The 44,377-nt window shown below is 67.9% G+C and carries 36 protein-coding genes and 5 pseudogenes; 16 read left to right on the forward strand and 25 right to left on the reverse strand.

Annotated features, from left to right (window positions below):
* Positions 1 to 636 precede the first annotated feature (636 nt).
* From ACIQWG_RS40345 to ACIQWG_RS40355, 3 genes are all read right to left on the reverse strand, one after another.
* Complete coding sequence (locus ACIQWG_RS40345) at positions 637 to 1,443, reverse strand: hypothetical protein (RefSeq protein ID WP_404106013.1); 807 nt, start codon at positions 1,441 to 1,443, stop codon at positions 637 to 639.
* A 327-nt stretch (positions 1,444 to 1,770) separates the two neighbouring features.
* The gene (locus tag ACIQWG_RS40350) at positions 1,771 to 2,004 is read right to left on the reverse strand and encodes a hypothetical protein (protein ID WP_404106015.1); all 234 of its coding nucleotides are present in this window, start codon (positions 2,002 to 2,004) and stop codon (positions 1,771 to 1,773) included.
* Between the two features lie 417 nt (positions 2,005 to 2,421).
* Positions 2,422 to 2,820, reverse strand: a complete 399-nt coding sequence (locus tag ACIQWG_RS40355) for a hypothetical protein (protein WP_404106017.1) — start codon at positions 2,818 to 2,820, stop codon at positions 2,422 to 2,424.
* An 86-nt stretch (positions 2,821 to 2,906) separates the two neighbouring features.
* Here ACIQWG_RS40355 and ACIQWG_RS40360 point away from each other — a divergent pair, with 86 nt between their 5' ends.
* Entirely contained in the window at positions 2,907 to 6,209 is a 3,303-nt protein-coding gene (locus ACIQWG_RS40360; RefSeq protein WP_404106019.1) for an AfsR/SARP family transcriptional regulator, read from the forward strand.
* A gap of 386 nt (positions 6,210 to 6,595) precedes the next feature.
* On the opposite strand, the gene ACIQWG_RS40365 is transcribed toward ACIQWG_RS40360, so the two are convergent.
* Positions 6,596 to 7,009, reverse strand: coding sequence for a hypothetical protein (locus tag ACIQWG_RS40365; RefSeq protein WP_404106021.1), 414 nt, complete (start codon positions 7,007 to 7,009; stop codon positions 6,596 to 6,598).
* A 14-nt stretch (positions 7,010 to 7,023) separates the two neighbouring features.
* Here ACIQWG_RS40365 and ACIQWG_RS40370 point away from each other — a divergent pair, with 14 nt between their 5' ends.
* Positions 7,024 to 7,155 carry a hypothetical protein gene (locus ACIQWG_RS40370; protein WP_404106023.1) on the forward strand — a complete coding sequence of 44 codons (132 nt, stop codon included), beginning with the start codon at positions 7,024 to 7,026 and terminating at the stop codon, positions 7,153 to 7,155.
* Between the two features lie 144 nt (positions 7,156 to 7,299).
* Here the strand turns inward: ACIQWG_RS40370 and ACIQWG_RS40375 are convergent, their stop codons facing one another.
* From ACIQWG_RS40375 to ACIQWG_RS40390, 4 genes are all read right to left on the reverse strand, one after another.
* A complete protein-coding gene (locus ACIQWG_RS40375) occupies positions 7,300 to 7,695 on the reverse strand; it encodes a tautomerase (protein WP_404106026.1) in 396 nt (131 codons plus the stop codon).
* Positions 7,696 to 7,730: 35 nt separating this feature from the next.
* Positions 7,731 to 9,095, reverse strand: coding sequence for an amidase (locus ACIQWG_RS40380; protein ID WP_404106028.1), 1,365 nt, complete (start codon positions 9,093 to 9,095; stop codon positions 7,731 to 7,733).
* Positions 9,095 to 9,649: a hypothetical protein gene (locus tag ACIQWG_RS40385; protein ID WP_404106030.1), complete on the reverse strand. Its 555-nt coding sequence runs from the start codon at positions 9,647 to 9,649 to the stop codon at positions 9,095 to 9,097. Before ACIQWG_RS40385 ends, ACIQWG_RS40380 begins: the two co-directional genes overlap by 1 nt.
* A 62-nt stretch (positions 9,650 to 9,711) precedes the next feature.
* Positions 9,712 to 10,623 carry a nitrilase family protein gene (locus tag ACIQWG_RS40390; RefSeq protein WP_404106033.1) on the reverse strand — a complete coding sequence of 304 codons (912 nt, stop codon included), beginning with the start codon at positions 10,621 to 10,623 and terminating at the stop codon, positions 9,712 to 9,714.
* 118 nt (positions 10,624 to 10,741) lie between these two features.
* Here ACIQWG_RS40390 and ACIQWG_RS40395 point away from each other — a divergent pair, with 118 nt between their 5' ends.
* The gene (locus ACIQWG_RS40395) at positions 10,742 to 11,230 is read left to right on the forward strand and encodes a winged helix-turn-helix transcriptional regulator (RefSeq protein WP_404106035.1); all 489 of its coding nucleotides are present in this window, start codon (positions 10,742 to 10,744) and stop codon (positions 11,228 to 11,230) included.
* Between the two features lie 138 nt (positions 11,231 to 11,368).
* A pseudogene (locus ACIQWG_RS40400) lies at positions 11,369 to 11,746 on the forward strand (winged helix-turn-helix transcriptional regulator); the annotation flags it as partial.
* A 432-nt stretch (positions 11,747 to 12,178) separates the two neighbouring features.
* On the opposite strand, the gene ACIQWG_RS40405 reads toward ACIQWG_RS40400, so the two are convergent.
* Positions 12,179 to 12,523, reverse strand: a complete 345-nt coding sequence (locus ACIQWG_RS40405) for an ArsR/SmtB family transcription factor (RefSeq protein ID WP_404106038.1) — start codon at positions 12,521 to 12,523, stop codon at positions 12,179 to 12,181.
* 105 nt (positions 12,524 to 12,628) lie between these two features.
* On the opposite strand from ACIQWG_RS40405, the gene ACIQWG_RS40410 reads away from it, so the two are divergent.
* The 4 genes and pseudogenes from ACIQWG_RS40410 to ACIQWG_RS40425 form a co-directional block, all read left to right on the forward strand.
* Positions 12,629 to 13,597, forward strand: coding sequence for a zinc-binding alcohol dehydrogenase family protein (locus ACIQWG_RS40410; RefSeq protein WP_404106041.1), 969 nt, complete (start codon positions 12,629 to 12,631; stop codon positions 13,595 to 13,597).
* Between the two features lie 107 nt (positions 13,598 to 13,704).
* A complete protein-coding gene (locus ACIQWG_RS40415) occupies positions 13,705 to 14,673 on the forward strand; it encodes an EamA family transporter (RefSeq protein ID WP_404106043.1) in 969 nt (322 codons plus the stop codon).
* Between the two features lie 54 nt (positions 14,674 to 14,727).
* The gene (locus ACIQWG_RS40420) at positions 14,728 to 15,558 is read left to right on the forward strand and encodes a transposase (protein ID WP_404106045.1); all 831 of its coding nucleotides are present in this window, start codon (positions 14,728 to 14,730) and stop codon (positions 15,556 to 15,558) included.
* Between the two features lie 16 nt (positions 15,559 to 15,574).
* Positions 15,575 to 15,742, forward strand: a pseudogene (locus ACIQWG_RS40425) (integrase core domain-containing protein); the annotation flags it as partial.
* Between the two features lie 183 nt (positions 15,743 to 15,925).
* Here ACIQWG_RS40425 and ACIQWG_RS40430 read toward each other — a convergent pair.
* The 3 genes and pseudogenes from ACIQWG_RS40430 to ACIQWG_RS40440 form a co-directional block, all read right to left on the reverse strand.
* Positions 15,926 to 16,749: pseudogene (locus ACIQWG_RS40430) on the reverse strand (NAD(P)H-dependent oxidoreductase).
* A 459-nt stretch (positions 16,750 to 17,208) separates the two neighbouring features.
* Positions 17,209 to 18,180 (reverse strand): ornithine cyclodeaminase family protein, encoded by a 972-nt coding sequence (locus tag ACIQWG_RS40435; RefSeq protein WP_404106048.1) that lies wholly within the window; start codon positions 18,178 to 18,180, stop codon positions 17,209 to 17,211.
* 10 nt (positions 18,181 to 18,190) lie between these two features.
* Positions 18,191 to 19,060, reverse strand: a complete 870-nt coding sequence (locus ACIQWG_RS40440; RefSeq protein WP_404106051.1) for a PhzF family phenazine biosynthesis protein — start codon at positions 19,058 to 19,060, stop codon at positions 18,191 to 18,193.
* Positions 19,061 to 19,157: 97 nt separating this feature from the next.
* On the opposite strand from ACIQWG_RS40440, the gene ACIQWG_RS40445 reads away from it, so the two are divergent.
* A complete protein-coding gene (locus tag ACIQWG_RS40445) occupies positions 19,158 to 20,588 on the forward strand; it encodes a PLP-dependent aminotransferase family protein (protein WP_404106054.1) in 1,431 nt (476 codons plus the stop codon).
* 319 nt (positions 20,589 to 20,907) lie between these two features.
* Positions 20,908 to 22,074, forward strand: a complete 1,167-nt coding sequence (locus tag ACIQWG_RS40450; RefSeq protein ID WP_404106057.1) for an epoxide hydrolase family protein — start codon at positions 20,908 to 20,910, stop codon at positions 22,072 to 22,074.
* A gap of 218 nt (positions 22,075 to 22,292) precedes the next feature.
* Here the strand turns inward: ACIQWG_RS40450 and ACIQWG_RS40455 are convergent, their stop codons facing one another.
* From ACIQWG_RS40455 to ACIQWG_RS40465, 3 genes are all read right to left on the reverse strand, one after another.
* A complete protein-coding gene (locus ACIQWG_RS40455) occupies positions 22,293 to 22,931 on the reverse strand; it encodes an HAD family hydrolase (protein WP_404106060.1) in 639 nt (212 codons plus the stop codon).
* Positions 22,924 to 24,378, reverse strand: coding sequence for an MFS transporter (locus ACIQWG_RS40460; protein ID WP_404106063.1), 1,455 nt, complete (start codon positions 24,376 to 24,378; stop codon positions 22,924 to 22,926). Before ACIQWG_RS40460 ends, ACIQWG_RS40455 begins: the two co-directional genes overlap by 8 nt.
* 572 nt (positions 24,379 to 24,950) lie before the next feature.
* A complete protein-coding gene (locus tag ACIQWG_RS40465) occupies positions 24,951 to 25,403 on the reverse strand; it encodes an Lrp/AsnC family transcriptional regulator (protein ID WP_404106066.1) in 453 nt (150 codons plus the stop codon).
* A 93-nt stretch (positions 25,404 to 25,496) separates the two neighbouring features.
* On the opposite strand from ACIQWG_RS40465, the gene ACIQWG_RS40470 reads away from it, so the two are divergent.
* The 3 genes and pseudogenes from ACIQWG_RS40470 to ACIQWG_RS40480 form a co-directional block, all read left to right on the forward strand.
* Positions 25,497 to 25,991, forward strand: a complete 495-nt coding sequence (locus tag ACIQWG_RS40470) for a hypothetical protein (RefSeq protein WP_404106069.1) — start codon at positions 25,497 to 25,499, stop codon at positions 25,989 to 25,991.
* Positions 25,981 to 26,355, forward strand: a complete 375-nt coding sequence (locus tag ACIQWG_RS40475; RefSeq protein ID WP_404106072.1) for a nuclear transport factor 2 family protein — start codon at positions 25,981 to 25,983, stop codon at positions 26,353 to 26,355. Before ACIQWG_RS40470 ends, ACIQWG_RS40475 begins: the two co-directional genes overlap by 11 nt.
* A 170-nt stretch (positions 26,356 to 26,525) precedes the next feature.
* Positions 26,526 to 26,774, forward strand: a pseudogene (locus ACIQWG_RS40480) (IS5/IS1182 family transposase); the annotation flags it as partial.
* A 67-nt stretch (positions 26,775 to 26,841) separates the two neighbouring features.
* Here the strand turns inward: ACIQWG_RS40480 and ACIQWG_RS40485 are convergent.
* Together ACIQWG_RS40485 and ACIQWG_RS40490 are read right to left on the reverse strand one after the other, a co-directional pair.
* On the reverse strand, positions 26,842 to 27,342 hold the full coding sequence (locus ACIQWG_RS40485) for a GNAT family N-acetyltransferase (RefSeq protein ID WP_404106075.1): 501 nt from the start codon (positions 27,340 to 27,342) through the stop codon (positions 26,842 to 26,844).
* Between the two features lie 382 nt (positions 27,343 to 27,724).
* Positions 27,725 to 28,093: a hypothetical protein gene (locus tag ACIQWG_RS40490; protein ID WP_404106078.1), complete on the reverse strand. Its 369-nt coding sequence runs from the start codon at positions 28,091 to 28,093 to the stop codon at positions 27,725 to 27,727.
* Between the two features lie 66 nt (positions 28,094 to 28,159).
* Here ACIQWG_RS40490 and ACIQWG_RS40495 point away from each other — a divergent pair, with 66 nt between their 5' ends.
* Positions 28,160 to 28,540, forward strand: a complete 381-nt coding sequence (locus ACIQWG_RS40495) for a hypothetical protein (protein ID WP_404106081.1) — start codon at positions 28,160 to 28,162, stop codon at positions 28,538 to 28,540.
* 824 nt (positions 28,541 to 29,364) lie between these two features.
* Here ACIQWG_RS40495 and ACIQWG_RS40500 read toward each other — a convergent pair.
* Positions 29,365 to 30,567 (reverse strand): epoxide hydrolase family protein, encoded by a 1,203-nt coding sequence (locus ACIQWG_RS40500; RefSeq protein ID WP_404106084.1) that lies wholly within the window; start codon positions 30,565 to 30,567, stop codon positions 29,365 to 29,367.
* 368 nt (positions 30,568 to 30,935) lie between these two features.
* Between ACIQWG_RS40500 and ACIQWG_RS40505 the strand changes: the two are divergent.
* Positions 30,936 to 31,615 (forward strand): annotated as a pseudogene (locus ACIQWG_RS40505) (IS701 family transposase).
* Between the two features lie 144 nt (positions 31,616 to 31,759).
* Here the strand turns inward: ACIQWG_RS40505 and ACIQWG_RS40510 are convergent.
* Entirely contained in the window at positions 31,760 to 32,152 is a 393-nt protein-coding gene (locus ACIQWG_RS40510; protein ID WP_404106087.1) for a tautomerase family protein, read from the reverse strand.
* 284 nt (positions 32,153 to 32,436) lie between these two features.
* Positions 32,437 to 32,772 (reverse strand): cupin domain-containing protein, encoded by a 336-nt coding sequence (locus tag ACIQWG_RS40515; RefSeq protein WP_404106089.1) that lies wholly within the window; start codon positions 32,770 to 32,772, stop codon positions 32,437 to 32,439.
* Positions 32,773 to 32,844: 72 nt separating this feature from the next.
* Between ACIQWG_RS40515 and ACIQWG_RS40520 the strand changes: the two genes are divergently transcribed.
* Positions 32,845 to 33,798 carry a GlxA family transcriptional regulator gene (locus tag ACIQWG_RS40520; protein WP_404106092.1) on the forward strand — a complete coding sequence of 318 codons (954 nt, stop codon included), beginning with the start codon at positions 32,845 to 32,847 and terminating at the stop codon, positions 33,796 to 33,798.
* 348 nt (positions 33,799 to 34,146) lie between these two features.
* Here the strand turns inward: ACIQWG_RS40520 and ACIQWG_RS40525 are convergent, their stop codons facing one another.
* The 5 genes from ACIQWG_RS40525 to ACIQWG_RS40545 form a co-directional block, all read right to left on the reverse strand.
* Positions 34,147 to 35,124: a hypothetical protein gene (locus ACIQWG_RS40525; RefSeq protein ID WP_404106094.1), complete on the reverse strand. Its 978-nt coding sequence runs from the start codon at positions 35,122 to 35,124 to the stop codon at positions 34,147 to 34,149.
* Positions 35,125 to 36,228: 1,104 nt separating this feature from the next.
* Positions 36,229 to 36,930: a DUF6308 family protein gene (locus ACIQWG_RS40530; RefSeq protein ID WP_404106096.1), complete on the reverse strand. Its 702-nt coding sequence runs from the start codon at positions 36,928 to 36,930 to the stop codon at positions 36,229 to 36,231.
* Between the two features lie 140 nt (positions 36,931 to 37,070).
* Positions 37,071 to 38,294: a VWA domain-containing protein gene (locus tag ACIQWG_RS40535; protein ID WP_404106099.1), complete on the reverse strand. Its 1,224-nt coding sequence runs from the start codon at positions 38,292 to 38,294 to the stop codon at positions 37,071 to 37,073.
* 1,789 nt (positions 38,295 to 40,083) lie between these two features.
* Positions 40,084 to 40,614 (reverse strand): SHOCT domain-containing protein, encoded by a 531-nt coding sequence (locus ACIQWG_RS40540; protein WP_404106101.1) that lies wholly within the window; start codon positions 40,612 to 40,614, stop codon positions 40,084 to 40,086.
* A 165-nt stretch (positions 40,615 to 40,779) separates the two neighbouring features.
* Positions 40,780 to 44,088, reverse strand: coding sequence for a phosphodiester glycosidase family protein (locus ACIQWG_RS40545; protein WP_404106104.1), 3,309 nt, complete (start codon positions 44,086 to 44,088; stop codon positions 40,780 to 40,782).
* Positions 44,089 to 44,377 lie beyond the last annotated feature (289 nt).

The raw sequence follows: 44,377 nt of genomic DNA on the forward strand, positions 1-44,377 counted from the left end.
TGTGCGAGCAGCGACAGCAGCGCAAGGCCCTGCGCGGCTACCGCACCTGGCTTTCCAAGGCCCAGAGCACCCCGGTCCGTTGACCCACCCCTTGGGCGATCCTTCGTACGGCACTGGTGCGCCCAGATCAGTCCGGCACGGCTGACGGATGACAGTCCGCTGCGCATCGAGCAGGTAGCGGGAGGGGGGATCGCCGCCCATGCCGAGGATCGCGTGGACGAGCTCGACCGGGCCGCCGAGGAGCACCCGCAAGACACTGCTGGAGCTGCCCGATCCGCAGCCGGCCTCGAAGCTGCCGGACCATCCGCCCAAACCGGCAGATCATGGCGGTGTCCGCCGCAGCCGAGGTCCCGCAGCGGCGCCGCACGTGTGCAAGCGATGGCCCCCTGGAGATCGCACCAGACATCATTCTGACCGAGACAGAGCGGGGCTGGTTCACCCCCTCCACGCCGTCAGCCGCCCTGCGTCCTCGCGACCTGCTCGTTCACCCACAACGAAGCGACGAATCAGGCATCAGGTCTCACCAGCGCTTTCAGCGCACCGCACGGGGGTGTGCTGGGTGACCCGTGGTCGTCGTCGCGGCGTGCTCGCCGGGCGAGCCACCATGAAGGCGCCGTCCGACAAGAGAGGATCTGCTCACGTCGCAGTCGCTCGCCGCCAGGGCGGCACCGTAGCCAGGCTCCACAAACCGTCCAGGTGCTGGTTCCAAGCGGCGACAGCGGCTCTCGTGGTGTCGGTGTCCCTCGCGGACCAGACATTCAGATCGGCGCGGTGCCCCTTGGGGTCGTAGTATTCAGGGCCTGAACTGCGCAGGATCAGGCGGGCGAGCACGTCGTAGAGGCCGTGCAGCACCAACTCCCGGTTGAGAATGCAGATCTTGTCTCTCGGTATGCCGGGGTAGAGGCGCAATTCGCTCTCCACCGTCACCCGTCCCAACCTGTTGAGCCGCTCCGCGAGCACGGACAGCGCCTCGTCGTGCCCCTGGCACCTCCGTTCCTGGCTTCGCCGTAGTTCAGAGTCGTCCAGCGGCTCACCGTTCGGCCCGACCCTGGACGGCACAGTCATGGGCTGCCCGAAATCCGGCACCAACACTCTGATGCACACGCGCCTGGTCGGTCCGGGATCGTCAAGAAGGTCTTCCAAGCGGCGGTAGAGCGGGCCGACGATCGTCTCCCCGGTGTAGCCGAGAAAGGTGATCTCCACCGTCCGGGCGCGGAAGGCATCTTCCACGAATCGGCCCAACTCACGCGACCCCACCTGAGATCGCTCGGGCAGTCGAAGCGACGAGGCCAGGTCTTGGACCGCGTCGTACAGCACGTACGCCACGAGGCTGAGGAGCGCGCCGCCGAGGAAGGTCTTGTCCTCCAGCGCGTCTCCGACCGGCTTGACGAACTGAGCAGTCAGTCCGGCAGCGAAGATTCCGAGGAGGAAGAACCGCGTCACCGCAGGCTCAAGACGTGTCAGATACCGCCTCAGACGATGAGCAACGCCGGGCTCGGCCGAACCATTTCCTGGCACAGGCATGCGCAACCCCTCCCCCTTTCGGGCCGCGGTACACATCGCCTTGTGTGATCGGGGCCGAGTGCGGTGGCATTCGCCCGTCAGCGCGTCCGAGGAGCGAAGCGCAGCGCGTGAGCAGGCCGGCGACCGTCAGTGCGCGTCTCTGGCGATCCACCGGCCGACCACGATCCATGTCGGCTCGGCAGATCTCTCAGGTGCGGCGCCCTCAGACCGTCGAGATGATCGATGGCTTCGCGGGTGACGTAGCCGTCAGGGGGGCGATTGCAGACAGCGGTGCAGAAGACCGGGGTCGACGTCCTGGCGCTGGAGGCAGGCGGCGATCGTGCCGACCAGGAGATGGTTGTGGGCGCGGGCGTCGGTCAGGGCGTACCGGACCAGGCGCTGCCACTCGCGCATGCAGTCCTCGTGCCGGGTGCCCAGGCTCCGGGCGCGGGCGAGGTGGGCGTTGATGTGCCGGCAGTGGTAGGCGACCAGTGCCAGCATCTCCTGCGGCACTCCATCCCCTGCCTGGTGGGGATCAGACTGCACAGTGCGCGCCGCGGACGCGGGCAGCAGGGCATCGCGGATCTGCTGCAGGCCTTCTGACCGCTGGGGTCCATGGGGGATTTCGCTACGCCGTCGGGAACGCCTGCGCGGATACGCATTGGTCATGACGGTTCCGTCTCCGGCCAGTCCCACGCTTCGGCACTCCTGCGTGACCGAGCCACATAGCGAGGCGCTGTGAACGACGCCGCGTCCAAGGGCTGTTGCGAAAGTGAGTCTTATCCGCTGATGATCACCTGTCGTGGGACGTGGCGATCTGACGAATGGCCAGTGGACCCGGCTTGAGACGTTGCTGCCACGGGGTATCAAACCGGGTCATCCGTAGGTGTGGACGCGGCGGCAGAGTCGTCCAGTGCGTCACGGGCCGACCGTGTTGTGCTGCGCGGCGTCGTCTCCGACCGGCACCTTCTGGACGCCGTCGGCGAAGACGGCGATGCACCCGGTCCGCTGCTCGGCGCGGAGTACGGCGCGGGCCGCCGCGACGATCTCCTCATCCGTTACGGCCCCGGAACAGGTGAGCGTGCGGACCAGCCGGCTCCGCCACACGTCGGGGTCAGTCTCGTATGCGTCCAATATTCGAACACCGTAGCGGCCGTTCGACACCAACTGCCGACGGACCGCCTCTCTCAGCTCGAGGTAGAGATCATGGACGGCCGGGCATGCGGTGTCCGTGAGTCCGGATGCCACCCCTACGGCCATAGCGTCGGCCAACTCCCCTTCGGTCACTGGGATTCCCTTCCGCTGTACGAGTTCCACGCGTTGTGCGATGTCGTGTCTGTCACCATGGCCGGGGGTGTTGCAAAGCTGATGAAATTCCGATGATGCGGGGAGCGGGGCTTGGGATGGTCGAGGAAACGCCTCATCGGCTTCGGATCGAACTGCTCGGCCCCTTACAGGCCTGGAGTGGCGGAGCATCCCTGGATCTGGGACCGGCTAAGCGGCAGGCAGTGCTGGCCGCGTTGCTGCTCCGTCACGGGGCGGTAGTAAGCCATGGGCAACTGCTCGACTCGGTATGGGGTTCGGAGCCACCCGCATCCGGCCACAAGGTGCTGGCCAGCCACATCAACCCCCTGCGCAGAGCGCTCGACGCCAAAGGCACCGGTCATACGCAGTCGGTGATCCGCAGCGGGAAGGGCTGGTATCGCTTCCTCACCGACGAGGTACGGCTCGATGTGGCGGACCTGACGGAGCTGGGCGGCGAGGCACTGCGCACCAGGGCGTCCGGCAACCTCGACGCGGCTGCCGACCTGTTGTCCGCAGCGCTCGCCCTGTTTCAGGGCGAGCCCTTGGCAAACCTGCCGGGCCCATTCGCGCTAGCCGAGCGGGAGCGGCTACTGGAGCACCGTCGAACGCTCCGGTTGGCACGACTCGACTCGTTGGTCCTGCTCGGCCGATTCACCGATGCGTTGGACGACCTCGCCACGCTGTCCACGTCCGATCAGTATGACGAGTCGCTATTGGCCCTGCGTATGCGGGCTTTGTACGGTTGCGAACGCCAGGCCGAAGCGCTGAGCGCGTTCCAGGACATGCGCGTACGCCTGACTGAGGAACTCGGGGTCGATCCCGGTGAGGAACTCCGGCGGGTGTACGAGTCGATACTGCGCCAGGACGACGCCCGCCTCCTCGGTCCTGTGGCTATTCCCGCGCAAGCGCCCTCCGAGAGGATCGCCCGCAATGACCCGGGAAATGCTGTTCCGGCGGAACTGCCCCACGATGCATCGGGATTCGTCGGCCGTACCGACGAACTCACCCAACTGCACAAGCTACTCCCGCCGGACCGAGAGCATGCCTCAGTAAATACAGTGGTCATCTCGGCCATCAATGGCGCCGCCGGCATCGGCAAGACCGCCTTGGCGGTGCACTGGGCACATCAGGTGCGTGATCGTTTCCCTGACGGCCAGCTGTATGTGAATTTGCACGGCTTCGACCACGACCGGCCGCCGCTCAAGGCTGGCGAGGCCCTCGGGTTACTGCTGCAAGGCTTGGGGTTCGCGGCATCGGAGATACCCGTCAGCGACGAAGCACAGGCACGCGTATACCGGACGCTGTCGGCTGACCGACGCCTGCTTGTCGTGCTGGACAACGCTGCATCTGCGGAACAGGTTCGGCCGCTCCTTCCGGGGAGTGCCTCATGCTGTGTCGTCGTCACCAGCCGCAAGCGGCTCAGCGATCTTGTCGTCCATGACGGGGCACACTCCCTGCCCTTGGACCATCTCCGCCCCACGGAGGCACGTACGCTACTGAGCGAGACACTCGGCGCTGTCCGGCTCTCCGCCGAACTACTCGCGGTCGACGAACTCATCCGGCTCTGCGGCAGCCTTCCGCTGGCGCTGCGTTTGGCAGGCGCTCGGCTGGCAGGCGATCCCGGCCTGCGCCTGGCCGATCTGGTGACCGAGATGTCCGAGGAAAGCCGGCTGGACGCGCTGGAGCCGGAGGGTGAACAGAACTCCTCCTTGCGGACGGCATTCTCCGCTTCCTATCGAACTCTGGTCCCTGCTGCGCGCCGGCTGTTCCGCTTGCTCGGGCTGTTCCCGGGCTCGGAGTTCACCGCAGATGCCGCGGCCGCCCTTCTCCATGAGACGCTACCGCAGGCGCGTCGTCTACTCGGTGCCTTGGTCACCTCCCATCTAATCGAAGTCGCGACAGCGGGCCGTTACCGTTTCCATGATCTCCTTCGTGAGTACGCGCAGGAATGTGCGCAAACCGAGGAATCCGCAGCAGACCGTGACGCTGCGTTGGAACGGCTCCTGATCTGGTACCTGCACGCTGCTCGTACCGCCTCGGGCACCTGGTTCTTTCCCGTCCTGCCACACGACCTCGGCCACGACAGTCAGCCGGCACTGCCGGCCCACACCGATGCCGCCCAGTGGCTGGACGCGGAGCGGGCGAATCTCCTCGCCGTCATCAACCATGCCGGCCACCACGGTCCCCGCCCTGTCACGTGGCACATGGTCAATGCACTGTTCGGCTACTTCTGGCTCCACCTGCCGCGGACGACGTGGCAGGCCATCGCGCAGACGGGGATCGAAGCAGCGTTGGCCGAGAACGACCTCCTAGGCCAAGCGGCCATGCACCACAGCCTGGGCGCGGTCCAATGGGCCAAGGGACATGCCAGACCAGCGATAGCTCACTACGAGCGCGTCATGAACATCAGCCGTGAGCACGGTTGGGCGCCGGGCGAGGCGGCGGCTCTCGTCGGTATCGGTTTCGTGGAATGGGGGATGGCACACCTGAGGAGTGCGCACCGGCATTTCACCGCCGGTCTACGGAAGAACAGTGAACCCGGAAACCCCTATATTGAGGCATTTGGGTTGGTGGGCCTCGGCATGACCTGCCGAGAACTGGGCCGGCTGCGTGAGGCCGCCGATCACCTTGAACTGGCCATCAGTCGAAACGGCAAGAGCAACTGGTGGGACGACAGCCTGGCCCTGCAGAACCTGGGCTGGGTCTACGTGGAACTAGGCTGTCTCGCCGACGGCCTCACAGTCCTCAGCCACGAGGCAACCGCTGACACTGAGAGCGGATACCACAGCGGTCGCCCGATGATGCTCGGAGCCATCGCGCAGATCAACCTCGAACTCGGCCGCCATGACGAGGCGTTGGAACAGGCGGAGCGAGCCTTCGCCATGGCCCGGGAAGACGGGCGACGCTGGATTCAGGCCAGCACTCTGATCACGGTCGCCGCAGCGCACCGGAGGCTGACCCACTTCGTCAAGTCGATGCGTGCCGGCCAGCGGGCCCTCACTCTGGCCCAGGAATCACGGTATCGGCGAACCGAGGCGGACAGTTTCCTCGGCCTCTCCCTCACCTACCAGCGCCAGGGCCTGCACGACCACGCCCGCATTTACGCCCAACAGGCCCTGAGCCTGGCCCGCGAGCACGCATTCGGCGTGGTAGAGGGCCAAGCCCTGACCGTCCTGTGCGAGGTTGCGGAGTCCGAAGCGTCATACGCCGCAGCCGCCGCGCTCGGCCGACAGGCGCTGGAGATACACCGTCAGACCGGCCACCGACTCGGTGAAGCCCGCGCACTGATGGCCTTGAGCCGTTCCCTCCACAACATCCAGGATCGCGACGCCGAACCTGCCAGGCAGCAGGCCTTGGCCATCTTCTCGGATGTCGGCGCACCAGCAGCGCAAAACGCATGACCCTCGACGGGTGAGCAGGTGGCCCCAAAGGCGTAGCGGCGTTGCCGGAACGAATGACGACTGGGTGCTCTCGCCGAGAACGTCCTGAGCTGCCAACCCACCGGGAAGCCTCCCGGTCCGCTTGTGCCGCGGGGGTGAGGCTCGCCAGTCACGGCTGCGGGCCAACGGCCCCGCCTTCGAGGGGCGGTGGCCGCCAGCGCTCGGGCGGCGGCATGCCCTCGGCGCCGCGAACCGGCGCCGATCGCGGCGCCAGGACTGCGCAGTGCGACAGGCCACCTGGACAGGGCAGGCGCAACTTCGGCCACGGCAAGGGCCACACGGGAAACGACCGCCCCGGCCGCCGCCCTCTGACTCTGGACCGGCCCGCTCCCCGCCTCCGACGCCAATCAGGCGGCGGGCAGGCCCGGAAGGACTGTTCCGGTGTACGCGGCGAGCACGCTTCCCAGTGCGCCGCTGACGACAGGAGAGTTGAGGATGCCGATGATGGAGCCGCCCCAGCGCTGGAGCCTGCCGGGGTCGGGAGAGCCGTTGGCGGCCTCGGTTTCCAGGCGTGTGGCGAGCTGTGTGAACTCGAGGGCGTCGTCTTCCGGCAGCTCCAGTACCGGGGCGGCCTGGCGCAGGGCGCGGGCGAGCATGACCACCGCGGCGGGGTCGATCCCGTCCTTGTTGGTCGTGGCGTTCATGGTGAAGTCACGGCTGTTCGCGGCGATGTTGCCGTTGTTCTCCTGAATGTTGAACGTCGTGTTGCCTCCGGTGTTCCGCCGTTCGTATGCGCTGATATCTCCGTCGTAGTGCTCCACGCAGTCCTCAACACGTGGAAGAGCTCCCCGACGGCACCTCCATACGCCTCGGCGTCTTCCTCAGCAACCAGAAGAGTCGGCGCGACCGCCTCACCGAACAACAACTCGCCCAACTCGCCCAACTCGGACTGGAATGGGCGGCGTAGGCGCCGGAGCATGCCGGGCGGGTCCTCGGGTGACCGACGACCGACCTTGGCCAACCCGATGGCGAGGGGGGACGCGCCAGGTGCCCGAATCCGCCCATCATGCCGTCGGGACGAAAGGATTTGGCTGCGCCCCTTGCCCCTCGGTCAGGCGCGCTCGTCACCTGTCCAGTCTTTGTTGAAGCCTCCGAGATGCGGGTGGTACATCTCGTCACCTGAGTGTTGCGTGAACTCGACCTTGATCCACAAGCTGTCGAGCTGGAACAGGTCGACGCAGGCGTCGACCAGTGACTGTGCGAGCGCCCCTCGGGTCTCGCGGGGACGTCCGCTCCGGATGTCGCACATGATGAGGGCGGACGGTGTGGGTTCGCCCTCATCATGGCATCGCCAGACGCCGCCATGTCCGAGATCGTGGATGGAGACGGTGAGCAGATCGGCATTAACCTTCATGCGGTCGGCGTAGATCTTTCCTACACGCCGCGCGAGCTCCTGCTTGGAGGGTGCCGACGCGTCGAGTGGCAGGTCGATCTGGATGGATGGCATGGATGTGGTGCCTTTCGCTAGTGGTTCTGCGGCCGTCAGTCCGGAACGGCTGCGGAGCGACTCTCGATCCCGGCGGCGATTCCGAAGAGACGCTCCTCGTTGTCTGTACTGGTGATCAGTTGGACTCCGACCGGTAGCCCGTCGACGTGTCCCACGGGCACGCTCAGCGTGGGAACGCCAGCCATGTTCCACGGGCTGGTGAGCGACAGTAGGGCTGCGCGAGTCTCGATCGTTGTGCTGCCGACCTGCACAGTTCGCTGATCGATCTGCGGAGCGATGACAGGAACGGTCGGCAGAGCGAGGACCGGGTGCTGGTCGAGCAGGCGCAATACGAGGTCCCGGAAATCGCGTCGCGCACGATCGGCCTCCGCGTACTGCTCGGCGCTGACCGACTGTCCGGTTCGAAGCCGGCTGAGGACTTCGGGGTCGATCAGTGACTCCTCGCCGCAGAGGTGAGCCGCGTGGACGGCGAACGCCTCGTGCCCCTGCAATGTCGAGAACGTCCGGAACAGGTCTCCGGCGTCGCCCAGGAGCCCGGAGACCGTGTATGGGTTCGCTCCGCTGCGGGTGAGGGAGTCGTACGCGATCTGGGCGACTCGTGGATCGGTAGGTGCAATGTTTTCGGGGGGAGTCCAGGCGACGGGCCCACCGCAAGCCGGTAGGGCAGTCGACGGAGTGTGCTCGGGAGATCCGCCGTTGAGGGCGCGAGACGCCAGCAGCGCGTCGTAGCTGGTCGCCGTGAACAGGCCGACATGGTCGAGCGTCGGTGCCAGCGGATAGATCCCGCTCACGGGAAGTGCGCCGAAGGCCGGCTTGAAGCCGACCACGCCGCACAGTGCAGCCGGAACCCGCACCGATCCCGCAGTGTCGGTGCCCAGAGCGAGCGGAACCATTCCGGCCGCGACCGCGGCGGCGCTGCCGCCGCTACTGCCACCGGACATGCGTTCGACGTCGGCCGGGTTCCTGGACGGACCGTGTACCGAGCGGGCGCCGGTCGCGCCGTAGGCGAACTCGTGCAGGGTCGTCTTCCCGACAATCACGGCGCCGGCTCGCCGTAGGCGGGAGACGATCTCCGCGTCCTCGGTCGCCCGTGTGGTGCCGAACGACGATGCTGATCCGCACGTGGTGGGCAGCCCCGCGATGTCGATGAGATCTTTGACGGCTACCGGTATGCCGTGCAGCGGTCCGCGATCGCGTCCGGCGGCGAGGTCGGCGTCCGCCTGTTCGGCGGCTGCCAATGCGCCGACTGCGTCGACAAGGACGAAGGCGTTCACGGCCGGGTTGCGGTCCTCGATGCGGTGCAGTGCAGCACGAACCAGTTGGACAGACGACGTCGCCCCTCGACGCAGCGCGAAACCTAGGTCGGAGATCGTGAAGGGTGTGGTGATGGCGCTGTTCATTACTGGACTCCCGGGAGGAAAGAGAGCAGCGGCACGATCAGCGCCGTGCAGATGCTCATGGCGGCGACGTTGCCGACGAACGGGTGGAACCCGGCTGGGAGGCGGGTCGAGATCGCCGCGGCGGTCGGAGGCGCGACGAGCGCTCCGACGAGAGCCGCGACCACGGTCGGGACCAGTGCGCCGTCGTAGGTGAGAACCGCGGCCGGTACGAGGGACGGTTGCCAGGTTCCGCCTGCCAGCGTCGCGCCCCAGAGCAGGGCGCTGAGAACGACGCTGAGAAGGGCGGCGCCGGCGACCGATGGCCAGATCCCGGTCCCGCATGCCTGAATGAAGCCCTGCAGGTACCAGCCGCGGCGGTGTGCGATGTGGCCGATCAGGCCGCCGGCGAAGAGCAGGGCTCCCGCCGATCCGACCGCGTAGAACTGCGGTTCGGAGATCGCAGCAAGTACCCACCGGGCCAAGCCCGGTAGATCGCTGTAGTCGCCTTCCCAGCTTGGCCCGCCGGTCAAGGCCCAGGAGGCCACGCTCGCCAGAACGACGAACGCGACCGTCACGAGGGCCCCGCAGTGCAGCCCCGTACGTAGGTTCTGTCGGATCGGCGATGCCGCTCACGTCGTCACCGCGGCAGCGGCGGCGCGCCACGGTAGCCCAGCATCTGGTCGTAAAGGTCCGTCCGCCGGTCTCGGTGCAGGTCGTTGAGCTGGTTCCAGATCGGCGCTGTCCTCGTCGCAGTGAGGTCCACGTCGGCGTAGATGATCGTGTCCTCATCCGGACCGGCAATGCGGTCGATCGGCCACCCGTTGGTGCTCGCGATGAGCGAGTTGCCCATGAAGCCGGCCTCGCGCTCCCGCCCGGTGCGGTCGGCCGTCGCGATGAAGACGTTGTTGACGTGCGCTGCCGTGATCGTGAGATGGGCGGCCATGCAGACACCGCTCGCGTCGTAGAGCGGCGGCGGGGTCCACACCCAGCCAGTCGGGATGCAGATGATGTCGGCACCCATCTGGGAGACGATCCGGGCGGTCTCGGGGAACCAGATGTCCCAGCACACCAGCAACCCGATTCGGCCGATCCGGGTGTCAAAAACCTTGAATCCCTCGTCACCAGGGGTGAACCACAGCTTCTCGGTGTTCCACAGGTGCGTCTTCCGGTAGCGGCCGATGTAACCGTTGGGCCCTACCAGCACTGCCGTGTCATAGAGCCGCTCGCCATCCCGCTCGACGATGCAGCCGACGACGTACATGCCGTGCTGCGCGGCGATCCGCTCGAACATCTGCAGCGAGGGCCCGTCCGGGATCGACTCGGAGTGAGCGAACGCCTCCTCACGGGTCTCGAACACGTAGCCGGTCGTCGCCAACTCGGGGAGGACGACCAGGCTGGCGCCCGACTCACCGGCAGAGTTCAAGCGCTGCTCGACTGCGGTCGCGTTCGCTTTGAGGTTCTCCACCCCGACCTGCGGCTCGAACTGAACAACGGCCACCCGGGCCGGGCTCACCCGAGCTCCATTCGTCTCAGCCACTCCGTTGGGCATCAGTTACTCCTCGGTAGCTAGTTCCAAAACAAGACCAGCTGAAGAAGAGTAGGATGAGTGGTCTTGTTTTGCAACTGCTTCGAGGTGGCCTGTTCCGACAGGCACAGACGGGAGGGCTATGGGAGCGTCGAAGGTGGCTCTCGCGAAGGCGGCGTGTCCGGTCGCCCGCGCGGTCGACGTCGTCGGGGATCGGTGGTCCCTGCTGATCGTCCGCGACGTATTCGACGGGATCTGCCGTTTTGGAGCACTGCAGCGAAGCCTCGGTCTCTCGCGGAACATCCTCACCGAGCGGTTGCGCGCCCTCGTGGCACAGGGTGTTCTCGAGACTCGCCCAGCCTCGGACGGCACGGCTTATTACGAGTACGCCCTCACCGAGAAGGGCGCTGATCTGTTCGCGATCCTCGTGGCATTGCGGCAGTGGGGCGAGGGGCATCTCTTCGCCGAAGGAGAGCAACACTCCGTGTTGCTGGACGTCGACAGCGGACGACCGATCCGCAGGCTGGAACCGCTCGACGTCGAAGGCCTGCCGGTCACGTATCGCAACTCCTACGTCCGGAAGGCGCCGGAAGAGGTTGATGGCGATGGTGACCGAGAGGGCCAAGCGTGATCGCGACACCCCGAGCAGAACGCGGCCATCCGGTTCGTCGGTGCGGGCCTTGCCACGATGGCATCGGTAGCGGTCGCGCAACTGTTCATCGACGGTGAGCTGGCTTCCGACGAGCGCAAGACACTGCCGTTCAACGATTCCGTGCTGATCGTGCGGGACGCCTTCGACGGAAGCCGGCGCTTCGGGGAGTTCCAGCGCAGTCTCGGCGTGGCGAAGAACATCCTCACCGCGCGTCTGCGCACTCTGGTCGCCGGCGGTGTCCTCGAATCCGTCCCTGCCTCGGACGCCAGTGCCTACCGCGAGTACATACTGACTCCGAAGGTCGAGGGCTCCTTCCCGTCATCGTGGCACTGCGGCAGTGGGGCGAACAGAACGTCTTCGCCCCCGGCGAACCACACTCACGGTTGGTTGACCGCCGGCAGGGACATCGCCTCCGCGCGCTGAAAGTGATGTCATGCGGACGGGCGACGGCTGAACCCCGACGACACCGCCATCCACGAAATCTCCACCCAGTGATCTGAGCCGGAGACCCGGTGCCGACAACCGATCATCAGACATCCCTCGGGAGTGGACACCGATCACCTCCAGCCACAGGGAATCCGGCACCGGCCACGAGTCCTCCTCCCCGACCAATTCCTGTGCTGCCTTCCACCGAGCCTCACCATCCGTGAGCCCCAAAGGCTGGAGCAGTGCCCCCCCCCCGACAGCAGGGGCCTGGGCCCAACTAGGTGTTGCGGATCAGGACGTTGTTCACGGTTGAACGCGGGGCAGGAGTTAGCTGACCGTGAAGGCCCTTCAAAGACCGAGAGGCACCGGGGGAACGGCCGGTGTTCTCACAGCGTTCGCCCTCGAGAACACCCCTTCGGTCGCGATATGAGCTGGCGGCCACGTGGCGATGCCCATCGTGCTGGTGCTGGCATTTTGGACTTCCGCGAGGAGGGAGCCTGTTCAATCGGTGTCGTCGGCGCGGAGAGCCAGGTCAAGGAGACCGGGGAAGCGGGCGTCGAACTCCTCGCGGCGCAGCCGGTTGAGGCGCTTGGTGCCTTGGTCGCGTTGTTCGACGAGGCCGGCGTCGCGCAGGACCGAGAAGTGGTGGCTCTTAGCGGCTCTGCCGACCGATACGTCGAAGTTGCTGCAGCTGAGCGTCCAGTCGGGGTGCCGTGCCAGGGTGCGGATCAGCTGGATGCGCACCGGGTCCGCGAGCGCGGACAGAGCGGTGAGAACGGGGACGACGTCGGGGTGTGTGTGTACAGGAGCTGGCCGGTGACCTGCAGATCCAGTCTGCTGCAACATCCCCCGCCTCCTGCGCGGTCGACATACGTTTGCCCAATGTTCGACCTCCATCATACATTGCTGATGTTCGCTTTCGATTGAACATTTGCGGAGGGTGGTTCGAGTATGCGCGCAGTCGAGTTCCAGGCGTACGGCGGTCCCGAGGTCCTGCAGATCGTGCCGACAGCGGAACCTGAGCCAGCACCGGGCCAGGTCACGATCGACGCCGCGTACGCCGGGGTGAATTTCGCCGACATCAAGGCCCGGGCCGAGGGCTACCGGGTGATGTCACTGCCCTACCGCCCCGGTCTGGAGGTCTCCGGACACATCCGGGCCCTCAGGGAAGGCATCGAGGACCTGCGGTTGGGGCAGGAGGTGGCCGCACTCGTCGGCGGCGGCTATGCCGAAGTGGTCCTCGCCGACGCCGCGGCCGTGTTCGCACTGCCCGAGGGGCTGGACCTGCGCACCGCGGCGTCGACCGTGTTGCCGACCGCACACGCCCTCATCCATGAGGTGGGGCGGCTGCACGCCGGGGAGAGCGTGCTGGTGCATGGCGCGGCGGGCGGCATCGGCACGGCGGTGGGGCAGCTGGCCCGGGCGGCGGGCGCCGGTGCGGTCTACGGCGTAGTCTCCACCGACGCCAAGGCCGAGTACGCCCGCTCGCACGGCTACGACGAGCTGTTCAGGAGCGGCACCTTCGCCGAGGATGTGCGCCGCGCTACCGGCGGCAGGGGCGTCGACCTGGTCCTGGACCCGGTGGGCGGCGACACGCTGCGCCGTGGGCTGGACGCGCTGGCCGTCTTCGGGCGCCTGGTGTCCTTCGGTAACGCCGGCGGCGCAGAGCCCTGGCGGACCGGCCAAAGCGAACTGAATGTGCAGGGCCGGTCTGTCGGCGGCTTCTCCGTTCTCGCTCTTGCCCAGAGTGCTCCCGATGCCGTCCGTGCGCTGACCCAGCGAGCCCTGCGTACCCTCGCCGACGGCTCGGTGTCGCTGCCCGTCGCCGCCGAGTTCCCGCTGTCCGACGCGGCCGGCGCTCACCGGCTCATGGGTGGGCGCACCTCCACCGGCAAGCTGCTGCTGCGCATCGCCGACTGACCGCACGCGCCGGGACACCTGAGCCCGGCCAGCCGGTCATTGTGCCGACCTTCCACACACTTGTTGTCCGGGTCCCATGCCCGGCCTGAACGACTCCGGATTCCGTCATGCAGCAATACAGCCCAGCACACGCCATATCTACCCTCGCCGGAAAGGTTCCCGCACCCGCGCTCGTGCTGACCGGCGTGTGCGGACTCCAGTTCGGCGCCGCCCTCGCTCCCCGCGTCTATCCTCAGGCAGGCGCGGCGGGTGTGGTCTTCCTGCGCCTGCTGATCGCCGGCGTAATCCTGTGTGCGCTGTGGCGCCCCCGGCCCGCCTCGCTCACCGCGGTCAAGGGGACGTGGAAGAAGGTCCTGGCCGCCGGGGCGCTACTGGCCGGACACCACATCGCGTTCTTCGAAGCGGTCAGCCACATCCCGCTGGGGATTGTCGCCACGATCGAGTTCCTGGGCCCCTTTGTCATCGCCCTGGCCGGCTCCCGGCGACCGCTCGACCTGATGCCCGCCTGCCTGGCCGCCGCGGGAGTGTTTCTGCTGGGCAACACCGGCAGCTCGTCCCTGCCCGTGGCCGGTCTCGTGCTGGCCGCCGCGGCGGCCAGCTGCTGGGCCGGATACATCCTCGTCTCCGCGCGCATGGCCACCCGTCTCAGCGGCGGCCATGGCCTGGCCGCCGCCATCGCCTTCGCGGCCCTGCTCAGCGCCCCCTACGGTATCGCCCATGCGGGCACCGGCCTGCTCGACCCGCACGTCCTGTGGGTGGCCACCGTCGTCGCCGTAGTCTCCAGCGTGCTGCCGTACTCCCTCAACCTGGAAGCCATGCGCCGCATCCCGCCCCGCGTCTTCGGCGTCCTGACCAGCCTGGAGCCGGCCGCAGGCGCCCTGTTCGGCCTCCTCATCCTTGGCCAGCATCTCAACTGGCCTCAGTGGCTCGGCATCGCCGCCGTCGCCACTGCCTCCGCCCTCGCCACCTGCCTGGGCGCCGGAAAGCGTCGCGCCTCCCGCGTCCGCGTCTCAAGCACCTCCCGACCTGAGGGCGGCACTGCATGTGCCGAGGCCGACCTTCCCCCGGTCAACTGAGTCCTTCCGTATCGCCCTTGCGGCAGCAAGCTGCCGACATGACCAACTTCTCAATTGCTCAGCAATGTTGCTGAACACAGTGTCCGCGCTGGACGCGCTCACCGATGCACTGCGGTCGCGGATCCTCAACGGGACTTCGATCCGGAGGAACACCTCATCGAGAAGTCGCTAGCCGACCAGTACGCGGTCGCACGCCACACCCTGCGCATCGCACTGCAGACCCTGGAGAGCGAAGGGCTGCTGCGCCGGGAACCACGCCGCGGCGTGTTCGTCGCTTCCGTTGAGCCCGAGGACGTCCTCGACATCTTCCGCGCCCACGACGCCATGCGCCACGAGACCGCGGGAAAAACACAGATCACCCTGGCCCGGCACCTGGCCGGCCTGCGTCCCCGTCGCCTGGAAGAACCCTATGACGCACTGCGCCACGCCCTACGAACGCTCGCCAAGCGGTGGCAGTACCTCGACACCGAGGCCAAAGAGCTGACGAAGCTGATCGCTGATCTGGTACGCCGAGCCGCGCCGCAACTGCTCGAGCCATTCGGCATCGGTGTGGACCCCGCCGCGGAGAGCCTCGTCGTGGCCGGCGACAACCCCGAACGCATCAAGTCCGAAGCCGCACTCGCCAAACTCGCGGGCGTCGCACCCGTGCCCACCGGCTCCGGGATGACCAGCGGCAGACACCGCATCAACCACGGCGGCCATCGCCAGCTCAACGCCGCGGTCTACCGCACCGTCATCGTCCGCATGCGATTCCACCAGCCCACGATCGACTACGTCGCCCGCCGCACCGCTGAGGGCAAGACAAGACGGGAGATCTTCCGCTGCCTCAAGCGCTACGTCATCCGCGATGTCCACCTCATCCGACCCGCCCCCACAACGAGTTGACAACCATAGGAGCGTCAACGCCCTGATGGAGTCCACGATCGGCCTGTTCAAGACCGAGCTGATCAAACCCGTCCCGCCCTGGAAGACGCTCTCTCGGGTCGAGCTCGTCACCGCCGAGTGGGTCGACTGGTACCGCCACCGCCAACTGCACGGTGAGATAGGGCACATCCCACCGGCTGAATAGGAAGCCAACTACTACCGCGTAACCACGAAACCCCAGGTCACAATCACGACCTAGAGTCTCGATCAAACTCGGAACGGTTCAGGTGACAAATCCATCCATGAGGTTGTGAGTGCTCCGAGGAGCGGGCCGAGAGCGTGCCGGACGGACAACGGGTAAGGACTCTGACGCGCCGTCCACCGCTCGTCACCTATCCGCTTGCCTGTCACCGCCCGTGCGTTCACACTGCTGATCCTGATGCGCAAGGGCGTAGTGAATACGGATGCCCTCCTCGCCGGGGGCACGGTCGGGGCGCAGCACCAGATGCTCGTCGTAGTCGCCGCCGTTCTGGCTGCGGTACGGAATCGGCTCGGTCTCCGGAAGCGTCAGCAGCCGGTGCCGCAGCTTGCCGACCGCCGCCTCGTAGTCTCCGTCGGACAGCTTGACCGCGCCGTTGACAACCAGGGGCGGGACGACGGTCATCCCCGGATACCACAACGTGCCGTGCAGTAGCGGGAAGAGGATGTCGTTGATGTCGCCGTGGATACCGCGTGGCCCGGTCGTGGCGTCGTTGGCACCCACCGTGGTCAGCACCATGGCGCGTCGACCGACCAATCCGCCGCTGCCGTAGCGCTGGGCCCTGCCAGTCTCGGGGTCAAGCACACCCTGGGCAAAGCCCTGGATGAACAGCCGGTCGAACCACCCTTTGAGGATGGCTGGCGGGCCAAACCACCAGAGCGGGAACTGCACGATCACTGTGTCGCCCAGAGCAACTTCTCCTGCTCAACGCGAATGTCCTCACTCAGCATGCCGCTCTCCAGCGCGTGCTGGGACTCGGTGAGAACGTCGAGCCGCTCGCCGGGCTCGTGGTGGAAGTCGCCGTGCCCGACCACCGGGTTCCATCCCATGGCGTACAGGTCCGACTCCACCACCTCGTGCCCATGCTCGCGCAGTATGGCAATCCCCTCGTCACGGAGAGCGCCGTTCAGCGAGCGCGGGTCAGGATGGGCGTACAACCAAAGCACCTGCACAGCCGACCATCTTCCTTCCCTCGGTAAACCGGGCCCGGACAGACACCACGAGATCAGAATCCACCTACGCAGTCTGCCGTCACAACGCCACCAAGTGAACGACAATCAGGGGCATCGGGGGAAGGAGCGGCGTTCACGTGACTCCCTGTTCCCGGATCACTGCCCGGGGAGCGTGGGCGTCCGGCGTGACCTTGCCCAGGGACCAGCCATGGTCGGGGTCGGCTGCGGCGAGGTCGACGGATCGGGCTGATCCGGCCCGGGCATGAACAAGGGCATGCGGATCTCCGGCGAGGCATGCGGCCAGCATGCAGCCCAGCTCACGAACGCCGGCATGTTCCCCGGAAGGGGAAGTGTGCCTGCAGGCCGCCCTGCACGAGGGTTCCCGGCCCGCTCAGATGAACTGGCTCGAGCGGGTGCAATGTCTAGACATCCTCCCCCTCGTGAACGAGGGGGAGGATGTCAACCGCTGGTCCGTTCCAGAAGGGCGAGGGCAGTCTCGGCCGCGGCGAGGTCCTGGGGACCGATGCCGATGAGCTTGGCGACCGTGATGTCCTCCGGTGTGCGCCGTCCGGGAACCCGGCCGGCCAGGACGTCGCCGATCTCGCCGTCGATGCGGTCCTCCGCCACCTCTCCGCGGACGAGGGCGGCATGGATGTCCCCGTAGCGGAGGGCGAGTTCTCGGCTGTCGACGATGACCCGGGTGGCGCGATGCAGGCAGGCGCCGTCAAGCTCGCACTTGGCCGGGTCGTCGGCGCCGAGGGCCGTGATGTGCTGGCCGGGGCGGAGCCAGGAACCGAACAGGACGGGGGTGGGGCTGGCCGTCGCGGTGACGACGATGTCGGACCGGCGCACGGCCCGCTCCGGATCGGCGACCGCGGTGACGTCGACGTGCAGTAGGTCCTGGCTGAGGCGGTCGGCGAGGGCGGTCGCCCGGCGGTGATCGCGGCCCCAGACGTGGATCTGCCGGACCGGACGCACGAGGGTGAGGGCGCGGGCCTGGAGTTCGGCCTGCCTGCCGGTGCCGAGGACGGTCGCGCGGGTTGCGTTCGGGCGGGACAGCGCGCGGGCGCAGACGGCTCCCGCTGCGGCTGTGCGGAGGTCGGAGAGGTGGTGCTCGTCCTCCAGCAGGGCGGTGACGGCGCCGGTCGACGCGTCGAAGAGTGCGACGAACCCGCCGCCTTCGGGCAGGCCGCGCGTCCGGTTGCCCGGGAACCAGTTGGCGATCTTGACGAGGAAGTGGCGGCCTCCGGGCAGGTGGGCGGCCTTGATGTGGGAGTCCCCGCCGTCGGCGACGGGAAGCACCATGACCGGTGCCCGGGCTCCTTCGGTGGTGCTGAACGCGGTGAAGGCGTCGGCGATCGGCTCCACGAGGTCGGTGAGGTCCACGGCCGTGCGAATACGGTCGGCCGTGTAGAGGGGGAAGCTGGGCATGGGGTGGTCCTCACTCAGGCAGGGTGTCCAGGGTTCCCCGGGCCACCGTGGTCACGTCGCCGCCGACCCGGATGTTGTGCAGTGCGTCGGGGCTTCCCTGCGGCAGGACGGTGAGCCGGCTCGGACGGCCGGTGAAGCGCCCCTGCCGCAGTGCGAACTCCTCCTCGACGGGCACGATGCGGTTGTGGGCCAGGTACGCGCCGACGCAGCCGGCTGCGCTGCCGGTCGCGACGTCCTCCAGTACGCCGTCGTTGTTCCAGTGGCGGCCTTCCAGGGCCTCGACGTCGAGCACGTACGCGTACTGCGCGCCGTACCGCCCGAGCAACTCCGCGAAGTCGCTGCGGACGATCTTCGCCTCGGCCAGACCCGCCACCACCGGCACGATGAGATAGCGCAGGCCGGTGGAGACGACGCGCGAGGGAAGATCGGCGAGTGCCCGGCCGGGCAGGTTCAGGGCCGCGGCGATCTCCGCCCTGTCCTTCGTCGGCACGGTCGCCAGGAACTCCGGTGCTCCCTGGTCGATTTCCGCGTGGTACCCGGTGGTGGTGCGCCGGGTGGTCACCTCGACGGTCCTGTCGACCAGGCGGAACGTCCAGCGCCGTGGGCCGGGGTCGCCGTCGCGCTCGTGCATGACGGCTGCCGCGCCGAGGACCGGGTGACCGGCGAAGTCGAGTTCCTCGAAGAGGTCGAACACCCGGGCGGTGACGTCCTGGCTCCCGTCCGCGCCGCAGAGGAAGATCGTCTCGAAGTGCCGGAGCTCCTGGGTGATCGCGAGCATCTGACCGGTGGACAGGCCGGGGGCGTCGGGGAAGACGGCAAGAGTGTTGCCGGTGAACGCTTTGCCGGCAAACACGTCGACATGGCGGTAGTGCAGGGGCATGTGGATTCCAGGGTTGGTGCAGGGGTGGCTGGTTGCGGCTCGACGCTATGCGGGACCGGCCGTCCAGTCATGGTCCAATCCCGGTAAAGTGGCCTATGTGAATCGCACTGCGCGGCGCCTCCCGGCGTCGCAGTTCCCCCAGATGCTCGGCGACTGGCGCGCCGGCGACGGATCCCTGGCGCGGCGGTTGGCCGATGCCGTGGAGAAGGCCGTCCGCGACGGCCGGCTTCCGCTCGGGGCGCAGGTTCCCGCCGAGCGCCTGCTCGCCGGCGAACTCGGCCTCGCGCGGGGCACCGTGGCGGCGAGCTACCAGATCCTCCGCGCCGAGCAGCTGATCGTCACCCGGACCGGCTCCGGCAGCACCGTCGCCCTGCCGCCCCGGCTCAACGACCGCCTCTCGCCATGGGCCAGCGACCGGGGCGAGGCGGGCAAGAACGGGGCGCCACTGGACCTCACCGTCGCGGAGCCCGCGGCACCCTTCGACGAACTGCTCCAGTCCGTGCGGGAAGCGACCGACACGCTGCCCGCCGCGCTGCTGCACGACCCAGCCGAGGGCGACAGTCCGTCGGCGCTTCACACGGCGATCGCCGACGCCTACGGCGTCCAGGGACTCCCGACCGACGGCGGGCACCTCCTGCTGACCAGCGGAGCCGACGCCGCCTTGAGCCTGCTCAGTGCGGCGTACCTGCGGCCGAGCAGCCGGGTCGTCCTGGATTCCCCCACCTATCCGGGCGCGCTCGCCCTGTTCCGCGGCGCGGGTGCCAGGTTGGTCGCCCAACCCCTCACCCCCACCGGCTGGGACGTCCCCGCCCTGGACCGCACGCTCAGGGCGGCCCGGCCGTCCCTGACGTACCTGGTCGCGGACTTCCACAACCCCACGGGCCTGCTGATGGGCGAGGAGGAGCATGCCGAACTGCGACGGCGGCTGCGCCACCACGACACCCTGGTCGTCTTCGACGAGACCCTGCGAGACCTGGACCTGCGCGAAGGCGCCGCGCCGCCGCCGCGTGTCGCGGGCCGCGCCGGCGACCGGCACATCGTGTACGTGGGTTCCTTGAGCAAGTCGCTGTGGCCGGGCCTGCGCGTGGGCTGGATCCGCGCCCATCCCGACATCGTCCGGCGGCTGGCGGCGCTCCCGCTCGGGGCCGCGCTCACCCCCTCGCTGTTCGACCGGCTCGTCGCCGCCCGCCTCCTGGAACGCCGGGGGGCGGTCCTCGACCGTCGACGCGCCCAGCTGAGGTCCCAGCGGGACCACTTGGCCGCGCGGCTGTCGACTCTGCCGTGGTGCCGCTTCCAGGTACCGCAGGGTGGCCTGTCCCTGTGGCTCGAACTCCTCGACGCCGACTCCCGGCGGCTGACCGACCTGGCGGCCACACGCAACCTCGCCCTCACGCCGGGCTTCCATTTCTCCCCCGACGGCGCCCTGGACGGCTATCTGCGACTTCCCTTTACCCTCCCGCCCGAGGCACTCGACACGGCGGTCGACAGACTCACCGAGGCCCATGCCGCCCTGGAAGGCGCTCATTGACCAGTGCCCGCACCCCGGGCCTTCACATGCCCGTTGCCCGGGAACGACCACATCCTGCGCCGCAGCAGTCGCGCATGGCCTGGCGGGGAGCAACGTGATCCGGCAGCCATCCCCGCGGCCAGGTCGGACCGCGAACCCGAGCCGATTGTGTGAGCGCCGCTTGGCCTGCCCCGCCTCCCGGTCCGCGACGTCCAGGAAGAAGCACTGCTTCAGTCGGCAGGCCCCACGCTGGCCGCAACTCCACGCGCTCTACCGCCCCTTTGAGACATCCAAGGTGGGGTGCTGGCAGCAGGCGTCCCAACGAGGTGAGAATGCCCCAATGCGAGCATTCACGATCACTACGTCCGACGAGACGCTGGTCGACCTGCGCGAGCGGCTTGCGCGCACCCGGTTCCGAAACGACCTGCCCGACGAGGATTGGGGGTGGGGGACCCCGCAGCCCTGGCTGCGGCGCCTCGTCGAGCACTGGCTGCACCGCTACGACTGGCGTCGCACCGAAGCCGAGTTGAATGCCCTGCCCCAGGTGGTCGGTGATTTCGCCGGGCTGCGTGTGCACGCTTTCGCGGTGCGCTCGCGGCACCAGGACGCCACGCCGCTGCTGCTGTGCCACGGCTGGCCCGGCTCGGTCGTGGAGTTCCTCGACTGCCTGCCCGCACTGGTCGACCCGACCAGCCACGGCGGACGCGCCAAGGACGCCTTCCACGTAGTTCTGCCCTCGATGCCCGGTTTCGGTCTCTCCGGGCCGACCGCCGCTCCCGGCGTCGACGTGGCCGGGATCGCCGACGCATTCGCCGCCCTCATGGACGATCTCGGCCACCCCCGTTTCGTGGCCCAGGGCGGGGACTGGGGCGCCTTCGTCGTCCGGCAGCTCGGCCTGGAGCATCCCGGCCGGCTCTTGGGCGTGCACATCAACTTCCCCTGGGCGGTGGCCCCGCCTGGCCTCGACGACCCGCTGGCCGAGGCGACGCTGACGGAGCGCGAGGCACTAGAACACAACGCCCGGGTGTATGGCGCCGACAACGGCTACTACGTTCAGCAGGCCACCCGGCCGCACAGCATCGGCCCGGCACTTGAGGACTCCCCTGCGGGGTTGGCGGCCTGGCTGCTGGAGAAGTTCCACACATGGTCTGATTCCCGTGAGGGCATGCCGTTCACGCTCGATCGGCTGCTGGACAACACCATGCTCTATTGGCTCACCGGCACTGCCACCTCCGCCGCCCGCCTGTATGCGGAGTCGGAGGCTTACGGCTCCGATCCGCAGGTGTGGGGCCGCAGGGTGGAGGTGCCCACCGGCATCGCACTCTACCCTCGGGAGAAGACCCGGTCACCGCGCCGGTGGAGCGAACGCCAGTGGAACGTGGTGCACTGGGCTGATCAGCCGCGTGGCGGACATTTCGCCGCCTTCGAGCAGCCCGGCCTGTTTACCTCCGACCTGCGCGACTTCGCCCGCACACTGCGGTCATGCCGACAGCAGGCCGCCAACTAACCGTGGGTTCAGACTTTTCATGCCGTGCGATCAGGGATGCCGCATGCGTCCGGGACGCCGACCCCGCCGCCCCGCTTTCGGCAGCAGTGGCTCGATCACCGGCTTTGGAGCGACGGCCCGGTGCCCCAGGCCCGTCCTAGGATCTTGGTGCGTGGCGGTCAAGGGAGTGTCCCGACGCTGAAGACGCCATAGTGATCGCTGCTGCCTATCAGGCGCTGCTACTTCCATCGGATTTCGGAGAAGTCGCGGACCGTCGCATCTGCGGCGCCGAGATCCGTCCGCGAATGCGTGGTGGTGAGCGCCACGCAGTACGCGCCAGCAGCTCGCGCGGCTCGGACACCGGCCGGTGCGTCCTCGAAGACGACCGTGTCGAGCGGATCGACACCGAGGGCCGCGGCCGCGGCGAGGTAGCCCTCCGGGTGGGGCTTGCCGTGTTCGACGTCATCAGCGGTGACTACGACGTCGAAGAGATGCAGGGCACCCATGCCAGAGAGTTCGGCGCGCGCGTAGTGCTTCGTCCCTGACGTGACCACGGCCATGGGTACGCGCTTCTCACCCAGACGTGTCAGCAGCGCGAGTGCTCCCGCGACCGGCCCCACCGGCGGCATGTCGGCGCCGCGTGCGTAGCCGAGGGCCTCACGGAACAGCGACTCCGCGCTCCTGCCGGGGAAGGACGGTAGGTGATCCGCGATGGCCTCGACCCCGGGACGGCCTGCGAATCGGGCAAGTTGGGCCGGATCAAGGCCGACGCCATGGACCTGGAAGAGCTTTTGCCAGGCGGCGCGGCTGCGCGGTTCGGTGTCGACCAGAGTGCCGTCCAGGTCGAAACAGACGGCGCTGAAGGACAGTTCAAGCATGTCGGTTCCCTTGTGCTGTGTGGTGGGCTGCCCGTAGGGCCGCGCCGGCGGAGACCAGTGCAAGCACCGCGCACGCCCCGAGCGTGGCCGCCAGCGCGTGGGCCGACGTGGGAGCGTCTCCCGTACGGGCGAAGGTCAGATAGCCCGCGCCCAGGGCGGCGACACCGACCGCACCGCTGAGCTGGGCGTTGGTGCTGATGACGCCTGAAAGATCGGTGGCATAGTCCGGAGCGGTCGCCGAAGTCATGCGGCTGATGAGCGAGTTGGAACTGATGCCCAGGCCGAACCCGCCTATTCCCAGCAGTGCGAGCAGCCCCGGGCCGGTACGGTGGCCGGCCAGCAGATACCCGCACACGGCGAGATAGCAGACGGCGAGCAGGACGCAGCCGCACACGTCGGCGTACCGCACGAGGGCATACCGGGCGGGGAAGCGGGACAATGCGACCCCGGCAAGCCCGAAAGCCACCACCCAGGACACCATGGTGAGCCCCACATAAGCAGGTCCCCGGCCCAGACCATGCTGGAGGTAGATCGCCAGCACGAACAGCAGGGCGAAGTACGTCAGGGTCGTCAGGCCGTGAGCGAGTAGGCCCCAGCGCACCGCCGGCGGCCGAACCGCATGGGGAGAGACCAACGGACGCCCACCCAGTGCGTCCAGCCGGCGCTCACCGTTGACGAAGAGCGCGGCCAGGGGGCAGGAAGCGGCGAGGCTGATCCAGGACCACACGGGCCACGCCTCCTCGGGCCCGAGAACCAGCGGCACGATCAGCAGTCCGATGGCCGATGAGAGCAGGACCACCCCCCTTATGTCGAAGGACAAAACGGCGCGTGGCCTGTCGTCCGGCACCCAGAGTTGCGCGGCGACGGCAAGGAAGAGAGCGGCAGGCACATTGATCAGAAAGATGGGACGCCACCCGAGCCCCAGCACATCCGCGGCGAGAAGCAGCCCACCGAGCACCTGCCCGGCCACCGCTCCGCCGGAGAGCGCCACCGCGTAGTACGCCAGGGCCCGGACCCGGTCCCTCCCGCCGAAGTGCGTCTGCACCGCGCTCAGCACCTGGGGAACCATCAGTGCGGCCCCCGCGCCCTGCACGATCCTGGCGAGGATCAGGAGCACCGGGGTGGGCGTGACCCCGCACACGAGGGACGACACCCCGAAGACGAGAACCCCGGCGACGAAGACCCGGCGATACCCGTGGGTGGCCCCGAGACGGGCCCCGGTCACCAGCAGCACGGCATAGGCGACCACGTATCCGGAGACCACGAGAGCCGTCTCCCCGCCGGACGCGCCGAGGCCGTCCTGGATGCTGGGCCCGGCGACATTCACGATCGCGGTGTCCACATTGGCGAGGAACTGGCCGACCAGCAGAACAGCCAGCATCCGCCAGGGGGTGTCGCCGCCATCCGTGTCCCGCTGCTGGGGCCGGATGTTCATCACATGATGCATGCACCGACTCTGCGACGATCACTGAACCGCCGCTGGCGACTTTCGGACGTCGCGTTCAGGGACCGGAGCCCAAGGCCGATCAAGTGCTCTTCCGCCTCCGGTGGGAACTCCTTTGGACCGTGTCCCACGCAGTGAGGCGAAGCAGTCACTTTCAGCCCTGACCCAGGCGGAGTCGAAGACATCGCGGCATACGCAGGCAAGGCCGACGTCGTTCAGCCAAGCGCGGGACCACCTCGTATAGTCAGCCCCGCACCCCACCCCGCGACAAGATCACGAACCGGCGGGGAACTGTCGGATTCGGCATCTGGGCCTGGGCGGCATAGCGTGTGGAACACCGGCACCGTCACTTACACACCCCCACTACGCTCCCCCGGCCCGGCCACATGCTGCACCTGCGGGAACTTCCTTGCAGGCGTGGGCCGCCTTCATGGCGCGGGCAAGTGCCTCGGCGGAGGCCCGACCTGCAACTTGCTACCCGCCGCCTCGATCCAGTGGGACGGGACGCTCTGCTCGACGGTCAGGCAACCAGCAGCATCACAGCCACCGCGCAAGATCAACGACGGTTCGCCTGGTCAGATGGTGATGGACCGTTCGAATACCGTGCGTAGGACAACGGTGGAATTGGTGTGGGTGATGGACGGAATCGCCCGGATGCGGTCGAGGGTGTCGGCCAATTCGATGGTGGTGCCGACCCGGATCTTGATGAGGTAGCAGTCCTCGCCGGCGATCTCGTGTACCTCCAGCACGCACGGCTCCCGCTCCAAGGCGTTGTTGACCGCCGTCTTGGCATCGGGCTCGGGGGTGAAGCGCAGGGTGACGAACGCGGCGGTGCCCGCGCCGACTGCCTGGGGTTCGACGACAGCGCGGTAACCGGTGACCACTCCGTCCCGCGAGAGCTTGTCCAACCTGTCGCGCACAGCGGGCTCGGACAACCCTACGAGCCCCGCCAGCGCACGAACAGTCTTGCGCCCGTCTCGCAAAAGCTCAGCGACCAACATGTGGTTGACGTGGTCCAGGGGCTGCACAGCGCACACTCTCCTCAGCTAGTCTTCTATTAGTAAGGCACTGCAGGAGGCAAACCTTACTTTATAAGGTTCACATCGTTGAAGGGGGCACGCGTGGATCCGACCTCACTGGATCTCTCGGGGCCGAAGCCTCAGATTCCCTACCAACCGCGGAGCGTGCGTTTCCAGCAACGCGTCACCCTGGGCGACTGGGTGGTGAAGCTGTATGCGATCGCACCGCACGGACACTCGTTCCGCGAGGGGGTTGCCGAGGCGGCGGTCCATGCCGCGCGGCAGACGCTTCCCTCACCTGCCGTCACGTCTGAGCGTTACGGCGTGGGGTTCGTCATCGCTCATGACACACCCCAACTCTGCTATGCGCTGATCTGCTGGTGGGCCGAGGAGAACGAGGTACATCAGCAGATCCTCTCCGCGCCCGCCGACCGCCCTGCGGAGCTAGCGCCCCACCCGAGCCACGCGGCCGGATGCGTGTGGGAACTGAGCGTCACCGATTTCGAACGTCGAGCCTGGATCAGTTACATCCTGGCCAGCCCCGATGCCCCGAATATGGCCGGCTACCTTGCACAGGAGTACAACGATGATCTCTGAGATGAGTCCGCACAAGTGCCTCGCCCAGTTCGCTGCCGCGTGGGCCGAACGCGATGTCGCCGGTCTGCTGGACTTGATGACCGACGATGCCGTCTACGCCGCATCCGTGGGTCCGGAACCCGGCCGAACGTTTCGAGGTCATCATGAGTTGGCCGGTGGCTTCCGGGCGATGTTCGAACATGACGCCGACGCCGTCATAGAGCAAGACGAACCGGTCGTCAAGGGCGACTGGGCCGTTAGCACGTGGACCTATCGTTTCGTGGTCGCCGACGGTCCGCAGCGCTGCGAACGCGGCATCGATCTGTGGCGGTTCCGCCAGGGGAAGATCTGCCTCAAGGATGCATACCGCAAGGTCCACGGGTGACAGCGATTCGGCAATGCCTGGCGAAAACACGTGTTACTGACCGCAATTGAAATCATCCCGTCCGGCACGGCGCAGACGAGGCGATCGGCAGTTCACACGCCCGGGGGCATCACAAGATTGGGGGCCCGGAAGGATAAGACGGACGGGACGCCGAAGATGATCCCGACCGGGAGGAGCGACGGCGCATCCGGCGCCGGCGGGAACTCCGACTGGAGGCCGCCCTACTCGGACGCTCGCGGGGCGGACTGACCAGCAAGGTCCACCTGGCCGCCGACCGCGGGTGCCGCCCGTTGGCGTTCGTGCTGACCGCTGGGCAGGGCGCGGACAGCCCGCAGTTCGTCCCCGTGCTCCAGAAATTACGGGTCCGTGGGCCCGTCGGCCGCCCCCGCACCCGGCCCGACGCAGTCGCCGGGGACCGAACGACGCCGGTGACATCCGAGCACCAGGAGATGCCCTGGGCCACATTTCTCGCCGCGCAGCCGGTGATCAGACCAGCTGGATGCTGAGCTGGCAACCGAGCTCGCTGAACCCCAGCGCAACCGCCGCCTTCCTCGACGCCGGGATCTGCGCCCGCCACTGCGGCAGAAGGCCCTGCGCGAGTGCATATCGAACTGCGGCTGACCCGGTCTTGCGGGCAAGGCCCTTCCTACGCCAGGCAGGCGAGGTCAACACGCTCAAGTGAGCCGTCGAGCTCGGCCAGGCGCGATAACCCGCGGCAGCGACAACCTGACCGTGGACCCGCAGGACGAACGCGGGCGAGGTGATCTCGGCGAGGCCGGCCTCGCCGGCGTCCTCCGCCCCGGCAGCCTGTTCCAGGGCGTCCAGGTCCGCATGACCGGCGGGCAGTTCCTCTACGCGCCATTCTGCATACGCCGATGGCCGGAAGTCATCGGCCGCGACATGGGCGAGGGCGGCAGGCCCAAGGACCTCGCCGATCGGGAGAACTCCCCCGATCGCTTCCGGGTCCGTCAACTTGTCGGCAGGCATCTCAGCCACGGCCTTACGGATCCGGGCAGCGGCCTACTCGCTCGGAGCCGTCACGATGGCCGCCCCACCCAGAAGAACGATGCCCGCCCATCCGGGCGGGCAGAACCTCGACCGGGAAGAGGCGACGACGCTGACGTCGCCCGCCCCGCCGAACGAGCCCGGCGCCGACGCCAGTTCCTGCCACAAGCCCTGGGCCCTGACCAGTAAAAGATCTCTTGACATGAACCGATCCTGTCAGGCCCGCGGGATCGCACACGATCGGAACTAAAGCAGCTAGACCGGCATAGAGGACCCCAAGCTGACCGGACTTCATCGCGGATCTGCAAGCGGCACTGCCCAGCAAGCGCAAGTGTTCGATCGAGACCGCTGGCCAGGATCAGCCCTACAAAACCTTGGGCTCTTCAGCCACTGCGGCGGCGATCAATGCCACGAGGTTGTCGGTCCAGCAGTCGGACTCTTTCGTCGCGACTTCGACGCCGCAGCCGACACAAACGAGGTTGGGGCCGTCTTGGCCCGCGGGCCCGCAGCAACCACCGAGGCGCCGAGGATCGGAGTGAAGCGCAGCCCCAGAAACGTCGTCCGGGTGAAAGATCAGAAGGCTGGCATCGAAATTGATCTTGAAGGTTCCTGAAGCCATCCGCGGCGGAGCGACTTCATTGCCAGGCGGCCGCTCGGGACCTCTCAACGGTTCCCCAGGCATCACCTCGCTGGTTATGGGCTGCCCGCAGTTCACACAGCGAAAGATGGTCACACGGCGATTCTCCTCCCTCCCCCTCCCCCGGGAGCTCGCTGAGACGAACTGGCCGGTCAACGGTCAATGCTCAACCCCGTCCACAACCTCCAGATACACACCGCCGAGCTCCCCGTCTCCGCGACCACGGCCTATGCCGCCTGGCAACTCTTCGGCACGGCCTCATTCATCGCCAGCTGGTGGTTGTGCGCCACCGGCGCCCGCCTCACCTGGACCGCCTGGGGCGCCGCCACCACCGGCATGATCTGGGCAGCCTCCCCCGCCACCGGCCGCACCGTCGCCACCGGCCTCGCTCTACGCAGCCTCAGCCTGCGCTCCTCGTCCTTCGTCCACGTCCACAACGACGTCCAACCCACCCCCGTCCAGATCCGCCCCGACATCCACGTCCCCCAACCCCTCGTCGAACGCGTAGAGATCAACGGCCGCGATCTGCGATCCGTTGACTGAACCGCCGCCCGTCTGCCTGCTCCAGCGCTGGCCCATCGCCCTGCTGCTCCGCGGCCACCCCTTGCGGAGACCGAGGGCCGGACAGGCCGTCCGGCCGCCCGCCTCACTTCCGTGCCCCGGCGACAAGCCAACCGTCGGCGGGACGGAGCACTGCCCGCCACCAATCTGTTGGAGGACACCCGTGTTCACACCCCGTCCGGGTCGCAGGATCGGACGCCCGGCCCCACCCGACCCGGACCCCGCTACCCGCTCCCGGTCCGCCGACTGCCCGGAACGTGGGGCGTGTGATGAGTGACCGTGGTCGACGTCGACGTGTGCTCGAAAGCACTGTCGGCAACTAATCCGATCTATGACTGGCAGGCATCGCCAGAGGGACTTGCCGGCTCACCACCGGGGACGTCTCGCTGGACGAAGAGACCGTGCGCCTGCATCTGAACCGCCACCACGTGGACCTGCGCCCAGCATCTCGGACCTTGGCGGGCAGCGCCTGGAGCAAGCCGAAGCGGCCTGGGAGAACAACCGCTCCGCCAGCACGACCCCGTGGCTCTTCCCGGGCCACAACCCGGCTCGTCCGCTGTGCCTGCAGTCGATTCAGCTTCAACTCCGCAAGCGTGACTTTAAAGGACTCGCCGGTCGCAACGCCGCCCGCCTCGCACCGGCCGCCGACGTTCCGGCGTCGATCCTCGCTGAAGTCGCAGGTACCAGCGGTGCGCAATGCCACCCGGTGGGCCACCCTGGCCAAGCGCGACTGGACGCAGTACATCGCCACCCGCCAACAGTCGGAGCCGTGAGTAGAGGGCGTGGTGCGGCCGGTGCTCGTTGCGTCAGGATGTGTTTGCGTCGCGCAGGCTGCGGAAGAAGGCGCGGATGTCGCCGACGAGCAGGTCCGGCTGTTCCATGGCGGCGAAGTGGCCGCCCCGGTCGAACTCCGTCCAGCGGACGATGTTGTTCGTGCGTTCGGCGATGTGCCGCAGGACGATGAAGTTCTCTTGCGGGAAGGCGGCGAGCGCGGTGGGGGCCGTTGAGGGCTCCGGTGGCTTTCCCTGGTAGGCGGCGTGGGCGCGCTCGTAGTAGATGCGGCCGGAGGAGCCGGCGGTCCCGGTCAGCCAGTACAGCATCACGTTGGTCAGCAGGTGGTCGCGGTCGACGGCGTCCTCGGGCCGGTCGGCGCTGTCCGTCCACTCCTTGAACTTCTCGGCGATCCACGCGAGTTGGCCGACGGGTGAGTCGGTGAGTGCGTAGGCGAGGGTCTGCGGACGCGTGGACTGGATGTCCGCGTAGCCCTGCTTGTCGCGGCTCCATGCCTGCATCCGCTCCCAGGAGGCCCGGGTGCGCTCGCGTTCCGCGGGGCTGAGGGCGGCGATTTCCGCCTCGGTCGGCTCGGCGGTCGCACCGGCGCCGGGGATCAGGTTCAGGTGGACGCCGATGACGTGGTCGGGGCGGATGCGGCCCAGTTCGCGGGAGATGGCCGATCCCCAGTCGCCGCCCTGTGTCCCGTAACGGTGGTAGCCCAGGCGGTGCATCAGCTCGGCGAAGGCGGCCGCGACACGGTGGTATTCCCAGCCCTTGTCGCGGGTGGGGCCGGAGAAGCCGAAGCCGGGGATGCTCGGCAGGACCAGGTGGAAGGCGTCCGCGGGATCGGCGCCGTGCGCCCGGGGGTCGGTGAGCGGGCCTGTGATCCGCTCGAACTCGACAATGGATCCGGGCCATCCGTGCGTGATGATCAGCGGTGTGGCGTCCGGTTCCGGGGAGCGGATGTGCGCGAAGTGGATGTTCGCGCCATCGATCGTGGTCGTGAACTGCGGCCACCGGTTCAGGCGAGTCTCCGCCGCCCGCCAGTCGTACTTGTGCCGCCAGTAGTGCGCGAGTTCCCGCAGGTAGTCGCGCGGAACGCCGTAGTCCCAGCCGGCGTCAGGCAGTTCGTCCGGCCACCGGGTGCGGTCCAGGCGGTGCCTCAGATCGTCCAAGTCGCTGTCCGGGATCGAGACTTGGAACGGTTGGATGCTGTCATCGGGTGATGTCGTCATCGTGCTCCAGTTTAGGCGGTCCTGCCGCTTTCATGATCGGCAGCTTTGTTGTGCCGGCCCGGACGCTCCTCCTGTGCACCGGCAGAGGCTTGTAAGGGGTACTCCTGCCAGTAGGGCAACCTGCCCCGAACAGTGATCAGCCGGGATGCCGTCCGCATCGACGATCAACGGCATCGACGCATTTCACGCTGTAGCGGCTGCCGCACCCTGCTGGGCCGGCAGGTGGAATGACGCAGCTGGGAAACAACGGCTCTGCGTCAGTACCGCTCAAGACGATCGGCTCGTGCCTGGAGTACCCCTACCAACCCGACTAGTAGGGCTTTGTTACGTCTCTGGGCAGGCGGTGGTTGTGGTGGTTTCCTGCTGGTATGAGGGCGGATGAACTCGCGGCATGTCGTGGGCGGTTGGAGGAGTTCGCTGGGGACGTGTTCGCGCCATTGGTGCGTGCTGACCAGCGGGTGACGGGCAGGCTGTATCTGCGAGGTCTGCTGCTGGACGGGCGCCGGAAGTCGATGCAGCCGATGGCAGGGCGCCTGGGTGTCGCTCACCAGCAGTTGCAGCAGTTCATGACGTCTTCGACCTGGCCGGTGGACACGGTCAGAGGGCTGTTGGCCCGGCGGGCAGTGGCAGTGGTACGTCCGCAGGTGTGGGTGGTGGACGACACCGGCTTCTCCAAGGACGGATACCCATCGCCCGGGGTGGGCCGGCAGTACTCCGGCACCCTGGCAAGGTCGGCAACTGCCAGATCGGCGTCAGCGTCCATGCCGCATCCGACACCGCTTCATGCCCGCTGGCCTGCCGGCTGTTCCTGCCCCGCAGCTGGGACGGAGCCGAGGCTGCGGGCCGGCGGGCCTGCTGCCGGGTCCCCGACGAGGAACATCACCGGCCCAAGTGGCAGCTCGCTGTGGACATGCTCGACGAACTCGCCACGGTCGGGCTGCGGCCCGCGGTGCTGGTCGCGGACAACGGCTACGGCGCGAACGCCGATTTCAGGCACGCGCTGGAGGACCGTGACCTGGCCTACGCGCTGCAGGTAAGGGCGAAATGACCGCCACACCGAGACGGCTGAACCTTACGAGCCGCCCTACGGCGGGCTTGGGCCGCGTCCGCTGCCAATGCCAGATTCCCCGATTCGCTATGCGGCAGCGCACATCACGCCTGCATGGACGGAGAGCGATGGCCGGGGTGGGCCTCATTCGCCGGCCTGTACGTACTGCGCCACGCCTTCGCCGAATGACCAGTCGATCGACGCATTCTCGTAGATCATGACCAGAACATTCCGTGGATCGAGGCCCGCGTACTCCTTGGCGAGATCGACGATCCTGCCGTAGATAGCCCGCTTCTGATCATCTGTGCGTCCGGAACGCATGGTAATGGCCACGAACACGACGTCGTCGTCCCGGTGTATGCCGAGGTAGTCATCGTAGTGGAGCTTGCTACGCGTGCCGTCGTGGCTGGTGAGCACCTGGAGTAGGTCGTTTTTCGGGATGCCGATGGTGTCGATCAGGGCCTCGTGCACAGCCCGTCCCACGGCTTCCAACCGCTTCTCGTCCGCGCGAAGCGCGTCAATGCGCACAAATGGCATCAAATATGTCCTTTCAAGTGATTCGATCAGAGGCTGGTCAGTGGCGAGCAAGAGGGCGAGCGATGGGCCTCGTTGAGGGGCGTTGAGCCGCGACCGGGGCCTCCGAGCTTCCACAGACCGCACGGGGCGAGCAACGGCATACTCAACTGCATCGCCGTTGCTCCAGACCTTCTGGCTTAGCGGGCGTGTCCGGCAAGCATGCCAAGTGCGCCGCCTAAATGTTCCACGGCACCGTCACCGTTACCGCGATCCGACTCTGGCTCCGCCCCTGATCCGGCGGACCGCTAGCCCTCTGGGTAGAAGAGGAACAGCGTGCAGCCGGTGGTGGTCGAGGGCACGTGCCACGACCCGGCCGGGGCGTGCAGGAACGTGCCAGCAGGGTAGTTGCGTGCTCCGTCATTGAACGTGCCGGCAACCACGTAGACCTCCTCCGAGCCGGGCTCGTGGACGTCGCGGCGCGGCCAGGAGGTACCCGCCTCCATCTCCAGCACGTTGGCGTGCGCACCGGCCGGACCCCTCCACAGGGGACGCAGCCGGATCCCGGGGAACAACTCACGGACCGGGGCTTCGTCGATAGAGATGGAGGTGTAACCCTCCTGCGCAAGGATCTCAGAGTGCATGCCTGCAACAGTGCCGTGCGCGGGCCGCGACGGGACAGAGACTGCGATGACATCATGGGGTACTTTCCTGCCATGCATCGCGTGGTGGCCCTGGTACGGCCGGTGCAGTCGGTCTTCGAACTCGGCTGCGCCGTCGAGGTCTTCGGCACCAAGCGGCCCGGGGTTCCGCAGCACTACGAATTCGAATCGTGCACGGAGACGCCCGGCCCAGTGCCGACCACGGGCGGGTACGCGATGTCCGTGTCACAGGGACTATCGGCGCTCGAGACCGCGGACACCGTGATCATCCCGGGCTGGCTGCCGGTGGAGGAGCCGCTCACAGATGTCGTGCGCCGCGCGCTGATGCGGGCGCACGCGCGTGGGGCGCGGCTGGTCACGATCTGTTCTGGGGTGTTCGCGCTGGCCCGCACGGGACTGCTGGACGGCCGCTCGGCCACCACGCACTGGGCGCGTGCCGAGCAACTGCGGCGTGAGTTCCCCCGGGTGCGCGTGGAGCCGGACAGGCTTTACGTGGATCACGGTGACGTCGCCACCAGCGCTGGCGCGGGCGCGGGGCTCGACCTGTGCCTGCATCTGGTCCGGAACGATCACGGGGCCGCGTACGCCGCTCTGCTTACGCGGCACATGGTACTGCCGCCGCACCGCGAGGCCGGTCAGGCTCAGTACAGGCCGCCCCCGCCGCCCGGGAATGCGCTCAACGGCCTGCTCAAATGGGCCGACGAGCGCCTCGACACACCGCTGTCGGTAGACGACCTGGCCGCGTACCTCGGCGTCTCGCCCCGCACCCTGGCCCGACGCTTCGCCGACCAGCTCGACACGAGCCCGGGTGCATGGTTGCTCGCCCGTCGGGTGGCCGCAGCCCGCACCCTGCTGGAGGAAACGGAATTGCCGGTCGAGGCGATCGCGCCCCGCGTCGGCCTCACCTCCGCGGTCAACCTGCGCCGCCGCTTCCGCTCCGAGATGGGCACGACCCCGGGCGCCTACCGGCGAGCATTCCGGGTCCGTAATCCGTCGGACAGGCCCTAGCCCAAGGGGTCCGAACCGCGGCGGGCCCCCGGCGATCACCCATGATCATCGACGCATCCCCATCGCCGTCTTTGGCATGCGGCTGGTCTTCCCCGTCGAAGTCGCCGCCAGCATGCTCGACACGTCCTGGCGCTGAGACCGCGCACTGCCCTTTCAGCTGTTGGTGTTTCGCCATGGCACGTCGTGGCCCTAGGGTGGCCGTGAGGGCTGGAGCACGTCAGGTGCAGCGATTCACCATCGCACCGGCCCACCGGGAGAGATCGGGGTTCGAGTCCCCGAACGCCCTCTGGGCGTACTCGTTCAATTGGCAGGACACTCCCTACCTTCTTCCCGACTCTTGCTCGCTGCTCAGGGCCGCCGCCAGTCGGTCGAGGCAGGGCTGGTCAGCCGGGTCACGTTCCGTTTCGCTGGTGTTCCGGTCCGCAGGGCTGCGACGAGAGCATGCTGGCGCTCGGCCAGGTGAGCGATGGCTTCGACGGCCGTCAGGCCGGCCTGATCTGGCGTCGCGTTGGCCTCGTGCCGGTACCAGTTGCCCAGGAATTCCAGTGTCAGGTCGACCAAGGCTCGGCCGGCGTGGACGTCGAGCAGGTCGGTGGTGGAGGTGAACCGTCCGTCGTGCAGGGCGGTGTTTCGCAGTGCGTAGAGCCAGTCCAGGCTTTTCTTGAACCGTGCTTCGGTCTCTTCTATCCAGTCGGCGAGAGAGTTGGGATCTGCCAGTCGCGCGCGCCAGGTGCGCAGTCGGTTGGCGGTATCCCCGCCGAGGCGCCCAGCGAGTGCGGTTAGGGCGTCTGCAGCCGCGTGCAGCGCCGGGTCTGCGTCGGCGGGCGGCTGGAGTATGTCGAGCCATCGGTTGGGATCGCGAAGCAGCCCGTCGTCGCCGATGGCGGTCCAGGAGTCCACCACTGCTTGGTGGGACTCGGTCTCCAAAGCCAGCTCCAGGGCGGCGCGGCGGCGGAGTTCGATGGCTCGTGCCGCTGCCGCCCTTTCTGCCAGCACTGCTGTGTTGTCGCCGTCGGTGGCGCTGGCTGCGGCCTCCAGTTGGTCGGCGGTGCGCTGGGCTGCGCGGTGTGCGGTGCGGGCGGCCGACAGCAGGGCTGCTGCTGTGGTGCGCGTTCGCTGGTGCAGGTCGATGATTTGCTGGCGAGTGGCTTGAAGGCTCAGGGCGCGGCCGAGCGTGCCGGTGCTGTGGGACTTGACGTCCAGTGCCTCCAGGGCGCTCCAGCACAGCCCGGCGGCCGTCGTGGGGGCCTCGGTGACCCGGGCGACGTGGGCGGTTCGCAGGCTTTCGCGCAGCGTCGGCGGCCAGCTTGTGGTGAGCGGCCGCACCGGGCCTGATCCGTACGGCGGCTCTGAGTGTTCGTCGCGAGTCCGGGTCATGGGCGAGGGTTTCGGGCCGCAGTCGGATCTCCGCGATTCGCTGGCCCGCCACGTATTGGTCGAGCGACTCCGAGGCTCGCCGCCGTCCCAGCAGCGCGGCGGCGCCCAGGTCTCTGGCACGAACCGTGAAGGTCAGCAGCGTGTGGCCCCCGGCCTGGTCCCCGGACCATGAGCGGCGGGCTGTGGAGGCGGCTGCGGCCAGGTCGGCGAGTGCCTTGATGTCGGCGGTGGCGTGTCCCCATCCGGCCAATGGTGCACCGGGCGGGATGGCTGCGGCTGCCGCCGCCGGGTCCATCAGTCCGGCCAAGGAGTCAAGGCGGGATGTTCCTTCAACCACTACGGCCACCCGGAAGTCCCGTTGCGCCGGCAGAAGCGCTCTCAGGAGCGTGTCGGCGTCGAAGGTGCCCCGGCTCAGCTCGGAACGCACCTGGTCGTTGAGCAGTTGATACTGGCGCCCCTCCATGACGCACAGTGCTGCGAGCTCCAGAGCGAGCCGTTCTCCGGATTCCGCCTGCTTCGTCCCGTGCCAGGCCGCTGCGAATCCGTCGGCGACACTGATGTGAACGTCGGCTACACAGGCTTCCAGGTCCTTGGCCTGTGCGGCGCAGTCCGCCGTGCCGTTCAGTCCTGCCGGGCCGCCTGCTTCGATGCCCTTCAATGCCGCCACGGCGCCGTCGAGCGTGCCCGGCGGGAGGTGCGGCTCGAGTTCCCCGAGTGCTTCCAAAGCAGCGTCAACCAAGTTGAGCGTCGGCGTGACGAAGGGCTGTGGCTTCGAACGCCCTGGCCGTCCCCGGGACTCCAGCGCGGATTGTGACCGGGCTATCGCAGCGACCGCGGTCGGCGCGCTAGTGACATGCTGCGTCGAGACGGCCTTGGGATCACGCGCCGCCAATACGGCTTCCAGCAAGGCCCGTTGCCCGTCCTTGAGCCCGGCTTGTTCACACCGTCGGATCAGATCGGCCTCGGCACCCACCAGTGACATGATCCGACTCTAGCGGCGCGCCCGTCGGAGGAGTTGTTCTTCGGCAGAGGCGTATGCCTGTCTCATGGCTCTCAGTCTGAGTCCACGAACTGGTGTCTCAATCCGATGCAGTCCGCTGCTCGGTGCTCCTCGTGGTGACGCATCCAGAGCACGACATCGCAGATCCGTAGCGCGCTGACGGTGTCGGGGACCCTGACGGACCGGCGTAGAGCCAGCAGTTCGTGGTGCAGGGCGCGGTCGTCGGCGCGCAGGGCGGAATGCAGGTCGAGCCAGAACGCGGTGGGGCGGCCAAGGATGCAGCGCACGACTTGGTCGTAGACGGGAAGGAGCCGCGGGCGCTTGCGAGTGAGGAGTTTGCCTGCGGTGACCCACCCTATTCCGGGCTGGCTTGTGAGGAGGCGCCAGGCAGCGTCGGCGGGTGATCCGGGAGCGAGGTCGCAGGCGTCGGCGTCGGCCATGTCCAGGTGGTTGGGGATTTCACGCAACAACTCAGACAGTTGCTGGCCAAGCGGTCCTTCCAGGAGGTCCAGGGCGCCTTGTGCCGGGATCATCACCGACAGGGTCTGCAGCGCGATGAGGTCGTCGGCGGTCACGACGTTGGCGACAGCTGGACGGTCTCCCCCGCCTGCCAGCTGTTCGAACCGTCTCCCGGTGAACGACGCAGCATCCGCCGGTTGGCCGATGCCGAAGTAGCGGCGGAGATCTTCGCCTGCCTGAGCTTTCGCGATGAGGGGGTGCAGTCGACTGGCGAGCGTTTGGGGATCAGGAAGCACGGACTCCTCCGAGGCACGGGCCGGCAGCGGGGACGGCATCCGGATGCGGGAACGAGAATGGCCACGCCCACATCAACACAGTTGCGCAACCCGGCGGTTGTTGTGGACTCGCTTGTGTTCTGGGGCGAGGCCCAGCCATCTCACTGCCGCATCCACGTGGCGAAGGCGTCGACGAGACCTGTGTAGAACTGCTCGCCGGGCACCGCGCCCGGGTTCTTGCTGGCATCATAGAAGGCGACGTTGGTGAAGGTCGCCGAGGCGGAAGCATTGAGGTTCTTGTAGAAGGCAAGCTTGCCGCGGCCGAACCCCACGAACAGCCAGAACACTCCCAGTGAAGCGGTGTTCTGCAGGAGTGAGCGAACCTCTGCTTTGTCCCAGGGCTCGTCCCCGACCTGGGTCACGATGAAGGCGGGATCAGCCGCACCCGACTCCTGGTAGTGGCCGACGGCACGTCGCATCGCGTCGGCAACGTTGCCCCAGCCCCAGTCGACCTGAGTGTGCAGCTGGCCGATGCGGCCACGGTAGTTGTCCAGCCTGATCTCTTCGAGGAAGGGCTCTCGCCCGCTGGAGAACACCACGGGCACGGTGCCGTCGTCGTCCAGATTGGCCGACAAGGCCAGAACCCGCTCGGCGAAAGCCTGCACCGCAAATGACTCGTACAGCTCCTCCATGTGCCAGTCGTGATCCAGGATCAGGTATACCGCTGCCCGCCGATCTGAAATCCCGCGGTTCACGAGGACCTGGCTGGCCTGCCGTGCGGGAGCCAGCAGGCCAGGGGCCCGCCGTTCCACCTTGGCCAGATCCACCCCCGCCCCCGCGGGAGGGGTCCGCGTCTGCGCTGGAAGCGGCCCGGAGGGCACAGGAGCGGGTTCTGGGTCGATGTCGACGCCGTAGTCCGTGGCCAGTCCCGCCAGTCCGGAGGCGTATCCCTGTCCGACAGCCCGGACCTTCCAGCCATCGCCACGCCGGTACAGCTCTGCCAGGACTACGACCGTCTCCCCCGCAGCGAAGTCCGGCGCGGTGAACGACAGAGTCGATGCGCTGTTCTGGGTGATCGCAAAATGGGGTGCACGGGTGAAGACCGCACCCGGTTGCAATGGATCAACACTCACCACGATCACCACACGGTGCACATCGGCGGGCAGACGCATCAGGTCCGCTGTGACAGCGGGGCCAGTGACCGACACGCCATCCTGAGTCGGATGATTGTAGAAGACGAGGTCTCTGTCGCTGCGAACCTTGCCGTCCAAGCCGAGTAGCAGCGCGGACACGTCTACCGCAAGCCCATGCACTGCCACCGACAAAACCGTCGACGCCGCCAGCAGTGCTGTGTTCTCGCCTTTGCGCAGCGACATCGTCTGCATCGTGCCCCGCCCCCTTGATCACCGGAAAGGACACGGTAGCCACCTACGCGTCCAACTGTCGCCGCTTTGGCCAGGATTCGCCCCCGTGGCACCAGTCGCCGTACCTGAGGGCGTTCGCCGCCAACTACTCTGTGCTGTCTCGCGCTCGGCTGGTGCGACGGCGGAGCGCGCACGGTTTACCCGCCAAGCGGAGCAGGCAGGAGCCCTGCATCCGCAGAGGCCAGCCACTCCTCGGCTCGCTGCACCAGCGTGGTGTGGTGTGTGGCACAGCACTGTGGAGACAGGCCGGACGTGGGCCGAGGACGTTACCCCTGCCTTGCAAGACGGGACTTGCCCGTCAGGGTCCAGTTGAGGTCGTACGTCTCAGGGCAGACCCTCCATGACGCGAGCAGCCCCTTCAGCACTAGTTGGTCAAGTACACAGGGTAGTTCCGAGGGATGGACGCCACTGGCGCGCGCCATCTGCTCGAGCGGACTCCAACCGCTGCCGGCCTCGGGGGTCGCATGTGCCGCGAGGTAGACGCTCGCCAGTCGCGGCAGTGGGCCAGCGGCCCCAGCCTTCGAGGGGCAGCCAGCCCGCAGCGCCCAGTCGGCGGCATGTCTTCGATCATCGTGGGCTGGGGCCTGGCTCAACAGCGTGGCGTCGAGTAGTTCGGCGATGGCCCCTCCTGCCCCGCTCACGGGCATGACGCGCAGCCATCGTGCGTGTTCCACCTCATCCCACACGTCCGGGGTGTTGAGGCGAAGGCTGCGCAGCATGCCCTTGGACAGGCGGACATGCATGGCGGCATCCATGCGCAGCGTGCACTGGAGGGCGAGGAGGCGTGCGGCGGCTGAGGTGCCGGGAGGGAGGGAGGGCGGCCAGGTAGCTGAGGATTTCACGGACCCGGGTCTGCGCACCCGGACCTCTGGGCTGCCGTTTGGGTCGTGGTGCGGCTGTCGGGCGATCCGGCGCGCCGGCGAGGGCGGTCTCGGGCACGACGGCGGCCTGGGCCGTCGCGGCGGCGCAGGCTCCGCAGGCGTCGGCGAGCCGCCAGAGCCGTCCGCCGCGCTCGCATGCGAGCAGGAGGCGGATGGGGCCGTCGCAGCCCCGGTGGCGGGGGTGCCAGCGGCAGCCGCGCTCGTGGCACTGACAGACCCTCAGACGAGCGGGACAAGGTCGCCTCGCGCGTGTCGTGCGAGGTGGGCGAGGGCGGCTGAGCGAGCGGAACTGCCACCGCCCACGCGGCACCAGGCAGAAAAGCAGACACATTAGATTTCGCATACGCCGCGGGCCCGCTGTTCACTTGCCTCGGCGCGCGGGAAGGGTAGGAGCGCCATGACTGAAACCACCGCCGAAACTACCGAGTTGACCGCGCAGTACAGTCACACAAGTTGCTGGAGATCTTGAACGTAACCTCAAGGAGCAAGAGCGCCTTGGCGGGGAAATCGAAATGCTCCAGGCTCAGTTGACCACCCTGCGGCACGACCACGCAGTCCTGGAGAACATCCAGCAGGCTCTCGCCGTCCCGGCAGCGCCCGCCGCGTCTGAGGTCGCTCCCGTCGCGGCGGTGCGTGCTCCGCGTAAGAAGGCATCGGATGCGGCCCAGCAGGCGAATGGCAGGAAGGCCGGCGCCACGGCCAGGAAGTCGACCAGTGGCAAGAGTGCACCCACGGTGGCTCGCACCCGACGGGTTTCAGATCGCTCATGTACTTGGCTCAGCCCAAAAAATGGACACTCCGCCGACCTCGAACCAGCCGACTGCGCCACCGCGATGACTGACCATTCCCCACCACCGCGCCGGGGCGCATCACATGCGGGCGAGGATCTCCGCCTTCTTGGCCGCGAACTCTTCCTCCGAGAGGATGCCCGCATCGCGCAGTTCCGCCAGCTGCCGCAACTGCTCAACAGGCGTACTCGGCTGCGGTGCGGGGGCCGCGGCATGAACAGGGTGAGTGGTGACAGAAGGGGCCTGGCCAGGGGCGGGGATCTTTCCGAGCACCAAGTCGGTGAGCAGCGCCTTGATGCCGGGAGCCGCGTCATGGGGCACTCGGAAGTCGATCGTGTTGCCCGAGGCCACCACCACGACTTTGGTGTACATCAAGCCGTCCCGCTTGGTCACCACGCTGGAGATGTTCTTGACCGGGATCATCTCGGTGCCCGCGTCGGAGCTACGGACTCCTGTGGCCAGGAGCGAGGCGCCGCCGGTCAGGAGGCCCGCCGTGAGCTTCTTGGCGCTCATACCGCGCCGCTCCCACTCGACCCGGTCGTGATAGATGGCTACATCGGCGTTCTTGCCCTCGATGTGGCTTTTGAAGGTCATCAATGCGTTGCTGGACATAGTTGCTCCTGGCTTCAATGCGGCGTGGTACGTGCCGCCCGCAACTAGACACACACCGGGAGGCAAGAGTTGTGCGAACGTCAACGGCACGATCCCGCGGACACCTCGCCGGCAGAACGCCGACGGGGTGCCCGGGACTGCTCGGGCACCCCGTCATGAGTCAGGTCACTGGACGGTGTCCTGGACGCTGCCCGTGATGCCGCCGGAGGTCACCGAGATGGTGACGGTGCCGGTGCGGTGGGCGGTCAGGGCGCCGGTGGAGGGGTCCACCGAGGCGACCTTGGGGTTGCTGGAGGACCAGACGTGGGAGGCCGGGTCCGCGATCGGGATGGTGAGCGGCGCGATGTTGTCGCCGGCGATCTGGTCGCCGGTCGCGGTCAGGGTGACGTGGTCGCCCTTGGCGATCGGGTCCTTGGGGCCCTTGACGGTGATCGACGCCAGAGCCGGCTCGACGCTGTACTGCAGGTCACCGTTGTCGCCGATCCGGACCAGACCGAAGTGGTAGATGCCACCCTGGTCGGCCGGGGCGTAGGCCGGCATGCCGAGGTCCGCGAAGGTGAACTGCGGGATGCCGCCCTTCTCGACGGTCGTGCTCTCGCCCTCGGGGTTGAGGATCTGCTCGGCGAAGCCGCGGGCGTGACCGTACATCATGATCACGTGCTGCTTCGGGTGCGTCTGCTGGTAGCGCTGCACCAGCCGCAGGTACATCCGCGCCTCCCAGCGGTCGGTGAACTGGCTGTTCGCGGCCGGGTGCGGGTCATACGCGGGCATGTGGGTGATGACCAGCACGTCCTTCGCCGTGGTGTCCGTCAACTGCTGGACCAGCCACGGGTACTGCACGCCCTCGGGGTTCTGGAACGGGTCCGAGGACTGCAGGCTGCCGTGCGAGTTGTCGGTGACGATCATCCGCGCCGCGCCCTGGCTGTAGGCGTAGTGGGTGTCACCGAAGGTGTCGCTGTAGTTGCCGTTCTCGGAGTCGGCGCCCTGGGTGATCTCGTGGTTGCCGACGATGTCGCGCGCGGGGATGCCGAGGGCGTCCATCTTGGACTTGGCGTACTGCAGGTCCACGAGCGCGCCGTCGTCGGGCATGTCGCCGAGGAACTGGGCGGAGTCCGGCCGGGCCTGCGGCGTGAGGGTGGGCAGCCGCTGGGCGATGGAGTCCATCACGTTGCTGCTGACCGAACCCGGGTCACCGGCGCGCATGTGCGCGTCGTCACCGGTGAGGATCGTGGTGCCGCGCTTGTCGAAGTCGGCGGAGTCCTCCTCGAAGGACAGCCACTTCGGGTTCTGCGGGATCGCGTGGTACTCGGGCGCCGTGACCGGTCGCGGCGAGTACAGCGCCTGCAGCCCGGCGACGTTCAGCGAACCGGTGTACGAGGTGCTGGGGCTGATGGCCAGGAAGTCCAGGTAGCTCACGGTCAGCGGGAACTTGTAGCCGGCCGGCAGCTGGGCGACCGCAAGGTGCCAGCCGTTCGACGTGACACCGGTCAGGTACAGCGGGGTGTTGGCGGTACCGTCGATGTTGATGTACTTCTCGGCCAGCTGAAGGCTGTCGGGGCCGCCGCCCTTGATCCACACACCGATGCCGGTGGGAACCTGTCCGTTGTGGGTGTCGGTCTTCAGCGTGACCTTCGGCGACACCACAAGCTGCTTGACGCCGGAGGCGGCCGGCATCGTGTAGTCGAGACGCAGCGAACCGGACTCGGTGGACCCCGGCGGGACGACGCCCTGGTCGAAGGACAGCGTGGCAGGCTTGCCGGTGGTGTTATTGCTGAGCCGCCAGACGTCCGTGCTGTTCATCGGGTCGATGACCTTGGTGACCCGGCCGACCGCGATCGACGTACTCGCGCTGGTACCGAAGACCGTGGCACTGACCTCGGCCAGACCGCCGTGCTCGGTATCGGCGGTGAACAGGCCGTGCGCGTCGACGGCGCCCAGGTTGTCCGGGGAGACCTTCCAGGTGGCCGCCTCAGCGGGGATCTGCACCTCGTCGCCGCCCTTGACGGAGCCGGACAGGATGAGCTGCTGGGTTGCTCCGCTGTCGAGGTCGGCCTTGTCGGGCGAGACCGAGAGGGTCTCGAGCCGGCTGACGACCTCGAGCTTCTCCGAGGTGAAGGTCTTGCCGTTGAAGGCGATGATCCGGCCCGTGCCGCTGCGGTGCGGGGTGAGCTTGCCGTCCTCGTAGGAGGCGAGGGACGAGGGCACGATCCGGACGTGGGTCTGGCCGGCCGCCGGGTTGGCGAACCGGTCGAGGGAGTGCACCGGGAGCGGGATGGAGCCGCCGGCGACAGTGGTGACCGTCTTGCCGCCGTTGACCACGACCTTGTCGGCCGGTCCGGCCTCCTTGGCGGTGGAGTAGAAGAAGATGCCGTTGGCCACCGGGCGCTCGGTGTTGCCGGGCAGGTCGGACGGCGTGTTGACGACCTCGGCCTGGTCGGCGCCGGGCGAGCGGCTGACCATAGCGGTGGAGCCGCCACCGTCGAAGAGCATCGCGGTGTAAGCGCCGTGGGCGAGCATGTAGCCCGCGACCTGATCACGGGTCACGCCGAAGGCCGTGCTGGCGCCACCGTGACCGTCGACGGCGACGACGACGGCGTGCTTGCCGTCCTTGGTGATGCCGACGGCGGTCTCCGGGTTGGCGCCGCCCGGCGGGGTGCCGGTCGGGTCCTTGTAGACCTTGCCGTCCTTCACCAGCGTGTCGACACCGCTGATCAGCTGGGTGAGATCGTTGTCGGGCGAGAGCTGGGTGGTGATGCCCACCGTGTCGCCCGTGTGCAGGTTGTCGGCGAGCCACTGCCCGCCGTCGCCGGCGCCGAGCAGACCGAGCTGGTCGGCGGAGAGCTGCGGCACGGTGGTGACGCCGCCCTGCACGCTGTCGACGACGAAGCCGCCGTCGGTGGTGTGACCGAGCACCACGGTGGACGGCTTGGACAGGCCCGGGGTCTCGCCGAGGCTGGGGGTGACCTCGGTGATGCCACCGGAGGCCACGTCGTTCACGGTGTTCACCGAGGAGAGCGCGCGAGTCGCGGAGCCGGCCGTGATCGTCCCGGCGAAGGTCTCCGGGCCCATCACGATGGTGCCGTCGGGCTTGACGCCCAGCTGGGAGGCGAAGCCCGGCTTCGGGCTCTTCAGCAGCTTCCCGTCGGTCATGATGCCGCCGAGCGGGCGCCCGCTGGCGTGGATCTCGAAGTAGTCGCCGTTGACGCCGGCCACCGCGTGGGTGCGGTGGGCCATCGATGAGGGCGTCTCGTCCGCCGGGTTGGTGATGGTGTCACCGGCCTGGACCATACCGACCCGGAGGTTCGGGTCGCCGAGGTCGGCCTTGAGCACCTGGATGTGCTGGCGGCCGCCAACGGTGTCGTAGGTCTCGCTGTAGTGCTGCAGGCCGCGCGTGACGGTCTCGGCCGGTGTGCGGGTGTAGTCCACCACCAACGGCCAGTTTTCCGGTGTGTCGGGGAGCCAGTTTCCGTTCACCGCATGACTGTCGGCAGCCGTGTCGTCGGAACCAGCGGCGGTTCCCGCCGCCGTCACAGCACTGGCGAGGGCCAGCGCCACCGCGGTCGCCACTGCGGTGCGGCGCGTACCGCTCCCCGCAGGTCTCTTTGCGCGAAGTCTCATTTGCGTGTTTCCTCATGGACGTGGGGGGCGGGGGGGGGCCCCCCCCCCCCCCCCCCCCCCACCCCCCCCCCCGCGCCCCCCCGCCCCCCCCCCCCCGGGCCCAACCACCCCCCAAACCGACGGCACCCCACAAAGTCGCCGGAGA

The sequence above is a fragment of the Streptomyces sp. NPDC098781 genome, from assembly GCF_044759995.1.
GTDB lineage: Bacteria > Actinomycetota > Actinomycetes > Streptomycetales > Streptomycetaceae > Streptomyces.

Coding starts and splice junctions, on each gene's coding strand:
- ACIQWG_RS40350 (WP_404106015.1), bottom strand. CDS start 2,004: ATGCTGGCACTGGTCGCCTACCACTGCCGGCACATCAACGCCCACCTC.
- ACIQWG_RS40360 (WP_404106019.1), top strand. CDS start 2,907: ATGGTCGAGGAAACGCCTCATCGGCTTCGGATCGAACTGCTCGGCCCC.
- ACIQWG_RS40375 (WP_404106026.1), bottom strand. CDS start 7,695: ATGCCATCCATCCAGATCGACCTGCCACTCGACGCGTCGGCACCCTCC.
- ACIQWG_RS40380 (WP_404106028.1), bottom strand. CDS start 9,095: ATGAACAGCGCCATCACCACACCCTTCACGATCTCCGACCTAGGTTTC.
- ACIQWG_RS40390 (WP_404106033.1), bottom strand. CDS start 10,623: ATGCCCAACGGAGTGGCTGAGACGAATGGAGCTCGGGTGAGCCCGGCC.
- ACIQWG_RS40395 (WP_404106035.1), top strand. CDS start 10,742: ATGGGAGCGTCGAAGGTGGCTCTCGCGAAGGCGGCGTGTCCGGTCGCC.
- ACIQWG_RS40405 (WP_404106038.1), bottom strand. CDS start 12,523: ATGTTGCAGCAGACTGGATCTGCAGGTCACCGGCCAGCTCCTGTACAC.
- ACIQWG_RS40410 (WP_404106041.1), top strand. CDS start 12,629: ATGCGCGCAGTCGAGTTCCAGGCGTACGGCGGTCCCGAGGTCCTGCAG.
- ACIQWG_RS40415 (WP_404106043.1), top strand. CDS start 13,705: ATGCAGCAATACAGCCCAGCACACGCCATATCTACCCTCGCCGGAAAG.
- ACIQWG_RS40435 (WP_404106048.1), bottom strand. CDS start 18,180: ATGCCCAGCTTCCCCCTCTACACGGCCGACCGTATTCGCACGGCCGTG.
- ACIQWG_RS40440 (WP_404106051.1), bottom strand. CDS start 19,060: ATGCCCCTGCACTACCGCCATGTCGACGTGTTTGCCGGCAAAGCGTTC.
- ACIQWG_RS40450 (WP_404106057.1), top strand. CDS start 20,908: ATGCGAGCATTCACGATCACTACGTCCGACGAGACGCTGGTCGACCTG.
- ACIQWG_RS40455 (WP_404106060.1), bottom strand. CDS start 22,931: ATGCTTGAACTGTCCTTCAGCGCCGTCTGTTTCGACCTGGACGGCACT.
- ACIQWG_RS40460 (WP_404106063.1), bottom strand. CDS start 24,378: ATGCATCATGTGATGAACATCCGGCCCCAGCAGCGGGACACGGATGGC.
- ACIQWG_RS40475 (WP_404106072.1), top strand. CDS start 25,981: ATGATCTCTGAGATGAGTCCGCACAAGTGCCTCGCCCAGTTCGCTGCC.
- ACIQWG_RS40485 (WP_404106075.1), bottom strand. CDS start 27,342: ATGCCTGCCGACAAGTTGACGGACCCGGAAGCGATCGGGGGAGTTCTC.
- ACIQWG_RS40495 (WP_404106081.1), top strand. CDS start 28,160: ATGCTCAACCCCGTCCACAACCTCCAGATACACACCGCCGAGCTCCCC.
- ACIQWG_RS40500 (WP_404106084.1), bottom strand. CDS start 30,567: ATGACGACATCACCCGATGACAGCATCCAACCGTTCCAAGTCTCGATC.
- ACIQWG_RS40510 (WP_404106087.1), bottom strand. CDS start 32,152: ATGCCATTTGTGCGCATTGACGCGCTTCGCGCGGACGAGAAGCGGTTG.
- ACIQWG_RS40515 (WP_404106089.1), bottom strand. CDS start 32,772: ATGCACTCTGAGATCCTTGCGCAGGAGGGTTACACCTCCATCTCTATC.
- ACIQWG_RS40520 (WP_404106092.1), top strand. CDS start 32,845: ATGCATCGCGTGGTGGCCCTGGTACGGCCGGTGCAGTCGGTCTTCGAA.
- ACIQWG_RS40535 (WP_404106099.1), bottom strand. CDS start 38,294: ATGCAGACGATGTCGCTGCGCAAAGGCGAGAACACAGCACTGCTGGCG.
- ACIQWG_RS40540 (WP_404106101.1), bottom strand. CDS start 40,614: ATGTCCAGCAACGCATTGATGACCTTCAAAAGCCACATCGAGGGCAAG.